The organism is Segatella copri, from assembly GCF_009494395.1.
Lineage (GTDB): Bacteria > Bacteroidota > Bacteroidia > Bacteroidales > Bacteroidaceae > Prevotella.
Genome location: NZ_VZCB01000079.1, coordinates 112235 through 169905, shown reverse-complemented (window position 1 = coordinate 169905; position 57671 = coordinate 112235). Strand labels below are relative to the sequence as shown.

General features: G+C 45.5%; 40 protein-coding genes and 1 pseudogene (1 of these 41 cut by a window edge). 31 read left to right on the top strand and 10 right to left on the bottom strand.

What is annotated here, in order from left to right:
- The first annotated feature begins 34 nt into the window (after positions 1 to 34).
- The 7 genes from lpxA (at position 35) to folK (ending at position 5564) form a co-directional block, all read left to right on the top strand.
- Positions 35 to 817 (top strand): acyl-ACP--UDP-N-acetylglucosamine O-acyltransferase, encoded by a 783-nt coding sequence (lpxA, locus tag F7D73_RS10385; RefSeq protein WP_153124472.1) that lies wholly within the window; start codon positions 35 to 37, stop codon positions 815 to 817.
- Between the two features lie 260 nt (positions 818 to 1077).
- A complete protein-coding gene (locus F7D73_RS10380; protein ID WP_153124470.1) occupies positions 1078 to 1956 on the top strand; it encodes a cell division protein FtsX in 879 nt (292 codons plus the stop codon).
- 26 nt (positions 1957 to 1982) lie between these two features.
- Positions 1983 to 2210: a DUF3098 domain-containing protein gene (locus F7D73_RS10375; RefSeq protein WP_153124468.1), complete on the top strand. Its 228-nt coding sequence runs from the start codon at positions 1983 to 1985 to the stop codon at positions 2208 to 2210.
- A gap of 32 nt (positions 2211 to 2242) precedes the next feature.
- Positions 2243 to 3088, top strand: coding sequence for an undecaprenyl-diphosphate phosphatase (locus F7D73_RS10370; RefSeq protein ID WP_153124466.1), 846 nt, complete (start codon positions 2243 to 2245; stop codon positions 3086 to 3088).
- A gap of 10 nt (positions 3089 to 3098) precedes the next feature.
- Positions 3099 to 3815: a tRNA pseudouridine(55) synthase TruB gene (truB, locus tag F7D73_RS10365; protein WP_153124465.1), complete on the top strand. Its 717-nt coding sequence runs from the start codon at positions 3099 to 3101 to the stop codon at positions 3813 to 3815.
- A gap of 66 nt (positions 3816 to 3881) precedes the next feature.
- On the top strand, positions 3882 to 5066 hold the full coding sequence (queA, locus tag F7D73_RS10360) for a tRNA preQ1(34) S-adenosylmethionine ribosyltransferase-isomerase QueA (RefSeq protein WP_153124463.1): 1185 nt from the start codon (positions 3882 to 3884) through the stop codon (positions 5064 to 5066).
- A 93-nt stretch (positions 5067 to 5159) separates the two neighbouring features.
- Positions 5160 to 5564 (top strand): 2-amino-4-hydroxy-6-hydroxymethyldihydropteridine diphosphokinase, encoded by a 405-nt coding sequence (gene folK, locus F7D73_RS10355; protein WP_153124461.1) that lies wholly within the window; start codon positions 5160 to 5162, stop codon positions 5562 to 5564.
- Between the two features lie 83 nt (positions 5565 to 5647).
- Here the strand turns inward: folK and rpsO are convergent, their stop codons facing one another.
- On the bottom strand, positions 5648 to 5917 hold the full coding sequence (gene rpsO, locus F7D73_RS10350; RefSeq protein ID WP_022122065.1) for a 30S ribosomal protein S15: 270 nt from the start codon (positions 5915 to 5917) through the stop codon (positions 5648 to 5650).
- A 180-nt stretch (positions 5918 to 6097) separates the two neighbouring features.
- On the opposite strand from rpsO, the gene typA reads away from it, so the two are divergent.
- Positions 6098 to 7900, top strand: coding sequence for a translational GTPase TypA (gene typA / locus F7D73_RS10345; RefSeq protein WP_153124459.1), 1803 nt, complete (start codon positions 6098 to 6100; stop codon positions 7898 to 7900).
- A gap of 96 nt (positions 7901 to 7996) precedes the next feature.
- Positions 7997 to 8959 (top strand): bile acid:sodium symporter, encoded by a 963-nt coding sequence (locus F7D73_RS10340; protein WP_153124457.1) that lies wholly within the window; start codon positions 7997 to 7999, stop codon positions 8957 to 8959.
- 763 nt (positions 8960 to 9722) lie between these two features.
- Here F7D73_RS10340 and F7D73_RS10335 read toward each other — a convergent pair.
- The 5 genes from F7D73_RS10335 to F7D73_RS10315 all read right to left on the bottom strand — a co-directional run bounded on the left by F7D73_RS10335 (position 9723) and on the right by F7D73_RS10315 (position 14459).
- The gene (locus F7D73_RS10335) at positions 9723 to 10631 is read right to left on the bottom strand and encodes a hypothetical protein (protein WP_153124455.1); all 909 of its coding nucleotides are present in this window, start codon (positions 10629 to 10631) and stop codon (positions 9723 to 9725) included.
- Positions 10632 to 10653: 22 nt separating this feature from the next.
- A complete protein-coding gene (locus tag F7D73_RS10330) occupies positions 10654 to 12210 on the bottom strand; it encodes an alpha-L-fucosidase (RefSeq protein ID WP_228117709.1) in 1557 nt (518 codons plus the stop codon).
- Positions 12211 to 12435: 225 nt separating this feature from the next.
- A complete protein-coding gene (locus F7D73_RS10325; protein WP_153124453.1) occupies positions 12436 to 12921 on the bottom strand; it encodes an S-ribosylhomocysteine lyase in 486 nt (161 codons plus the stop codon).
- Between the two features lie 26 nt (positions 12922 to 12947).
- Positions 12948 to 13646: a 5'-methylthioadenosine/adenosylhomocysteine nucleosidase gene (locus F7D73_RS10320; protein WP_153124451.1), complete on the bottom strand. Its 699-nt coding sequence runs from the start codon at positions 13644 to 13646 to the stop codon at positions 12948 to 12950.
- A gap of 135 nt (positions 13647 to 13781) precedes the next feature.
- Complete coding sequence (locus tag F7D73_RS10315) at positions 13782 to 14459, bottom strand: porin family protein (RefSeq protein ID WP_153124449.1); 678 nt, start codon at positions 14457 to 14459, stop codon at positions 13782 to 13784.
- Positions 14460 to 14659: 200 nt separating this feature from the next.
- Between F7D73_RS10315 and F7D73_RS10310 the strand changes: the two genes are divergently transcribed.
- The 6 genes from F7D73_RS10310 to F7D73_RS10285 all read left to right on the top strand — a co-directional run bounded on the left by F7D73_RS10310 (position 14660) and on the right by F7D73_RS10285 (position 24746).
- The gene (locus F7D73_RS10310) at positions 14660 to 17167 is read left to right on the top strand and encodes a YfhO family protein (protein WP_153124446.1); all 2508 of its coding nucleotides are present in this window, start codon (positions 14660 to 14662) and stop codon (positions 17165 to 17167) included.
- Between the two features lie 13 nt (positions 17168 to 17180).
- The gene (locus tag F7D73_RS10305) at positions 17181 to 18002 is read left to right on the top strand and encodes a GSCFA domain-containing protein (RefSeq protein WP_153124444.1); all 822 of its coding nucleotides are present in this window, start codon (positions 17181 to 17183) and stop codon (positions 18000 to 18002) included.
- A gap of 28 nt (positions 18003 to 18030) precedes the next feature.
- Positions 18031 to 20508 (top strand): bifunctional UDP-N-acetylmuramoyl-tripeptide:D-alanyl-D-alanine ligase/alanine racemase, encoded by a 2478-nt coding sequence (locus F7D73_RS10300; RefSeq protein WP_153124442.1) that lies wholly within the window; start codon positions 18031 to 18033, stop codon positions 20506 to 20508.
- 231 nt (positions 20509 to 20739) lie between these two features.
- Positions 20740 to 22104: a PTS galactitol transporter subunit IIC gene (locus F7D73_RS10295; RefSeq protein ID WP_153124440.1), complete on the top strand. Its 1365-nt coding sequence runs from the start codon at positions 20740 to 20742 to the stop codon at positions 22102 to 22104.
- A gap of 96 nt (positions 22105 to 22200) precedes the next feature.
- A complete protein-coding gene (gene kduI, locus F7D73_RS10290) occupies positions 22201 to 23166 on the top strand; it encodes a 5-dehydro-4-deoxy-D-glucuronate isomerase (RefSeq protein WP_153124438.1) in 966 nt (321 codons plus the stop codon).
- Positions 23167 to 23276: 110 nt separating this feature from the next.
- Complete coding sequence (locus tag F7D73_RS10285; RefSeq protein ID WP_153124436.1) at positions 23277 to 24746, top strand: MFS transporter; 1470 nt, start codon at positions 23277 to 23279, stop codon at positions 24744 to 24746.
- 143 nt (positions 24747 to 24889) lie between these two features.
- Here the strand turns inward: F7D73_RS10285 and F7D73_RS10280 are convergent, their stop codons facing one another.
- Positions 24890 to 25627, bottom strand: a complete 738-nt coding sequence (locus F7D73_RS10280) for a nitroreductase family protein (protein WP_153124434.1) — start codon at positions 25625 to 25627, stop codon at positions 24890 to 24892.
- 377 nt (positions 25628 to 26004) lie between these two features.
- On the opposite strand from F7D73_RS10280, the pseudogene F7D73_RS10275 reads away from it, so the two are divergent.
- The 5 genes and pseudogenes from F7D73_RS10275 to dnaA all read left to right on the top strand — a co-directional run.
- Positions 26005 to 26454, top strand: a pseudogene (locus tag F7D73_RS10275) (adenosylcobalamin-dependent ribonucleoside-diphosphate reductase); the annotation flags it as partial.
- A 91-nt stretch (positions 26455 to 26545) separates the two neighbouring features.
- Positions 26546 to 26923 (top strand): dihydroneopterin aldolase, encoded by a 378-nt coding sequence (gene folB / locus F7D73_RS10270; protein WP_153124433.1) that lies wholly within the window; start codon positions 26546 to 26548, stop codon positions 26921 to 26923.
- A gap of 54 nt (positions 26924 to 26977) precedes the next feature.
- A complete protein-coding gene (locus F7D73_RS10265; RefSeq protein WP_153124431.1) occupies positions 26978 to 28231 on the top strand; it encodes an N-acetylmuramoyl-L-alanine amidase family protein in 1254 nt (417 codons plus the stop codon).
- A gap of 2 nt (positions 28232 to 28233) precedes the next feature.
- Entirely contained in the window at positions 28234 to 29133 is a 900-nt protein-coding gene (locus F7D73_RS10260) for an MlaD family protein (protein WP_153124429.1), read from the top strand.
- Positions 29134 to 29444: 311 nt separating this feature from the next.
- A complete protein-coding gene (gene dnaA / locus F7D73_RS10255; RefSeq protein WP_153124427.1) occupies positions 29445 to 30863 on the top strand; it encodes a chromosomal replication initiator protein DnaA in 1419 nt (472 codons plus the stop codon).
- A 130-nt stretch (positions 30864 to 30993) separates the two neighbouring features.
- Here the strand turns inward: dnaA and pnuC are convergent, their stop codons facing one another.
- The gene (pnuC, locus tag F7D73_RS10250; RefSeq protein WP_153124425.1) at positions 30994 to 31596 is read right to left on the bottom strand and encodes a nicotinamide riboside transporter PnuC; all 603 of its coding nucleotides are present in this window, start codon (positions 31594 to 31596) and stop codon (positions 30994 to 30996) included.
- Positions 31597 to 31638: 42 nt separating this feature from the next.
- Positions 31639 to 33999, bottom strand: coding sequence for a TonB-dependent receptor (locus F7D73_RS10245; protein ID WP_153124424.1), 2361 nt, complete (start codon positions 33997 to 33999; stop codon positions 31639 to 31641).
- A gap of 255 nt (positions 34000 to 34254) precedes the next feature.
- Here F7D73_RS10245 and F7D73_RS10240 point away from each other — a divergent pair, with 255 nt between their 5' ends.
- Positions 34255 to 35487, top strand: a complete 1233-nt coding sequence (locus F7D73_RS10240) for a RagB/SusD family nutrient uptake outer membrane protein (RefSeq protein WP_228117708.1) — start codon at positions 34255 to 34257, stop codon at positions 35485 to 35487.
- Between the two features lie 136 nt (positions 35488 to 35623).
- On the opposite strand, the gene F7D73_RS10235 is transcribed toward F7D73_RS10240, so the two are convergent.
- Complete coding sequence (locus F7D73_RS10235; protein WP_153124420.1) at positions 35624 to 36910, bottom strand: M18 family aminopeptidase; 1287 nt, start codon at positions 36908 to 36910, stop codon at positions 35624 to 35626.
- 124 nt (positions 36911 to 37034) lie between these two features.
- Here F7D73_RS10235 and F7D73_RS10230 point away from each other — a divergent pair, with 124 nt between their 5' ends.
- The 10 genes from F7D73_RS10230 to F7D73_RS10185 all read left to right on the top strand — a co-directional run.
- Positions 37035 to 41168, top strand: a complete 4134-nt coding sequence (locus F7D73_RS10230; RefSeq protein WP_228117707.1) for a hybrid sensor histidine kinase/response regulator transcription factor — start codon at positions 37035 to 37037, stop codon at positions 41166 to 41168.
- Between the two features lie 179 nt (positions 41169 to 41347).
- Positions 41348 to 42568 (top strand): glycoside hydrolase family 5 protein, encoded by a 1221-nt coding sequence (locus F7D73_RS10225; protein WP_153124418.1) that lies wholly within the window; start codon positions 41348 to 41350, stop codon positions 42566 to 42568.
- A 27-nt stretch (positions 42569 to 42595) separates the two neighbouring features.
- The gene (locus F7D73_RS10220; RefSeq protein ID WP_153124416.1) at positions 42596 to 45772 is read left to right on the top strand and encodes a SusC/RagA family TonB-linked outer membrane protein; all 3177 of its coding nucleotides are present in this window, start codon (positions 42596 to 42598) and stop codon (positions 45770 to 45772) included.
- Positions 45773 to 45830: 58 nt separating this feature from the next.
- Positions 45831 to 47606: a SusD/RagB family nutrient-binding outer membrane lipoprotein gene (locus F7D73_RS10215; protein WP_153124414.1), complete on the top strand. Its 1776-nt coding sequence runs from the start codon at positions 45831 to 45833 to the stop codon at positions 47604 to 47606.
- Between the two features lie 72 nt (positions 47607 to 47678).
- Positions 47679 to 48665 carry a hypothetical protein gene (locus F7D73_RS10210; RefSeq protein WP_228117706.1) on the top strand — a complete coding sequence of 329 codons (987 nt, stop codon included), beginning with the start codon at positions 47679 to 47681 and terminating at the stop codon, positions 48663 to 48665.
- 51 nt (positions 48666 to 48716) lie between these two features.
- Positions 48717 to 51035: a glycoside hydrolase family 3 N-terminal domain-containing protein gene (locus F7D73_RS10205; RefSeq protein WP_153124410.1), complete on the top strand. Its 2319-nt coding sequence runs from the start codon at positions 48717 to 48719 to the stop codon at positions 51033 to 51035.
- A 193-nt stretch (positions 51036 to 51228) separates the two neighbouring features.
- Positions 51229 to 52542, top strand: coding sequence for a DNA recombination protein RmuC (locus F7D73_RS10200; protein WP_153124408.1), 1314 nt, complete (start codon positions 51229 to 51231; stop codon positions 52540 to 52542).
- Between the two features lie 317 nt (positions 52543 to 52859).
- Positions 52860 to 54449, top strand: coding sequence for a mannitol dehydrogenase family protein (locus F7D73_RS10195; protein WP_153124406.1), 1590 nt, complete (start codon positions 52860 to 52862; stop codon positions 54447 to 54449).
- Positions 54450 to 54491: 42 nt separating this feature from the next.
- The gene (uxuA, locus tag F7D73_RS10190; RefSeq protein ID WP_006847799.1) at positions 54492 to 55763 is read left to right on the top strand and encodes a mannonate dehydratase; all 1272 of its coding nucleotides are present in this window, start codon (positions 54492 to 54494) and stop codon (positions 55761 to 55763) included.
- 220 nt (positions 55764 to 55983) lie between these two features.
- Positions 55984 to 57671 carry the 5' portion of a glycosyl hydrolase 115 family protein gene (locus F7D73_RS10185; RefSeq protein WP_153124404.1) on the top strand. It continues 733 nt past the right edge of the window, so only the first 1688 of its 2421 coding nucleotides appear in the window; the start codon lies at positions 55984 to 55986; its stop codon lies off the right edge, out of view.

The window sequence follows — 57671 nt, the reverse complement described above, 5'->3', positions numbered from 1 at the left end:
ATAATTAATAATTAATAATTGATAATTAATAATTATGGCTAGTATAATAAGTCCAAAGGCAGAGGTTTCTCCAAAAGCTAAGATTGGAGACAACTGCAAGATCTATCCATTCGCCTATATCGAGGACGATGTGGTCATCGGCGACAACTGTACCATCTATCCCTTCGTGAGCATCATGAACGGTACTCGCATGGGTAATAATAATAAGGTGTTCCAGGCAGCCGTTATCGCTGCCCTCCCACAGGATTTCAACTTTACTGGTGAGGAGAGTGAGGTAGTGATTGGCGACAACAATACCATCCGTGAGAATGTGGTTATCAACCGTGGTACTCACAAGGGTGGCAAGACCGTTCTGGGCAACAACAACTTCCTGATGGAAGGTGCCCATATCTCTCACGATACCGTAATCGGCAACGGTTGCGTATTCGGTTATGGTACCAAGATTGCGGGCGACTGCGTGATCGGTAACGGTGTCATCTACTCAACATCCGTAGTAGAGAACGCCAAGACTAGAGTAGGCGACTTGGCGATGATTCAGGCAGGTACTACCTTCTCTAAGGATATTCCTCCTTATATCATTGCCGGTGGAAAGCCTGTGAAGTATGCAGGTCCTAACACCATCATTATGGAAGCAGCCGAGGTTACCGAGAAGATTCGCAAGCATATTGCAAATGCCTACCGATTGGTATTCCATGGCCAGACATCCCTCTTCGATGCCATCAACCAGATCAAGGATCAGGTGCCAGATGGTCCGGAGATTCAGAACATCATCCAGTTCCTGGAGAGTTCAGAGAAGGGTGTCATCACCAAGTTGTAAGATTTGTTAGGGATTAGCAAGTCCCATAAAAGCAAATAGATTAAATTAAGTAAAAGTTCAAGTCATACCTATTTGAATTTTACTCTGTATAGGAAGGGCTGGCCGTGAGGTCGGCCCTTTTTCTCGTTTCTGTTATTCTTATTTTTCCGAATAAATGTAAATAAATGCAATTTTATTTTGTTATCTCTTCGTTTATATGTACCTTTGCAGACAATTTGGGTAATTACGCCCTTTTCAGTCAGAAATAAATAGAATTGATAATGAGAAAGAAACAATATAAACCTCGCAATCATCGTGGATTGCAGGTTGTTACTTTATGCATCAGCACCGCCATGGTGCTCGTTTTGTTGGGTTTGGTCATCTTCTCTGTCCTCATGGGGCGGAATCTCTCGTCGTATGTGAAGGAGAACCTGGTGGTACAGGTGATGCTGGAGCAGGATATGACCAATCCGGAAGGTTTGCAGATGTGTAAACGCTTGAATGCCCGTCCTTACGTAAAGGATTTGACTTATATTACGAAAGAACAGGCGTTGAAGGAAGCTACTAAGGAATTGGGTACCAATCCTAGTGAGTTCGCCGGTGTAAACCCATTCCAGCCTTCTATTGAAATTACGACTCAGGCAGATTATGCCAATAATGATTCCCTGACATGGATTGCCAAGGAATTGAAGGCTTATCCGCGTGTAACTGAGGTCAGTTATCAGCATGATTTGATAGAGCAGGTCAACAATACGCTCGCTAAGATTAGCATTGGTTTGTTGATTGTGGCAGTCTTGCTTACTTTCATATCCTTCTCATTAATCAACAATACGGTACGCTTAGGTATTTATGCCCGTCGATTCTCTATTCATACGATGAAACTGGTCGGCGCTTCATGGGGCTTTATCCGTAAGCCATTCCTGAAAAGAGCGATGGTGATAGGCGTGGTGGCAGCTTTGCTGGCAGATGGATTCCTGGGTGGCTGTCTTTATGCCTGGTCATTGCATGAGCCTGAGTTGCTCAACGTGTTGGGTTGGCAGGAACTGGCTATAACTGGTGGCTCTGTGTTCCTCTTCGGTATCATCATCACGGCTTTGTGCGCAAGCATCTCTGTAAATAAGTTCCTGAAGATGAAGGCAGGAGATTTGTATAAGATTTAAACATTACACATTAAACATTATATATAATGGATAAGAAGAATTTAGCATTTGACAAGATGAACTTCATCTTGTTGGCAATTGGCATGGCAATTGTCATCATCGGTTTCCTCTTGATGAGCGGAGCTGGCTCTAATGAGCATACTTTCGATACTGATATCTTCAGTACTCGTCGTATCGTTGTGGCACCAACCGTTACATTGATTGGTTTCCTCTCAATCATCTATGCAGTAATACGCAAGCCGAAAGACAATTAATAATTTATAATTAATATACATATTATTATTAGATGGATTTTATTCAGACAATCATTATCGCTATTGTAGAGGGATTGACCGAGTTCTTGCCTGTGTCAAGTACAGGTCACATGATTATCACCGAAAATTTGTTGGGCGTAGATATTCAGGATCAGTTTGTTAACGCTTTTACTGTCATCATTCAGTTTGGTGCTATTCTCTCTGTTATCTGTTTGTATTGGAAGAGATTTTTCTATCCGGATTCAGTGAAAACAGGCGAGAAGACCTATTGGAAGGCAATGTTCGATTTCTATGCACGATTGGTAGTGGGTACTGTTCCTGCGGTGGTGTTGGGTCTTGCCTTTAATGATTTTATTGAGTCTAACCTTGGCAATGTACAGTTGGTAGGTTGGATGCTCGTTGTGGGTGGTATTTTCATGCTCTTCTGCGATAAGATATTCAATAAAGGTAGTGAGCAGACTAAGCTTACTTACAAGCGTGCCTTGACCATCGGTTTTATCCAGTGTATTGCGATGATTCCTGGTGTGTCTCGTTCTATGTCAACCATCGTGGGTGGTATGTCTCAGCGTCTTACTCGTAAGGCGGCTGCAGAATTCTCATTCTTCTTGGCGGTTCCAACTATGTTTGGTGCTACTTGTCTGGAGCTTTATAAACTCATCAGCCATGGTGGCGGTTCGTTGCTCACTCAGGGTAATAACCTGGTAACATTGATTTTAGGCTCAGTGGTAGCATTCGTCGTTGCCATCCTCGCCATCAAGTTTTTCATCAATTATGTCACCAAGTACGGTTTCGCAGCTTTCGGCTGGTATCGTATCGTTGTAGGACTCATCATCATCATCTGCGGCCTTTGTGGTGTAGACATGCAGATGGTGGATTAAATATTTCATAATGGATTTCAGAAAAGGAGAAATTATTGCCATCGACAAGCCTTATCGCATGTCGAGTTTCGGAGCCTTGGCGCATGTTCGCTATCTGCTCAGCAAGAAGCTCGGATTTAAGGTGAAGATAGGACATGCCGGTACGCTCGATCCCCTTGCCACTGGCGTGTTGGTGCTCTGTACAGGAAAATGTACCAAGCAGATAGAAGAGTTGCAGACCCATACCAAGGAATATACTGCCACCTTGCAGCTTGGTGCTACTACGGCTAGCTATGATAAGGAGCACAGCGTGAATCATACTTTCCCTACCAAGCACATCACCCGTGAACTGGTAGAGGAAACACTCAAGCAGTTTGTGGGCGAAATCCAGCAGGTACCACCTACCTACAGTGCCGTGAAGGTGAATGGTGATCGCTCTTATGCCCTTCGTCGTGCGGGAGAAGACGTGCAGTTGAAGCCAAAGACCGTACGTGTGGATGAGATTGAACTCACCGACTACAACGATGAGGAGAAGACGGCGAGCATCCGTGTTGTTTGTGGTAAGGGAACCTACATCCGTTCTCTGGCACGTGACATCGGTCGTGCTTTGGATAGTGGTGCATTCCTTACAGCCCTTCGCCGTACCAAGGCAGGAAGTTTTGCCGTTGAGAACTGTATCGACTTCGATCATTTCCAGGAATGGTTGGATGCTCAGACTTTAGAAGACAGCACCCAGGCTGCAAAGTAAGTGTTGTCTTTTGAGAATAATAAAATAGAAATTAGTAATCATTTAGAAAGGAGAAAAATATATAACATGAAACTATCACAATTCAATTTCAAGTTGCCAAAAGAGCAGGTGGCACTTTATCCACATAAAGCAAGACGTGTGGTTAAGACAGCAAGTGGAGAACGTGTATTCGAGGTGACTCGCCGTGACGAGTCTCGTCTCATGGTGCTCCATAAGAAGTCAGAAACCATCGAAATGTATAAGAAGGATGAGGATGGCAAGGATATGGTGGATGCCGACGGCAATCCTGTATACTTGCAGTTCAAGGATATTGTCAACTACTTTACCGAGGGTGATACCTTTGTATTCAATGACACCAAGGTTTTCCCAGCCCGTCTTTATGGTACCAAGGAGAAGACTGATGCCAAGATTGAAGTGTTCCTGCTCCGTGAATTGAATCCGGAGATGCGTCTTTGGGATGTACTCGTAGAGCCTGCCCGCAAGATTCGTATTGGCAACAAGTTGTTCTTTGACGATGTGAACGAGATGGTAGCTGAGGTTATCGATAATACCACCAGCCGTGGTCGTACCCTTCGTTTCCTCTATGATGAAGAAGGAAAGCATGATGTCTTCAAGAAGTCTCTCTTTGCATTGGGTGAGGCTCCATTGCCACGTTATGTGATTGATAACCGTGAGGTGCATCACGCTACAGAGGAAGATATGGACGATTTCCAGTGCGTATTTGCAGAGAAGGAAGGTGCTGTAACTGCTCCAGCTACTGGTCTCCACTTCTCCAGAGAGTTGATGAAGCGTATGGAGATTGATGGCATCAACAAGGCTTTCATTACTTTGCATTGCGGACTTGGCAACTTCCACGAGATTGAGGTGGAGGATCTTACCAAGCACAAGATGGATTCTGAGCAGATGATTATCACCAAGGATGCATGTGAATTGGTGAATAACACCAAGTTGTCTGGTCACCATGTCTGTGCCATTGGAACAAGTGTGCTCAAGGCTACAGAGACAGCTGTGGGTACAGATGGTATGATGAAGGCATTTGATGGCTGGACCAACAAGTTTATCTTCCCTCCATACGATTTCGGATTGGCAGACAGTATGGTAGCCAATTTCTATCAGCCTGAGTCTACACTCCTGATGAATACTGCTGCCTTTGGCGGTTACGACATGGTTATGGAGTGCTATAAGAAGGCAGTGAAGAATGGTTATATGTTCGGTTGTTACGGCGATTCATTGTTGATTCTTCCGGATTAATTGCGAAATAAACGCTTTTTGTGTATAATTAAGTCGTTGATGTACAGGTCTTAGACTGAGTTATCCACAGTTTTTGCAAAAGTGTGAATAAGTATGTATAAAGTATATTTAGGTCTCGGAACGAATTTGGGCAATAGAAAGCACAACATTCGTGAGGCAATAGATAAAATAGGAGAGCAGATTGGTGTGGTCAAGCGCCAGTCTGCTCTTTACGAAACTGAGCCTTGGGGCTATTCATCGCCAAATTATTACATCAATGCCTGTGTGTTGGTGCTGACGGAGATGGCTCCTCGCCAGGTATTGGAAGCCACTCAGAAGATAGAGCGAGAGATGGGGCGTACGATGAAATCGGTGGATGGAGAGTATTTCGACCGTATCATCGACATCGACATCCTGCTCATTGATGATTTGAAAATCGATGAGCCTGATTTCAAGGTTCCTCATCCGTTGATGGAGGAGCGTGACTTCGTGATGAAGCCCTTGAAGGAAATATTATAAAGAATGAGAAACAAAAAAATCCCATCGTTCTTGCGAGCGATGGGATTTTTAATTCTGTTAAGCAATGTGTCTGCTTGCGCTGATTACTTACGAAGACCGAGGGCCTTGATGATAGCACGATAGCGATTGATGTCGCGATCATACAAGTAATCGAGCAATGCACGACGCTTTCCTACAAGCTGTGTCAACGCACGTGTTGTAGTATAATCTTTACGGTTCTTCTTAACGTGCTCCGTCAAATGAGCAATACGGTATGAGAACAATGCTATCTGGCTCTCAGCTGAACCAGTATCAGAGTTAGACTTTCCGTACTTGCTAAAGATCTCTTCTTTTTTTGCTTTGTCTAAATACATAGCTGTGATACTTAAAATTTAATTATTATGAATGAATGTTATGCATCTTTTGGACCTTCCTCACGGTGGTTTCCGTTAAAATGCGGTGCAAAGGTACAACTTTTCACTGAATTATGCAAATTTTTCGGGAATTTTTTGTAATTTTGCACCCAAATTCATAAAGTATTTAAGGTAAAGGAAATGCAAGACATTAGAAACATTGCAGTTATTGCACACGTTGACCATGGTAAGACTACCTTGGTTGACAAGATGATGCTCGCTGGTAAGCTGTTCCGTGACGGCCAGGATAACAGCGGCGAGGTGCTCGATTCCAACGATTTGGAGCGCGAGCGTGGTATAACCATTCTCTCAAAGAATGTGTCAATCAATTGGAAAGGTACTAAGATTAATATTCTCGATACTCCAGGACACTCTGACTTCGGTGGTGAGGTTGAGCGCGTGCTCAACATGGCAGACGGTTGCCTCCTCCTCGTCGATGCTTTCGAGGGTCCTATGCCTCAGACCCGTTTCGTGCTGCAGAAGGCATTGCAGCTCGGACTGAAGCCTATCGTTGTCGTTAATAAGGTAGATAAGCCTAACTGTCGCCCTGAAGAGGTGTACGAGATGGTGTTCGACCTGATGTGCGACCTCGATGCTACTGAGGATCAGCTTGACTTTACTGTAGTTTACGGTTCTGCCAAGAATGGCTGGATGAGTGATGACTACAACAAGCCAACAGACAACATCGATTATCTGCTCGACAAGATTGTGGAGATTATCCCTGCTCCTAAGCAGCTGGAGGGTACTCCTCAGCTCTTGATTACATCTCTTGATTATAGCTCTTACACCGGTCGTATCGCAGTAGGTCGTGTACACCGTGGTACTTTGAAGGATGGTATGAACATCACTATCTGCCATCGTGACGGTACCCAGGAGAAGACTAAGATCAAGGAACTCCATACCTTCGAGGGTATGGGTCATAAGAAGACAGACCATGTGGATTCTGGCGACATCTGTGCCGTTGTCGGTTTGGAGAAGTTCGAGATTGGTGATACCATCTGCGACTTCGAGAACCCAGAACCACTTCCTCCTATCGCTGTGGATGAGCCTACCATGAGTATGCTCTTCACCATCAACGATTCTCCTTTCTTCGGTAAGGAGGGTAAGTTCTGTACATCTCGTCATATCCAGGAGCGCTTGAACAAGGAGTTGGAGAAGAACCTGGCTCTTCGTGTTCAGCCTTACGAGGACACCACCGATAAGTGGATTGTTTCGGGCCGTGGTGTGCTCCATCTCTCTGTGCTCATCGAGACCATGCGTCGTGAGGGCTATGAGCTTCAGGTAGGTCAGCCACAGGTTATCTACAAGGAGATTGATGGCGTGAAGTGTGAGCCTATCGAGGAGTTGACCATCAACGTTCCTGAGGAGTTCGCTTCTAAGATGATTGATATGGTTACCCGTCGTAAGGGTGATATGACCTCTATGTTGAACATGGGCGACCGTGTGGATATCGAGTTCGATATTCCTTCACGTGGTATCATCGGTCTTCGTACCAATGTGCTCACTGCTTCTCAGGGTGAGGCTATCATGGCCCACCGTTTCAAGGAGTATCAGCCATACAAGGGCGAGATTACCCGCCGTTCTAACGGTAGCATGATTGCGCTGGAGACAGGTACTGCCTATGCTTACGCCATCGATAAGCTGCAGGATCGCGGTAAGTTCTTCATCGACCCAGGTGAGGAGGTTTACGGCGGCGAGGTTGTCGGTGAGCATGTTCACGAAAACGACCTGGTGGTTAATGTAACCAAGGCAAAGCAGCTGACCAACGTGCGTGCTTCCGGTTCTGATGATAAGGCTCGCGTGATTCCTAAGACCGTGATGAGCCTTGAGGAGTGTCTGGAGTATATCCGCGAGGATGAGTACGTAGAGGTAACTCCTAAGAGTATGCGTATGCGCAAGGTGATTCTCGATCACTTGGAGCGCAAGCGTAGTAATAAGGATTAAGCTATAGCTTATATATAAATGGATCCGTGAGAATTCCCCTCTTGCCGATTGCTTTGGCAGTCTGCTTGCAGGGGATTCTTTTTTTAATGTATGCGTATGTGGTTGTGGAAATTCTTTAGAAAGTTTTCTTTGCCCTGTTCCCTGGTATTGGGAGCAGTGGGCTATCTGATTTTTGCCAATGTTCCTTTCCTGGAACCTTTGGGCGATGCGGTGGGACCGAAGCTGGTGGATATGATGCCGGTGGTGCTCTTTGCCTTGCTCTATGTTACCTTCTGTAAGATTGAAATCAAGGAGATGAAACCGAAGGCTTGGCATTTTATCCTGCAGCTCATCCGAACCAGTCTGGCACTGATGATGGTGGTGCTTATCTTCGAATTCGGAGATAATTATGAAACCAAGCTGGTGCTCGAAGGTGCTTTCATCTGTTTTATCTGTCCTACGGCGGCTGCCGTGGCTGTGGTGACGGAGAAGTTGGGTGGAAGCATCGGCTCGTTGACAACTTATACGGTGATAGCCAATGTCTTTACGATGGTTATCATTCCTAGTCTTTTCCCGATGGTAGAAAAGGGGGCAGATGTTTCCTTTCTTTTCATGAGTGCGATGGTGTTCAGAAACGTAACCACGGTACTGGTGGTACCTTTGCTTCTGGCTTTGCTGAGCCGCAGGTTTCTGCCTAAGTGGGTGGATAAGGTGAAGAGCGTGAAGGATTTGGGCTTCTATATGTGGTGCTTCAACCTTACTATCCTGATGGGTGAGACGGTTCGCAATATCCTCCATGCCGAGGTTTCGGGATGGATTCTTGCCTTGCTGCTCATTGTTCCGCTCTTTGTCTGTCTCATCCAGTTTGCCATCGGTAAGGCGGTGGGCAGACATTATGATGCGAGTATCAGTGCCGGTCAGGCTCTTGGACAGAAGAATACCATTGTGGGTATCTGGCTCACCCTTACTTTCCTCAATCCGCTTGCTGCCGTAGCACCGGGCGCTTATGTGGTTTGGCAGAACCTGGTGAATGGCTGGCAACTGTGGTATAAGGAGAAATACGGAAAACTGAAATGGTAGGATGCTAAGTTATAATGATGCGGTAATACTGTGAATGATAGAAATCGGACTGAGTAATATTATATTCGTACTGGGTAATATTATATTCGTACTGGGTAATATTATATTCTGCCCGTACTTTGGCTGAATATAATACGATGTTTCTGAATGTGCCTCGGCACGGCAATTTATTGCCCCCTTCTAGGGCAATAAATTGCCGTACCGAGATATTTTTTTATATCTCGGGATGAAAAATAGAGAGTAGGGCGTGGTATACTGAAAAGCAGTATATCGGGTGTGTAAGAGCCAGCTTCGATTTTACTCTTCACTCTTCACATTTTATAGGTAACCTTCTGTGCTACTGTGGGTTGAGTGGATGAAGAGTTGATGGGCACTCTTCACCACTCTTCACCACTCTTCACTTTAGTGGGAAAATGGCTTCTATTGAGGCTTGTCTTTGCCATCTATTGAGGCTTGCTTCAGCCATCTATTAAGGCTCGCTTTAAGTCTCATTTGCTTCTGAAATAAGCCTTTTTCCAATTTGATTTAAGCCTTAGATAAAGTTTACGTGGGGCTTTGTTAAAGTTTACTTGAGTCTTATTCCGATTCCAGGAGACTCTGAAAGCCCTTTCTGAGCTGCTCAAAATCACTTGATGTGAAGAGCGGTGAAGAGTTGTGAAGAGATAAAATAACTCTTCACCCTTCCAACTTGCAGTAACACAGAAAGTTATATGCAAAATGTGAAGAGTGAAGAGTGAAAACGAAACTGGGTTGTATTCCTTGTTTATTTGCTTGTCGAGATAAATATGCACTCGATGGTTACGTTGCCATCCATCCATTTGGCTGGAATGGTATAGGTGCCATCCTTGGCGATATCTGTCTTCTTGAGCGATTCTATCTGGTCACCATGGGTAATGGTGAAGTCACCGTAGGTGAATCCTGGAGCAGGAACCATCTTCACCTTGAATGGCTTGCCGTATGCCACCTTGTGGTTGTTGAGGGTGGTTCCGTCTGCTGCGGTCACCATACCGTTGCGGTTAGCCTCGGTTACAGAAACAAACTCGCTGTGAGCCTTCTTCTTTGCAGCACCTTCGGTCTTCAGCAAGGTGATGCGGGGAGCGTTGGTCAGGTGGATATTGATGTCGTCAATATATACTACTTCATCCTGCTTCATCTCGTGAGGTGACTCAGCATGAGGAACCACTACCAGGCTATAGATGTCTACACCTTCTGCACTCTTGATTGGGAAAACGGCATCAGCCCACTGTCCTGCAGGAACAGGAGTGGTTGACTTGATCCAGAACTGCTCCACTTCGTTGGACTGTCCGGCTCTGTCTCTACGCTTTCCGAGTCCTACCAGCATCACTCTGCCTTCCATCGGACGGTTGATAAGTACATGAACTACTTTTCCTGAAGGCCCCAGTGCGATAGGTTTCTTCAGATCTATTCTTGCCCCGAAGATGTTGGATGCCAGGCGTGAACGCTGGAAGGCAAGCACCTTCTTGTTGGGATTGTTGGTGAGGTCAGGATTATCCACGACTTCGCAGTTGCCCGCCAGTTCTCCTGTGCGGAATGGGGAATGCTCCCATCTGTCGTAAACTCCCACGGATTTGTAATCCTGGGTGTCGAACTTAATTTCTTGTCCCATTGCAGCCAATGGTAACAAACACAATGCTATGAGTAATTTCTTCATATTCTTAGTGTAGAGTCAAAGTTTAAAATACTTTAATGGAATGTAACAATGGGCAAGCCTTGCTGTCATCGATGACAACCTTCAGGCCTTTCACCTGATAACCCTTGCCGTAGCTGTCGGATGTGCTGCCGTTCAACGGGATGATGCGCTTGTATCCGATGGTTGTGGTGGTGCACTTCTCTGCGATAGGTTTCCATGTCTTTCCGTCTTCAGAGATTTCGATATGGAACTTTCTTACTCGCTGACCCTTGCGGATGTACTCCATCATATCAACATAGCGAACGGTCTGAGGCTTGTCCCAGTTGAAGGTGATGGTAGCCTGCTTCACGCCATCATCAGTAGCCCAATAGGTATTCTTGTTGTTATCGGTCAGGTTCTTGGCAGCATAGTTGCGGTTGGCACCAGCCTTTCTGGTGTTGCTTACAGTAACCTTTGCCTTCTTTGCCAGGTCCTTGCCCAGGCGGGTACGAATCATGTTGCCCATATCCTTGAGGACGCGAACGTCGATCTCTGGCAACTGACCACTCTTGTCTGGAGGGCAGTTGAGAATCAAGGTAGCATTTCTACCTACAGTCTCCAGATACATCTGGAAGAGTCGCTCTACAGAGAGAGGCTTCTCGCCCTCGTGCCAGAACCATCCCTTGTCAGTAAGTTTGGCATCGCTCTCTCCCGGGTCCCACTGCCATCCGTCTTCGGTACCATACATACCGTTGCTTTCAGGAGCATAACCTCTTTCGTCGGTGAGCCAGTTTGTTTCGCCAGCCCATCCTGCCTCGTTACCAATCCATCTTGACTCAGCGCCCACACCCCAGAGGATGATGTCTGGACAAACCTTGTGGATGGAATCTCTGAGGTTAGGAATGTCATAATAGGTAGAACGGTCTACATTGACGGTGGTATTGCGTCCGCCGTAGTATCCGTCGCCACCGTTGGCACCGTCGAACCACATTTCGAACTGGTCTTTACCATACTGAGCCAATTCTGCGCACTGACGGAGGAAAACGTCGTTGACATATTTCTCTGTGCCGTAGTATTTGCTGTTTCTGTCCCATGGAGAAACATAGAAACCATACTTCATTCCCAAGCTTCGGGCAGCCTTGGCAAAGTCGCGTGGAATGTTGGTGGTCTTACCGTTCTCATTGCCGGCATTGACGATGGAATGGTCAGTAGTAGATGTAGGCCAGAGGCAGAAACCGTCATGATGCTTGACTACAGCGATACCGCCCTTCATGCCAGCAGCCTTTACAGCCTTGAGCCATTGAGTAGGGTTAGGCTTCTTGGTAGGTGCAAAAAGGGTTACGTCTTCACTTCCCAATCCCCATTCTCTGTTGGTATAGGTGTTCATTCCGTAATGAAAGAAGGCATAGAATTCTGTCTCCTGCCATTTCATCTGGCGATCGCTAGGAACAGGGAACACAGCTGTAGGCTCGTTGTCCGGATTAGGCAACGACTGCTGCTTAACTTGGAATACACTCTGAGAGTGGCCAGTCATGGTAGACATGATGAAGGTCACTCCAAACAAAACTTTTTTGATGTTCATGGTTGTTGTATTAAAATCGATACACTTTATTCTTGCCATAAAAAGAAGTTGATAATTGTTAGTTATTGTCGTTATTGGTGATTGTCGTTAATATATAAATCTTATGCAAAGATAATGCAAACGAGCGCAATGAAAGCTTGCTTTCAAATTGCCGAGTGCAGCTTATCTTATGCAAAGATATGAGTTTTCGGAAAAGTTTCAAAACTTTTCAGGTTAATTAAATATAAACGCCCGCAATTTGTGGTTGCGGGCGTTCATATATGATTAATCCTGTGTAGGATAAATCAAGTTAGCTTCTGTGATACAGTTGAGCACCTCTTCGAGATATTTCTTCGATTCGTACTTAGCCATAGGCAGGTCGTGGAGCAGATAGTTGCCGCAATCCTTGGCTGCCTGTCCAGGAATTTCGCCTTCGAAATCGGCAATGAACTGGAAAGTACGCTTCATCAGTTCTACGATGTCCTTGCTCTCCAGATCGCCACGGATGAGGAGGTAGTTGCCGGTAAGGCATCCCATTGGTCCCCAGTAGATGATGCGGTCTTTCCACTCCTCGTCGTTACGCAGGTAAGTGGCAGCAAGGTGCTCGATGGTATGGATGGCACCGTTGTGGAGGCATGGCTCCTGGTTAGGCACCTTCATGCGGATATCGAAAGTGGTGACTACTTCTCCGCCTACTTCGTCCTTGCGGCTTACGTAAATGCCGCGGAGCAACTTGTTATGATTGATTGTGAAACTTGGAATCTTATTCATATAGTTTATAATTTACAATTTATAGTTTACAGACTTTCGAGGAATGCCTTGGTGACATTGAATGAGCCTTCTGCCATTTTAGCCCAGAAGTCGAAGTACTGCTGTGCCTTGGTATCCTTCAGAGGAACATCGCTGATGATGCGGAAGGAGATGAAAGGTGTTTTGTAGATGTGGCAGGTCTGGGCAATGGAGCAGCTCTCCATATCCACAGCCATGGCATGAGGGAAGTGCTCCAGGATAGAGTGCATCTTCTCCTTGCTGTCTACAAACCATTCGCCGCTAACAATCTGTCCTGCATGAATCTTTGGATGCTGGTTGTCGGGCAATTCATTGATGGCAAGTGCTTTCTCCACATACTCCTTGGGAGTCTTGAAGGTGGCTGGCATACCGAGAATCTGTCCATACTCGCATTCATCACCGCAGTAAGCATCGTGATAAACACAGTTGGTTGCCACAACCACTTCGGTTACGTTGAGGTTGATGTCAGCGCCTCCAGCCACACCCGAAGAGATAACGAGGTCAGGGTGATAGTTGTCAATCATTTCCACCGCTCCGATGGCGCTGTTCACTTTTCCGATGCCGCACTGCTGCATCACCACCTCGTTCTCGCCGATTTTTCCGATGACGAAGTCCTTATGATTCTTTCGCTCTGTCTGCGATTCTGTCAATAATGTCTTGAGCTGCGTGAACTCCTTGTCCATCGCAACGATAATTCCTATTCTCATACTGATTTATTTCAAATTTGGGTGCAAAGTTACAAAATAAATCCCATAAAAGAACAATTCCCCACCTATATTTTATAATAGGCAGGGAAATGTATATCAAGTTTTAACTACAAAACGTATGGTTGTTTTCTTCTGTTAGAAATTTACGCCAAAATTGAGCATGACGGCTCTGTTGCGTGCCTTGTCAAATGTATCGTGGCAGATGTTGGCAAGACCGAGGTCGTAGGTGAGGTCGGCATAGAACATGTCGTAGCCGATGCCGCAACCGATGCGGAGACCGCCATCCAGGCGACGGAAGTTGTCGCTTCGGAATGAACTCTGAGCCTCGCGCTCAGCAAAGTTCTTGATCTTGCCACCCACGCCTGCTGCAAAATATCCACCGGCAAACGGCTCTATGGTTAAGTCGTCATCTATCTCATACTTGTATTTTACTACTACCGGAATCTCCAGATAGTTGAGGTCGTAGGTCATCTTCTTGCCGCCACCTAAGGATTTCTTTCCACCTTTTTCTATATAATAGAGACCGGTCTCCAGATAGAGTGGGTCAGAATAGGTAAGCGGGAAGCCGGCTACTACACCTACGTTGAGACCTGTCTGCCAGTCGCCACCATCGAGACGGCTGTCGTCAGAAGTGACGTATGAGAATCCGGGTCCGATGCGGATGCCGTAATAGGTATCGACGCCCTTATTGTTGAATCCATAGTCGAGATGTCCCGTCTTCTGGTTATAATATTTACTGTGCTTGTAATTCTGTGCAGTAGATGGGATGACTGCCATCAGCATCGCCATCATGATAAATACGATTTTTTTCATAATCTTACTCATTTTATGTTTATGGGTGCAAAGGTATGACTTATCGGCAGATAAACCAAGATAGTTTCCCTAAAAGTTAGGGGGAAACCCCTATTGTGACTTTTCTTCGATAAAAAAAGTAAAAAGTTTCTTCTTTTATTTTGTAGTGTCTTCGATTTGTGCTAACTTTGTCCCCAAAATTATAAACGTTTATAGAAAATATGAAATTTTTGAAGAAGTATCTACTGGATATTCTGGTAGTAATTGTTTTTGCGGTAATCTCCTTCGCCTACTTCATGCCAGCTGACATGGACGGACGAATCCTGTTCCGTCATGACTCTGCGGCAAGCAAGGGACTGGGACATGAGAAGGAACTTTACCAGCAGCAGACTGGCGAGACTACTCGCTGGACCAACTCTGTATTCGGCGGAATGCCAACTTATCAGATGTCGCCTTCGTATGGCAGTACCAAGGTGCTCGACCAGGTAACTAAGGCTTATCACCTGTGGCTGCCAGATTATGTATGGTATGTATTCGTATATCTTCTTGGCTTCTACATCATGTTGCGTGCTTTCGATTTCCGACAATCGCTGGCGGCATTGGGTAGTATCATCTGGGCATTCTCGTCCTACTTCTTTATCATTATCGCAGCCGGTCATATCTGGAAGGTATGGGCACTGGCTTATCTGCCTCCTATGATTGCAGGTGTGGTGCTGGCTTATCGCGGCAAGTATCTGAAAGGCTTGCTCCTGACAGCTATCTTTTCGGCTTTCGAGGTGAATGCCAACCATGTGCAGATGACTTATTATTACCTCTTCATCATCCTCTTCATGGTGATTGCCTTCCTGGTAGAAGCCATCCAGAAGAAGCAGCTGGCTCGTTTTGGAAAGGCTACAGCGGTATGCGCAGTGGGTGCCCTCATCGGTATCTCGCTCAACCTGTCCAACCTTTATCATACCTGGCAGTATGGCCAGGAAACCATGCGCGGAAAGAGTGAACTGGTAAAGAAAAACTCTGCTAATCAGACCAGTAGCGGTCTGGATAGAGACTATATCACTCAGTGGAGTTATGGTATTGACGAGACTTGGACGCTCCTGGTTCCAGATGCCAAGGGCGGTGCTTCCGTGCCTCTTGCCCAAAACGAGAAGGCAATGGAGAAGGCAGACCCTAACTTTGTTCAGATTTATCAGCAGCTGGGTCAGTACTGGGGTAATCAGCCTGGTACCAGCGGTCCGGTATATGTTGGAGCATTCGTATGTATGCTCTTTATCCTTGGGCTGTTTATCGTAAAGGGTCCGATGAAGTGGGCTTTGCTCGCTGCCACCATTCTGAGCATCCTGCTCTCATGGGGTAGAAACTTCATGCCGTTCACCAATTTCTTCCTGGATTATATTCCGATGTATGCCAAGTTCCGAACGGTGGCTTCCATCCTCGTTATCGCCGAGTTTACCATTCCGCTGCTGGCGATGATGGCGTTGAAGAAGATTGTGGATGAACCGGAAGTGCTGACTTCTAAAATTAAATATGTATACGCCAGCTTTGGCCTGACTGCAGGTTTCTGCTTGCTCTTTGCCATCATGCCGAGCGTATTCTTCCCTGATTTCGTCTCAGCCCAGGAGACTCAGGCGCTGCAGCAGTTGCCTGCTGAATATCAGGGTCCTATTATCAGCAATCTGGTAGAGATTCGCAAGAGTATCTTTACTTCTGATTGCTGGCGTTCGTTCTGGATTATCGTTATCGGTTCAGCCTTCCTGCTGCTTTATAAGATGAAGAAGCTCGGTGCAGAATTCATGATTGCCGGTATCGCTGTGCTTTGTCTCGTAGATATGTGGATGGTAAACAAGCGTTATCTCTATGACGATATGTTCGTGGACAAGGTAGAGCGTGATGCTCCTCAGCAGATGACAGAGACCGATAAGATTATCTGTCGCGATAAGGCACTCGACTATCGTGTGCTCAATCTCGCATCGAATACCTTCAATGAGAACGAGACTTCTTATTATCATAAGAGTATCGGTGGATATCATCCAGCTAAGTTGCGCCGTTATCAGGAGATGATTGATGCTCACATCGCTCCTGAGATGCAGAAGACAATGAAGGCTGTGGCTGAGGCTGGCGGTGATATGACCAAGGTGAATGGCGATAGCATCTTCCCCGTATTGAATATGCTGAATGCCAAGTACTTCATCATGCCTTTGCAGGGCGGTCAGACTGTTCCTGTTCAGAATCCATACGCCTACGGCAATGCCTGGTTTGTTGACGAGGTGAAGTATGTGAACAATGCCAACGAGGAAATCGAGGGCGTGGGCAAGGTGAACCTCCGTCATGTAGCCGTGGCTGATGCCAAGTTCAAGGAGCAGCTGAATCAGAGTGTAAAGCAGGATGATACTTCGGTTGTGAAGATGACTGCCTATAAGCCAAACAACTTGACTTACGAGGTGAAATCGAGCAAGGGTGGTGTCATCGTTTTCTCTGAAATCTACTATCCGGGTTGGTCTGCTACCGTAGATGGGGAGCCTGTTGAACTCGGTAGAGTTGACTATATTCTCCGTGCGCTCAATGTGAAACCGGGTAATCATAAGGTGGTACTCGACTTCCATCCACAGTCGCTCAAAAATACAGAGACTGTAGCATACGTAGGTTATGGCGTTCTTGTACTCCTTATTATAATAGGTATAGGAGTGGAAGTCAAGAAACGCAAGAAGAATACTGAAGTAGTTAAGGAATAAAGGAGTAGAAGAGATGCTGTTTCGGACAGAAATCGATATTCCTAAGGCTGACTTTGAGATACAGCCGGCAGAGCAAATGCTCTTTGTGGGCAGTTGCTTTGCCGATAATCTGGGTCGCCGATTCCTGGAGAATCGCTTCCGGGCTACGGTGAATCCTTTCGGAGTGATGTATAATCCGGCTAGTATTCTTCATACGGTGGAGAAGAGCCTGGATGTTCATCCACGGGTTGCGGTCTTTACGCTGGGGACAAACCATGTGTATATATTGAAGGAGACGGGCGAAATAGTGGACAACTGCCAGAAACGTCCACAGCGTCTCTTCGAAGAAAGGAAACTGAGCGTGGATGAATGTGCGGACTATCTGCAAAAGGCGATAGATTTGCTGAAAGCAGAAAGAAAGGAAGCTTCATCTGCCGACGGTGGCTTGAAGGTTATCATTACGGTGAGTCCTATCCGGTATGCCAAGTATGGCTATCACGGAAGTCAACTTTCGAAGGCAACACTCCTTTTGGCTGCTGATAAGCTGTTGAAGGCGAATCCGGGAGTGGTGAGCTATTTCCCGGCTTACGAAATCATGAACGATGAACTTCGTGATTATCGCTTCTATAAGGAAGACATGCTGCATCCGAGCGACCAGGCTGTGGAGTATATCTGGGAGAAATTCCGGACAGCATACTTCGGAAAAGCAGCCGAACAGTTTCTGGAAGACTGGAGACCCATCAGGGAAGCGCTCGGACACAGACCCTTCAATCCTGATAGCGAAGAACACAAAAAGTTTATCGCCAGGACGGAAGAGAGGAAAAGAGAATTTGAGGAGAAGTATCTTCTCTTGTAAAATATAGAATCATTAAAGTATTAAGACAATGACATATACTATTGAAAAGGTAACCACACTGATAGGTGCGCGTCGCTATGGAGACAATGATACCAACATCGGTTTTATCCTGACCGATAGTCGTTCACTTTGTTTCCCAGAGGAAACTCTATTCTTTGCGCTCAAGTCGGAGCGTAATGATGGTCACAACTACATACCTGAGCTGTATCGCAGAGGTGTGAAAAACTTTGTGGTGACCGATGTTCCTAAGGGATATGCTTCTGATTATCCGGAGGCAAACTTCCTGAAGGTTGTCAATACGCTGGAGGCTTTGCAGCGTCTGGCTGAGCGTCATCGTGATGAATTCAATATCCCTATCGTGGGGATTACGGGTTCCAACGGCAAGACCATGGTCAAGGAGTGGCTCTATCAGTTGCTCTCACCAAGTATGTTCGTTACCCGAAGTCCTAGAAGTTACAATTCCCAGATAGGTGTGCCATTGTCTGTCTGGTTAATGAACGAACAGACTCAGGTGGGCGTGTTCGAGGCTGGTATCAGTCAGCCAGGTGAGATGCTTGCCCTTCGCGACATCATCCAGCCTACCATTGCTGTTCTTACCAATCTAGGTTCTGCCCATCAGGAGAACTTCTCTTCCCTGGAGGAGAAGTGCCGTGAGAAGCTCATCCTCTTCCATGATGCTGATACCGTGGTTTATGATGGAGATAATGAGGTGATTACCAAGGTGGTGGCTGAATATCCTGATTATAAAGGTGAAAAACTCTTCTGGTCGCTCAAGAATCCTGAGGCTCCTTTCTTTGTCAAGAGCATCGAGAAGCAGCAGAGCGTGAGCGTCATCACCTATATATATAAAGGTGAGGTGGATAGTTTCTCCATCCCATTCATCGATGATGCTTCTATCCAGAACTCTATCATCAGCGCTGTGGTGGCTTCTAAGCTCGGAGTCTCTGCTGAGGATATTGATAAGCGTATGGCGAAACTCGAGCCTGTGGCTATGAGACTGGAAGTGAAGGTGGGACAGCACGGATGTACTCTTATCAACGACAGTTACAACAGCGACATCAATTCGCTTGACATTGCTCTCGACTTCATGAATCGTCGTCCGGATCATCGTGGTCGCCGTCATACCTTGATATTAAGCGATATCTATCAGAGCGGCCAGACTCCGGAGGCGCTATATAAAGAAGTGAGCGATCTCGCCCGCAAGCGTGGAGTTGTGAAATTCATCGGTATTGGTCCTGAACTCTGCAAGCAGCATGATATTATTCAGATTTCTGAAAAGTTCTTCTTCCAGGATGTAGAGGAATTCATAGCCAGCGAGGTCTTTGCTTCCTTGCGTGATGAGGTTATCCTGCTGAAGGGAGCTCGCCAGTTTGGTTTTGACCAATTGACCGAGTTGCTGGTTCAGAAGGTTCATGAAACCACTCTTGAGGTGAATTTGAATGCAGTGGTAGCCAACTTGAATTACTATCGTGCCTTTATGAAGCCAGAGACAAAGCTTGTCTGCATGATTAAGGCTGACGGTTATGGAGCTGGAGCTGTTGAAATCGCAAAGACTTTGCAGGATCACCGTGTAGATTATCTGGCTGTGGCTGTTGCCGATGAAGGTGTAACCCTGCGCAAGAACGGAATCACCAGCAATATCATGATCATGAATCCGGAGATGACCGCCTTCAAGACCATGTTCGATTATGACTTGGAACCAGAGGTTTACTCATTCCGTTTGCTCGATGCACTGATTAAGGCTGCTGAGAAGGAGGGAGTAACAGGATTCCCTGTTCATATCAAGCTGGATACTGGTATGCATCGCATGGGATTTGATCCGGAAAACGATATGGAGGAATTGATCGGCAAGCTGAAGCATCAGAATGCCATTATCCCTCGTTCTGTGTTCTCTCACTTCGTGGGTAGTGATGATGACAGCTTCGATGACTTCTCTGCCCATCAGTTTGAACTCTTCGATAAGGGAAGCAAACAGTTGCAGGCTGCCTTCGACCATAAGATCTTGCGTCATATCTGTAATTCTGCAGGTATCGAGCACTTCCCTGAGCGTCAGTTGGACATGTGTCGCCTAGGTCTTGGACTTTATGGAATCAACTCCCGCAACAATAAGACAATCAACTGCGTGAGCACCCTGAAGACTACCATCCTGCAGATGCACCATGTGAAGGCGGGAGATAGTGTAGGTTACAGTCGCAAGACCATTCTTGATAAGGATAGTGTGATTGCAGCCATTCCTATCGGTTATGCCGATGGCTTGAACCGCCGACTCGGCAATCGACATGCTTATTGCCTTGTCAACGGACAGAAGGCAGATTATGTAGGCAACATCTGTATGGATGTGGCGATGATAGATGTGACAGGCATCGATTGCAAGGAAGGTGATTCTGTGGAAATCTTCGGAGAGCATCTTCCTGTTCAGACGCTGAGCGATATTCTGGAAACTATTCCTTACGAAGTTCTGACTACCATCAGCAACCGAGTGAAGAGAGTTTATTATCAGGACTAGGAAGTGAAGAACGACGTTCAATTCGTCAATAAATCGTGCAAAAACGGATAAAAATCGATAAATCCCATCCGAAAAGCTCGGATGGGATTTTTTTTAAGTAATATTTTCCATCAAAACGTATTGAATATGAAGAAAAAAGTGTATCTTTGCAACCAACAAATCATCTAAAAACAGGTGGAGGTGCACTTTTGGTGTGTTTTCTTAACTATTTAACAAATTCAAAAAGTAATAATGGAACAGGTATTTAGCTATATCATCAGTCTAGGTGCGAGCGTGATGATGCCTATCATCTTCACGGTCATTGGACTATGTATTGGCATGAAATTCGGAAAAGCGTTGAAATCGGGACTCTTCGTAGGTGTGGGTTTCGTGGGTTTGGGGGTGGTCACTGCTTTGTTGACTACTAACTTCAATGACCCGTTGAAGGCTATCTCCGACATCTATCACCTACAGTTGAACGTGTTTGATATGGGATGGCCTGCCGCTGCTGCCGTAGCTTATAATACAGCAGTGGGTGCTCTGATTATCCCAATCTGCTTGGGTGTCAACTTTCTGATGTTGATAACCAAGACCACCCGTACGGTGAACATCGATCTTTGGAACTACTGGCACTTTGCATTTATCGGTGCCGTGGCTTACTTCGTAATGGGTGAAAGTTTGCTTTGGGGATACTTTGCTGCCATCGTCTGCTATATGATAACATTGGTATGTGCAGACCTCACTGCAGAAAAGTTCCAGAAGTATTACGATTTGGATGGTATCTCTATTCCGCAGCCATTCTGCCAGAGTTTCATGCCATTCGCTATCATCTTCAACAAACTCCTGGATATGATTCCTGGTTTCTCTAAGCTCGATGTTGATGCAGAGGGATTGAAGAAGAAGTTTGGCGTGCTCGGCGAACCATTGGTTCTCGGTGTCATCGTAGGTGCTTTGATTGGTTGGGCTGCACAGCTCGATATCAAGAAAATTCTCTTTCTCGGTGTAACCATGGGAGCAGTGATGGAGCTGATTCCTCGTATCACCTCTTTGTTTATTGATGGTTTGAAGCCAATCTCAGAGAAGACACAGGAGTTGGTAAAGACCAAGTTCAACGGTAAGAAGGTTCATATCGGTATGAGTCCTGCCTTGGTGATTGGTCATCCTACTACTCTGGTAGTATCAGTCATCCTGATTCCTGTCATTTTGGCTATAGCAGTCTTCTTGCCTGGTAACCAGTTCTTGCCATTGGCATCATTGGCTGGTATGTTCTACCTCTTTCCAATGATATTGCCATTCACCAAGGGAAATGTAGTGAAAACCCTTATCATAGGTTTGGTAGCTCTCATCATCGGTCTCTACTTTGTAACCGATATGGCTCCAGACTTTACAATGGCTGCCAATCAGGTTTATGCAGCTACTGGTGATAATGCCGCTCATATTCCTGACGGATTTTCGGGCGGTGCACTCGATTTCGCATCTTCTCTCTTTGGATGGGTCATCTATCGTGGCGTGAAGCTTTCATACATCGGTATGGGTGTGCTCACCATCATCACTATCGCCTTGTTGGTTCTCAACCGTCAGCGCATCGTGAAGGAAGAGAGAAAGGTAAAAGGGTAAAAAGAGCCTTTCCCCTCCTGCCCCCGTTCCCAGCGATTCCATCGCTGGTCCCCAATTTTTAAATCTTAAAGGTAAAAAAGTAAAAACAAAATAGTAATGAAGAAATTAACATTAATATTAGCAGCAATGGTATTAACAGCAAGTCAGGCTTTTGGCCAGTGTGGTAAGTGTGGATACGAGGTAAAGGCAGAAAATGCCTACACCAATTATAACGTTCGTTATGCTAGCAACCCAATGGATGCCAAGCATTACACAACAGACCGCCTTCGCAGCGAGTTCGCTATCGAGAAGGTGTTCGCTCCAGGTGAGGTAAACTGGACATACACTATGTTCGACCGTTTCCTCATTGGTGGTGCAGAGCCAACAACAGCTCCTCTGAAGCTGACTTCTATCGCTCCTCTTTATACAGATAAGCCAAACGATCAGAAGAATCTGCTCGACAACCGTGAACTAGGTATCATCAACATCGGTGGTGAGGGTACTGTTACCGTAGATGGCAAGAAATATACTCTTGGTTTCCAGGAGGCTCTCTATGTAGGTCGTGGTGCCAAGAACATCGAGGTAAGTAGCAAGGATGCAGCTAAGCCAGCTAAGTTCTATATGAACAGTGCTTGCGCTCATCAGACATTCCCAAACAAGAAGGTGACTCTGAAGGATGCCAACAACATCAAGGCTGGTAGCTTGAAGGAGAGCAATGACCGTGTTATCCATCAGTTGATTATCGATGGTGTGGCTGGCGTTCGTACTTGTCAGTTGCAGATGGGTGTAACAGAGTTGAAGGAGGGTTCTGTATGGAATACCATGCCTGCTCATACTCATCTCCGTCGTATGGAGACATACCTTTATTATAATGTACCTGAGGGTCAGAAGATTCTCCACGTAATGGGTGAACCACAGGAGACACGTCCAATCTGGTTGAACAACGAGCAGGCAGTTATTGCTCCTGAGTGGTCTATCCACTGTGCAGCAGGTACCAGCAACTATACCTTTATCTGGGGTATGGCTGGTGAAAACCTTATCTATAACGATATGCAGGTAGTGAAGATTCCTACATTGGAATAATAGAGTGAGAAATATTGGCATAACCTGGCTTGAAGATACAAGCCAGGCTTTGCCGTCTAATAACTGGAATAAATAATAAATATAAAAATAACGCTTAAAAACTTAGACAAATGAGTCCTATTTCAACGAGTAAAATGTCCAACTTCCGTTGGGTTATCTGTGCGTTGCTTTTCATTGCTACCACAGTCAATTACATGGACCGTCAGGTTCTGTCATTAACATGGAAAGACTTCATCGCTCCAGAATTCCACTGGACTGATGACGACTACGGTACGATTACTGGTCTTTTCTCTATCTTCTATGCCATCGCTAACCTCTTTGCAGGTAAGTTCGTGGATTGGATGGGTACCAAGAAAGGTTATCTTATCGCTATTTTTGTATGGTCAACCGGTGCCGTGATGCATGCAGGTTGCGGTTGGGTAGCTATGCAGGTAGAGGGTTACGATTCTATCGAGGCACTCCGCATGGTACAGGCTGGTAGCGATGCAGCTGTTGCTATCGCCACCATCAGCGTATGGTTGTTCCTCTCTTGCCGTTTAATCCTTGCTGTGGGTGAGGCTGGAAACTTCCCTGCTGCTATCAAGGTAACGGCAGAGTACTTCCCAAAGAAGGACCGTGCGTTCTCTACTGCCATCTTCAATAGTGGTGCATCTGTTGGTGCCTTGGCAGCTCCAGCTACTATTCCATTGTTGGCTCGCAGCATGGGCTGGGAGTGGGCCTTCATCATCATCGGTGTGCTCGGTTATGTATGGATGGGCCTCTGGATGTGGCTTTATGAGAAGCCATCAAAGAGTAAGCATGTGAACAAGGCAGAGCTTACTTACATTGAACAGGATGAAGATCTCGATAAGGTTGAGACTGAGAATGCTGAGGCTGCTGAGACTACTGAAGAGGAGAAGACCATCGGCTTCCTCAAGTGTTTCAGCTATCGTCAGACATGGTCATTCATCGTTGGTAAGTTGATGACTGATGGTGTATGGTGGTTCTTCCTCTTCTGGGCTCCAGCTTACTTCTCAGATCAGTATGGTTACTCTTCTGACTCTGGTATGGGTATTGCCCTCATCTTCACTCTCTATGCGATTGTAACCGTATTGAGTATCGGTGGTGGTTACTTGCCAACCTACTTTGTAGACAAGAAGGGTATGAATCCATATATCGGTAGAATGCGTGCGATGTTGATCTTCGCTTGCTTCCCATTGCTTGGTCTGATTGCTCAGCCTATGGGTGAGTACAGTGCATGGTGGCCAGCTATTATCATTGGTTTGCTCGGTGCAGGTCATCAGGCTTGGTCAGCTAACCTCTATTCTACCATCGGTGATATGTTCCCTAAGTCAACTGTTGCTACAATCACTGGTATTGGTGCAATGGCTGGTGGTATCGGTTCTTTCCTTATCAACAAGGGTTCTGGTATGCTCTTCACCTACGCAGAGGGTCAGGGTTCTGCCTTCAGCTTCATGGGCTTCGATGGCAAGCCTGGTGCTTACATGATTGTATTCTGCATCTGTAGTGTTGCTTACCTCGTTGGTTGGTGCATCATGAAGGTACTGGTTCCTAAGTACAAGCCAATTGTGGTAGAGTAAATGATTAATTAATAATGAATAATTGATAATGAATAATTAATATTTCTGTTATTCAATTATTTGATGATAAAGAAAAAGCGCATCAGCATTTTGTTTTGCTGTTGCGCTTTTTGCGATATAATCCTTTGCGGTTCTTTTTACCTTTAAATAAATCCTTGCTGTTTGAGGGCATCCAGGAAGCCTTCACTCATCGCTTCACAGTCTTTCTTGGTATAGCGGATGTCTGTGAAAACTTGGGCGAGAGTCTCCACATTGTTGATGCGGACAAATTCCTTGTTCTCTTCCAGAGATTCCTTTTCTGAATAGAAATTATCTATTTTTTCTGGAGTGTAATCTTCAAAGGTCTCATTGTGAACGATGCTGCGTAATGGCAGACGGTCGGTTTGGACAGGGTGTTCATCTGGCCAACCGATGGTTAATGTAGCTACAGGCATTACGAGCTTAGGAAGCTTCAAGGTATCAATAATCATCTTTGGCATATAGACCGTTGTACCTAGAAAGCAAGTACCCAATCCAGCCTCTTCTGCCAGATTGGTAAATGTCTGGGTGAAGAGGAGAGCATCTGTGGCTGCATTCATGAAGGAGAGAATGTTATCGTAGCCAGGAGTTCCCTTGCGGTTCTCTGCCCATAGGGTGGTGCGACGATAATCGGCACAGATGGTGAGTACAACGGGAGCACCTGTCACCATCGGCTGGTTGAAATGAGCTGGAGCCAATGCCTTCTTGCCTTCCTCGCTACGGGTAATGACAACGCTGTAAAGCTGAAGATTACCCATGGTTGGGGTACGCATTGCATCTTCCAGCAATTGATTCAGAAGTTCGTCAGAAACTTCCTTCGTTGAATATTTTCTAATGCTTGTTCTGTTCTTGATTGATGTCATAACTTTCCTATTTATGTTATTATACCTTATTATATATAGTAGCTCCGTGTTGTTTTAGAGCCCTATTTTGATGCAAAGTTAGTGAAAGTTTTCCTAAATGGTACATATCTTTTATATTTTTAGTGAAATATATGGTAAAACGTTTCATATTTTAGAAATAAAATCTTAATTTTGCACCATAATATTAAACGTTTGATAGAATGAATAAAGAAAATACAAATTTTGAAGAGGCTACAAAGGTCTTGCTAGATGAGTTGAAAAACAATTTAGCTGCTCTTCATAAACAATATGAAGTGCGTCCGGCTGAATGGAGTAAGATGCATGATCAGCTGTTGAAAGTAGTTTCTGAGGAAACTCAAATTCCTTATGTACCTGAAGAGGTTGTAGAAGTGCGTCCAAGAGAATTGGAATGTGATGTCGTAAGATATCAGAATAATAAGGAAAAGTGGGTGGCTCTTGTTGGATTGCTCAATGGACATCCTTATGAAATCTTCACCGGCTTGCAGGATGAGGATGAAGGAATCATGCTCCCTAAGTCTGTTACTAAGGGTAAAATCGTGAAAACCGTTCTTGAGGATGGTGTGAAGCGTTATGACTTCCAGTTTGTCAACAAGCGTGGTTATAAGATGATTATTGAAGGTCTTAGTGAGAAGTTCAACCCTGAATACTGGAATTATGCAAAGTTGATTTCTGGTGTATTGCGTTATCGAATGCCTATTGAGCATGTAATCAAGCTTGTGAATCAGCTTCAGCTTACCTCGGATAGTATCAATACCTGGAAGAAAGGTGTAGAGAAAGCCCTCAAGAGATATCTCAATGATGGGAGCGCCTTTGATAGGGGTGACGACGACATGGAGGAAGAGGCTTAATACTGAGGTCTATTGAATCAGAAGACTAAACTATTTATGAAATTAAACTATGTCTGTTAGTAGTAGGATTTATTTGAAGAATGCTCGTTTTCATGCTTATCATGGCGTGTTGCCGCAGGAGAGAACTGTCGGCAACAACTATGTGGTGAATCTAGTCGTAGATTATGATTTCACTGATGCCATGGAAACGGATGAACTGTCTGCTACCATTAATTATGCAGAATTGTATGAAATCATCAAAGAGGAGATGGCTATACCAAGTAAGCTGCTGGAACATGTAGCGGGAAGAATCGGTAAAAGACTCTTTTCTGAATTTTCCGCTATTCGTCAAATGCAACTGGCTATTACTAAAGAGAATCCTCCTTTTGGAGCTGATTGTGACGGTGCAGGAGTTGAAGTTGTATTAACAAATGATAAAACTTACTAGTTAGTTTAGGTTTTCTGATAATAAAGTAGTAATTTTGCAAAGTCATCAGAAAGTATGTATAAAAAAATAACACTGATATGGGTGGTATTGTGGATGTTGACAATGACTTCGTTTGCTGCCAATAGAAACTTTACACTTGTGATAGATGCAGGACATGGTGGTCATGATGCGGGTGCGCGTGGAGCTATTTCCATGGAAAAGAATATCAATCTGTCTGTGGCGTTACAATTCGGCAGATATGTAGAGAAGTATATGCCAGAGGTAAGAGTGATTTATACACGTAAAACAGATAAGTTTGTCTCTTTGATAGAACGTGCCAATATAGCTAATCGTGCCAATGCAGACCTTTTCATCTCTGTGCATACCAATGCTTTGCCTGCAGGTAAGATAGCACGTGGATTTGAAACCTATACGCTCGGTATGCACCGTGCCAAGGATAATCTTGATGTGGCTATGCGGGAGAACTCTGTAATTTCGATGGAGAAGGACTATAAGCAGACTTATCAGGGATTCGACCCGAAATCTTCGGAGAGTTATATCATCTTCGAATTCATTCAGGGCAAGAATATGGAGCGCAGTGTAGAGTTGGCAAGAATGATTCAGCGTAAGGTTTGCGATAATGCCAATCGTCCTGACAAGGGGGTGCATCAGGCAGGTTTCCTGGTGTTGCGTGAAACATCTATGCCAAGTTGCTTGATTGAGTTGGGATTCATCACAACGCCTGATGAGGAAAGAATTCTCAATAATTCTGATCGTGTTAATGAGATAGCGAAATCTATTTATGATGGTTTTGCTCAATATCGAAATAAATATGATAAGAGGGTCACTGTACCTTATCGCCCATTACAATCTGGTGATGTAGAGGAATTGAAGGAGCAAGAATCTCAACATCAAGTTGAACCTCAGAGAAAAAATGAAGCTCAGAAGAAGGTAGAAGTTCTGAAAAAAACAGAAGCTCTAAAGAGAACTGAACCTCAGAAAAAGGCTGAAGTTCAGAAAAGAGTAGTAGCTCGGAAAAAGCCAGAGCCAAAGGATGCTCCTGTTTTCAAGCTTCAAATCTTCGTGAGTGACCGAATCCTGCGCAAGGGAGATGCCCATTTCAAGGGCGAGACTGATTATGAATCATTCAGGGAAGGTAATCTGGTGAAGTATACCATGGGGGCCTCTTCAAATTATAATGAGATATATCGTTTGCGTAAGAGTTTGCAGGAAAAATTCCCTGAGGCTTTCATCATCGCTTTCAAAAATGGACAAAAGTATGATGTAAATCAGGCGATACGTGAATTTAAGCAGAATAAAAATAGATAAAAATGAAACTGACAAAGGAAATAAAGATAGCGCTGGTTGCTGTTGTAGGTATTTTGATTATGTATTTCGGAATTAACTTTCTGAAAGGCATCAATCTGTTTTCTACCAACAATGCCTATTATATGACGTTTGATAACATCCTGGGATTGGGCGCTTCTACGCCTATCTATGCGGATGGTTACAAGGTGGGTACTGTGGATGCCATCAGTTACGACTACAAGGAAAACGGACCTATCAGAGTAACGGCTGATATTGTCAAGGATCTGAGGATTCCGGCTGGTAGTCAGGCTGAGATTTCTAAAGATATGATGGGCAACCTTCAGGTGAACCTGCTCCTGGCTAATAATCCACGTGAGCGTATTGAACCAGGTGGAACTATTCCAGGCTCTATCAATGCAGGTATCATGGGAAAGGCTGAGCAGCTTATTCCTGTTATGGAAAAGATGTTGCCTAAGCTCGATTCTATCTTGACCAGTGTGAATGCTCTTCTGGCAGATCCTGCTTTGGCAGCTACACTTCATAACGCTGAGACCATTACCAGCAACTTGACAGTTTCTACTCGAGAGTTGAATACCTTGATGGCTGGTTTGAACAAGCAGATACCAGGTATGATTGGTAAGGCGAATGGCGTGCTCGATAATACCCATAAATTGACAGCCAATTTGGCTGCTTTGGATGTACAGGGGACATTGAACAAGGTGAATGCTACCTTGGAAAATGCACAGCAGTTTACTGAGAAGTTGAATAACAATAAGGGAACTCTCGGTTTGTTGATGAATGATACCCAACTCTATGAGAATTTGAACTCAACTATGGGGCATGCTGATTCATTGATGATAGATCTGAAGGCGCATCCAAAGCGCTATGTGCATTTCTCAATATTTGGAAAAAAAGATAAGTAAACTTGATTTTACTTATATAAATATTATCTAAATAACAAAATAGATGTTTCACGCCCCGATATAACTGCCAAACTGTTTGTTTGTTAGCTATTTCGGGGGTGTTACATAAATGTTTCACTGCAAGAATATTAACGATTGTGGATAACTCTGTAAAATGCAGAGCATCAGCTGGTTACATTTAATGTATTAAAATTAATTAAATGGGGAGATTTGCTGTTCTCCTTTTTTTTTCTTAATTTTGCAACTGATTTCGCATCTTTAGTGGTGTGAACACAATCAATATCTAAAAAATAATTAATATAAAATAGTCAATGTTAGCAAGTCCGAAAGCGCTTTGGGATAATAGTCTTTTGCTTATAAAGGATAATGTGTCAGAGCAGCAATATAATACATGGTTTAAGCCAATAGTCTTTGAGTCGTACAAGCCATCGACAAAGACTTTGTTGGTGCAAGTTCCAAGTCCGTTTGTTTACGAATACTTGGAACAGAACTATGTTGGCTTGTTGAGTAAGGTGTTACATCGCAATTTTGGTGATGGAATCCGACTCACTTATCGTGTTGTTACCGATAAGGAACATAAGATTGCACAAGATTTAGAGGCTGATCCTGCTGACGAAGAGGTTGCTGAGCGCAACAGAAAAGCGAAGCAGGATCAAGCACAAGGTGTCGTTCCAGAGGCTCTTCAGCAGGATGACATTGATACCCAGCTCGATCCTAAGCTTACATTCAATAATTATGTAGAGGGTGAGAGCAATAAGTTGCCTCGTTCTGTGGGATTGTCTATTGCTGAGCATCCTAATACCACTCAGTTCAACCCTATGTTCATTTATGGTCCATCGGGAAGTGGTAAGACGCATTTGGTGAATGCTATCGGTTTGAAGGCAAAGCAGATATATCCTCAGAAGCGTGTGCTTTATGTCAGTGCCCGTCTTTTCCAGACTCAGTATACGGATGCTATCTTGCATAATTCCAGCAATGATTTCATCAATTTCTATCAGTCTATTGATATTCTGATAGTGGATGATATTCAGGATTGGGCAGGAAAGGCTAAGACATTGAACACTTTCTTCCATATATTCAATCATCTCTTCCGTAATGGAAAACGCATTATCTTGGCGAGCGACCGTCCACCGGTGGAGTTGAAGGATATGCCAGACCGCTTGATTACCCGTTTCTCCTGTGGCTTGGTATGTGAGCTTGAAAAGCCAAATGTGGAGCTGTGTGAAGATATTGTCAGCAACAAGGTTCGTCGCGATGGTTTGAAGATTCCTAATGATGTTGTGGCCTTTATTGCTCAGACCTGCAATGGCAGTGTGCGTGATTTGCAGGGTGCTATCAATGGTCTGTTGGCTTATAGCATCGTGTACAACAGTCATATTGATATCCGATTAGCTGAGCGTGTTATCAAGCGTGCTGTGAAGGTAGATGATAAACCACTCACAATTGATGACATCGTCGAGACCGTATGTAACCATTATAATGTAACTGTTACGGCTGTGAACAGTAAGAGCCGTAAGCGTGATTATGTGGTGGCACGACAGGTAACTATGTATTTGGCGCAGAAATTTACCAAGATGCCTGCTTCACGCATCGGCAAACTCGTTGGTAATCGCGATCATAGCACAGTTATCCACAGTTGTTCCAAGGTTGAAGAACGATTGAAGGTTGATGCTGCATTCAATGATGAAATCAATAGTATTGAGAACGGATTGAAGATAAAAAATGGTTAGAAATGCACGGAACCTTGGTATAGTGGTTCTGTTTATATAAATGAAATAAAAGGAAGTCGAGCTTTTTGTATATGCTCAGGCTTCCTTTTCCTGTTTATTTACTTTGAACTTTAAACTTTGAGCTTTATGATTAGTTTTCTTTTTGCTCTTTTTTCATCATCTTTTTCCATTTGAAATATCCGGCTACGGCGATGATGACGTAGAGACCATAGAGCCCAGCCTTGAATGGGATACCTTTTACTATATAGAGATAGCAGCAAACGGCATCTACAAGAATCCAGAAGAACCATTGTTCTATGTATTTCCGTGCCAAGGCCCACAGACCCACAAAGCTCAGGGCATTGGTGAAGCTATCCTGCAATGGTACCGTGGAGTTGGTAAAGGTAATCAGAATATAATAGGTGATTCCCCATGCTGCCAGAAAGAAAATAGCGGTAGGGAGATAGAGTGATTTTTTCATATAAGTGATCGGAAGCTCTTCTTTTTCCGTCTGGTTGTGTTTCTTGCCGAATTTCCAAACAGCATAGCCATAGACGGCTGCCACCGTATAATATACTGCCATACCCGCATCGCCATAAAGACCATGGCTCCAGTATAGCCAGACATCCAGAGCCGGCATGATGATGCCCACTGCCCAAAGCCAGATGCTGGCACGGTACTCCAGCAAGATGTAAATCAAGCCGAGTACCGTGGTAAAGATGTCTAAACCATGTGATGCAATATAATCCATCATAATGTTTTAGTTTTTGAATCTACTTTCTAGAAACCGTGATAATTAGAACTTCAATGTTACATGTCCCATTACAGTGGTGCCTGCCATAGGAATATAGCTGATGGCACTGAGGCGGTGATCCTGAGTGTAACCGGCACTCTGACTTACTGCATTGTACCATACGGAACCGCTCGCTGCGTAATGACGGTTGAAGATATTGTTGATATCAAAACCGAAAACCATCTGCTTGATTCCCAGTTTCTTAGCTACATTTGTCTGATAGTTGAGGCTCAGGTCGCTCTGTGAATAGCAAGGCAATGAACGGTCTTTGCTCTCAGAATTGTCGAGATACTGACTGCTTACGAAGTTGGTGTGCCAGGTTGCTGAGAATCCGGCATAGTGCAGGTCGATGAAACCATTCAGAATAGCTGATGGAGAATATGACAAGGTTGAATTGTCGTAGTGTATCTTCAAAGCATCACCATCCCAATTATCTACATACTCATCGAAATCCTTGATTTTGTTCTTGCTCAAAGCAGCATTTCCCTCCAAGGACAACCATGACAATGGTGCCCAACCAGCTGTCAACTCAACGCCCATGCGATAAGAATCCTTGATATTGGTAGTCAATGGCTCACCGATTTCGCTCAACTGTCCGGTTTGAGCAAGCTGGTTGTCGTAATCCATGTAGTAGAAGTTGGCACCTGCATGCCAGTTGCTTCCCTCATACTGATAACCGAATTCCACATCGAGTAACTTCTCCTGTTTAGGGAAAGGATAGTTGAGGTTGTCGGTATAGTTGTTGCGCTCCGGCTCACGGTTGCTGTAAGCTACGGAAGCGTAAGCCTTATGACCGTCCTTGTTGATGCTGATACCTGCCTTAGGATTGAAGAAATTGAATTTCTCGTCGATGTTCAGTTCCTGATTCTTGTAGCTGCCATCAGACTGTTTGATAAACTTATCGTTGATACCGTCGGTCTTGTATTCCACACGGCGGTATTGCAGGTCTGCGAATGCATTCCAGTAGTCTGCAAAGCGATAGCTTGCCTTGATGAAGGCGCTGTAGTCGTATTTGTGGGCATCAGAATCATAGTACTTATACTTGCCGTTGCTGCCGAGGAACTGCTTCTCTGCGTCCTGATTGGCGATATAGGTTAGGTAACCCCAGTGGTTGCCACGGAACTGCTGGAGGTTCAAGCCGCCGATTACGTCCCAGTGTTCATCCTTGTAGTTGGTGTTATATACCATGCCGTAGGTGTTCTGGGTCAATCCCTTTTTGCGGATGAAGTCAGATTTCTTAACCTTGTTGCCCTCTGCATCCTTATAGATGAGTCCAAATTTCTCAAACTTGGCGTTGTTCTTGAACTCCTTGTAGTAGCCGTAACCATAGGTATAGTGCAGGGCGATGTTGTGGCTCCAGTGGCTGTTAGGAGTCCAGGCTGCAGAGAGAATATTGTGGTTCTGATAGAAATTATCCGTAGTTTTCTCCCATTTGTTGCCGTTTCTGAGGGTATATGGCTTGATGGTATAATCGCCCTTTCCATTGCGCACCAAATCGCCAGTCAGGACATTGAATTTCCCCAGTCCAGCCTCGTACATATCCTTGTATGTGCGTATTCCATCATCCATCAATGTGAAGTTGGTATTGTAGTCGCCTCCCAACACGCCATTCCATGCCTGTCCGGTCTTCTCGAAGTTGCCGATGTTCTTATAGCTGATCTTGAAGTTATCTCCTAACCAGGTCAGTCCACCATAGTAAGAGCCGGATCTGCCGTCTGTTCCGTCGATATAGCCATCTGTGGCAGTCTCATGATAAGCTCCGTCAAAAACCAGGTGGTTGCCCATCAGTCCGGTAGAGAAGCTGACGCCCGTATTGTAAGTGTTGTAAGTGCCGTAAGAACCAGTTACTTCTGCCATAGGAGTGAGCGAAGGAGCAGCTGTAGCCATAGAGATGCTGCCGCCGAAAGCACCATCGCCGTTGGTAGAAGAACCTACGCCACGCTGCACCTGAACACTGCCCAGGAGCGAAGCATAACTGTTCATGTTAGCCCAGAAAACGGTCTGGTCTTCTGGAGAATTGAGAGCTACGCCGTCGAGTGTCACGTTGATGCGGCTACCGGCAGCACCACGGATACGCATATAGGTAGTACCCGTACCGATACCATTTTCGCCCCAAGCCAGAATACCTGGTGTGCGAGAAAGGAGAAAAGGCAATTCCTTACCTGTAGAGGAAAATTGTTGGAGTTCTGATTTCTTGATGTTGGCAATGGCGTATGGAGCTTCTTTTGCGGCACGTACGCCTTTTACGATTACTTCATTTAAATGTTGCACCTTCAAGGTGTCGATTTTTGTCTGTGCCAGTGCAGCTTGGCTTGCCAAAGAGCAAAACGCTACACTGAGTGCGATCCCGTTGAATCTTTTCATTTATTTAAATTAAAACCTTTGTATAAGGGGCATTCGTGTAAAGCTACCCCTTCGTCAGCGCTCTGCTAACTGGATGCAAAGTTAGTAATAATAACCGAAAGCGCAAAATTTTCGTAAGTTTTTTCAAGGTTTCAGTCTTTATATCATTCTTTTTTATTATATTTGCAGCTGTAATTGTATTTTGAACCTAAATAAAACGAAGATATGGTTAAGAATATTTATCGTCTATATATTTGGGTCTTCTTTTTGGGGACTATGCTAGCATTCTCTTCGTGTCAGAATGAGCAGCAGAAGAATCTGCTCAGTGAGGATGCTATCAATGGTTCTGTGTCCGAAATTTATTCCAATGCCGTAGCGCCCCTATATGATTATATGGATAAGGACAGCCTGGGAACTTCTGATGCCGACCCGCTTTACCATGTCTGGGAATATATCTATCAGGGTATTTCTCTTGCCAATCATTCCCTTGATTTTATTGATGACAACGCCTCGCTGATTACTGCCGACCAGAAAGACCGGTTGAAGGCTGAGGTGCGAGCCGTCAGAGCTTTACTGTATTATGAGGCGATGGATAAGTTTGGGCGTATTCCGGTGGTTTTGTCTTCGGAAGAATCTGCTATTTATGCCTCTGCAAAGTCAGATTCCATAGCTTCATTTACAGATGTTTATCTTTCTGTTCAAAGTGAGAGGAGTGAGGTCTTTCAGTTTATTTTCAGTGAGTTACAGCAGGTTTTGCCTTATCTCTCCGCTCAGCATAGCGGTAAGGAGGGCAGATTTTCCGGTCGCATCACGAAGCCGGTGGTCAACTATCTGCTGGCAAAGATGGCATTGAATGCTGAAATCTATACGTTTGATGACTGGACTAAGGGGTATAAGAAGCGTCCAAGGGGCCGTAATATTGATTTTATGGTGCAGACAGCCGACGGTGCCTCCCTGCTGAATGACCTCAAGGCGAGCGAGAATCGCAGCAAGAAGCTGAATGCGTGGGAAACCTGTATTTACTATTGTGATGCTCTGGCTGCTGAGGGATATTCCTTGGACGAGGATGTGATATTCTGCAGTACCGACAGCCGTACAGCGCTTCCTAGCCGTATCGGCACCCCAGTTGCGCGTTTCCTGTTCCGTTATACGGATGTTTTGCTGATGAAGTCAGAGGCGAATATCCGTAATGGTGAGGATGGCAGAACCGAACTGAATATGGTTCGCGCCCGCCAAGGCAAGCCTGCCCATAGGGCTACGCTCAATCGTATCCTCGAAGAGCGTCTTGACGTATTGTCAAGAGAAGATATTCATCGTCAGGACCTTATCCGCTTTGGTATGTTTACTGATGCCTTCAATCTCTATCCATATCTTAAAGGCAAATCGTCCGGTTATATCACCGTTTTCCCGATTCCTCAGAAATGTATCGATTTAAATCCTAAGTTGGTACAGAATAAGGGATATGAAGTAGAAGGCTCATCTGCTTATAAAACAATGCGTTATGACTAATGGTGAGTGAAACGCCGTGTGGTTGGAATAGCATTTTTTATAAATCTAGCAACGCAGCGTTTCACAGCGTCGCTAGATTTATTTTTTTATTTCCTTTGGATAGCAAATTGGTTTACAACTGAATTTCCTGTAGGAATTACAACTGATAGAATTTGGTGAAAGCCTTCACGCAATATTCGTGGTCGATAACGCTACCGGTTTCGCGGCAACTGTGCATAGCGAGGATGGCATTGCCCATATCCACACCCTTCAATGGGATGGAAGAGGCGAGGATATTGCCCAATGTGCTGCCACCTGCTACATCGCTGTGGTTCACGAAACGCTGGCATGGTACACCGGCAGCCTCGCAGATGTTGGCGAAGATGGCTGCTGATACAGCATCGCTCGCATACTTCTGGGCTGCATTGAACTTGATGACCGGACCACCGCCCAATTTAGGATGATTCGTAGGGTCGAATTTCTCGCTATAGTTAGGATGCCAGGCATGCGCATTGTCTGCAGAAATCATAAATGCACGCTCCACAGCCTGATAATAAGCCTCTTCCGTACCGCTCTGAGCCAGGGCGATGCGCTGCAGCATATAAGAAAGGAATGGACTTCCGGCACCCTGTTTAGTCTGAGACCCCGTTTCTTCATTATCGAAGATGGCGAGAACCTGGGTGGTATCATTGGCATCAGATGCAATCATCGCCTCTACACCAGCCCAGCACATAGACAGGTCATCGAGTCTGCCTGAAGAGATAAACTCATCGTGTACACCGAAGGTGCAGGCTGGAGTGGCATCAGCCAGATAGAGATCGAAATCAAGAACATCCTCTTTCTGGATATTCAGTTCGTCGGTTATCACATTCATCAGGAGGTTACCCTTCTCCAGTTCATCATTGATAATGCCGAGGATAGGGAGTACATCCTTCTGCTTGCTCAACTTCACACCATCATTCACCTGACGGTTGAAGTGGATAGCGAGATTGCTGATCTGCAACAATGGGCGCTTTACATGAAGAAGAAGCGTCTGGGGATTCATCGCATCCTCGCCCTTCACGATGACTCTACCTGCCAGGGTCAGCGGACGGTCGAACCAGGTGGACATGATAGGACCACCATAAACTTCGGTATTCAGTTTTACGATACCGCCCTCGCAAAGCATCTCAGCATTTGGCTTGATGCGGAAGGTTGGGGAGTCGCAGTGAGCACAGATCATGTGGAAACCGGCATCTGCCAAAGGCTTCTTTCCGATTTGGAAGGCGTAGATGGAAGAGTCGTTCTTGGTAACGAAGAACTTTTCACCCGCTTCAATCTTGCCCAAAGGCTCCTGTGGGTTCATACGGCGGAACCCGTTCTTCTCCAATTCCTTGGAGATATTCTTTACTGCCAGGAAATTCACTGGCGATGCGTCTAGAAAGGATAATAATCTTTTGATCATAGTCTATATCTTTAAATTAATATGTTGCAAAGATAATAGATTTTTTTCATTTTATCTCATTATTCTATTTGTTTTTCATTTTTTTGTATTATCTTTGTCCCCAAATAATATCAATGAAAGAATTATGAAACGACATAAATCCTGCACTCTAATTATATTGTTGCTGTTGGCATCGGCTCTTCAGGTATATGCGCATATTTCCAGAAATATGTTCATGCTTTCCAATCTCAATGCTGACAATGGTCTTTCCAGCCCTCGTGTTTATTCTATTGTAGAGGCAGAGGATGGTGCCATGTGGATAAGTACTAAGCGTGGAGTTGACCGATATAATGGGCAACAAGTAACCAATTATACTTTATACACAGAGATGCCGTATAGTGATGCTAGTGGTAGATGTATTAAACTGACTAAGGATGCGCAACATCTGATTTACGCCTACGACAACAAGGGAAAGGTGTATATATATGATAAGAGGAAAGATGCATTTGTTTTGAAATGTAATCTTCAGAATATTTTAGGTGGAAGTATCGTGTTGAACGAACTGTTGGTAGACGAAAAGGGCAATTTCTGGTTAGCTATGGATAGAGGCATTTATTGCTTATCAGCAGCTACTGATGGTAAGGAGATAGTTCGGGAGACAGCTAAGGGTAGGTTTGTATTGAAAAATACCTATATTAATCATATCCAATTTATAGGTGAGAAACTCTTGATAGGAACATTTAAAGATGTTTATTGCTATTCGATGACTGCCCGGAAGTTAGAAAAGAAGATTAGTGGCAGTTCTGTAGTATCCTCTTATCATGATATTGTGGGACATCGTATCTGGCTGGGTACTTTTCACGAAGGAGTTAAAGTGATGGATGATAGTACTTGGAAGCTGATAAAATCTGCTGATTTCCAATCTTTGCAAAACATTCCTAAAATTCCCGTACGTTCAATCATTTTATACGATAAGCAGACTCTTCTGATGGCTGTAGATGGAGCAGGAATATATGCTTATGACAGTTCGAATAAACAAACCAAACTCTTGCTTGATACAGATGGACGTCCTGGTAACGTACTGAATGGTAATGGATTATATACCTTGTGCTGCGATCGTTTTGGCGATTTATGGACTGGCTCTTACTCGGGAGGAGTAGATTTGGCAATACCGATGAAACATACTTTGGAATATATCACACATGAATATCTCAACAATCAATCACTGATAGATAATTGTGTGAACGATGTTTTCCAAAGCCGTGATGGGAAAATATGGTATGCCACAGATAAAGGAGTAAGTGTTTATGATGCGCAGACTCGTCTTTGGCATCATGGATTATATAATAAAGTGGCGCTTACGATTTGTCAGACTGTAGACGGCAGAATTCTGGTTGGTACCTATGGTAATGGCGTATATCAGGTTAATGCTGATGGCACTAGTATGCCTGCTTATTCTGTGGATACAGGAATGTTGAAGAGTGATTACGTATTCAGTCTTTTAACTGATAGCGATGGTAATATTTGGGTGGGATGTTTGGATGGAGATATGGCTTGTTTCCCTTCAGATAAATATAATTTGAATGGAACGGGAAAGTCGGTATTCTATCTGCCTGTCAACGAAGTGCAATGCATCACGGAATCACTGGATAAGCGTTTTATTGCTGTAGGAACTTCGCATGGAGGCTATTTGATTGATAAGCGCGAACCTTTGCATCCTCGTCGTTTCTTTTATCCTGAACAGTATCCCGATAAAGACATTAATTTGTTTGTCAACAGTATGGCTTTTCAGGATTCCCGTCATATCTGGATTGGAACGGATGGAGGAGGACTCTATGATTATGATTTCCTGACAAAGAAGTTTAAGCGTTATACTAATCAGGACGCTTTGCCTTCTAATTCTGTTTATGGACTTATAAAAGGTATTAATGGCAATTTGTGGATAAGTACGGATAAAGGATTGGCGTTCATGAAACAGGGGAAGATAGTAAACCTCAACATCTTTAAGGGAATGGAACGTGAGTATAACCGAATGTCTGTTGCGTGTACTTCAGATGGCAGGGTGCTTTTTGGCAGCAACGATGGAGTTGTCACTTTGGCTCCTATGTTTGCCAAAGGTTTGAATTATGCCGCTCCACTTCGTATTCATAGTGTTGAGGTTGAAGGTGTCGAACGTTCCGATCACTGGAATGAATGTCTCTTTGAAATGTTGAAGGAAGGCAAATTGAAACTTAGCCATAATGAGAATACGCTGGTTGTTTCTTTCGAGAGTATCAATTATCAATACCAGTATGATATTCAATATCAATATTATTTGGAAGGATACGACCGTAATTGGAGTAAATCATCTTCTAATCAGTTGGCACGATTTGTAAATTTGCCTTCGGGCAGCTATGTGCTTCATGTAAAGGCTATCTGCAGAAGTAATGGTAGAGAATTGGGAGAAACAACTTTGAAAATTCATATAGCCCAACCTTGGTGGAATACCTGGTGGGCATGGATTATCTATCTCTGTATTTTTGTTGCCATCTTATATTTTGTCTGGCAGTATTACAAAGAGCGCTTACAGCGAAAGTATTATGATGAGAAAATCAATTTCTTCGTTAATACTGCCCATAACATACGTACTCCTTTGAGTCTCGTGTTGGCTCCTCTTGATAATCTGGCTAATGATTCCAACTTGAGTGAGAAAAGTCGTGGATTCTTGGATATGGCGCATCGCAACGGCAACAAACTATTGAAGATGGTTACAGAATTGCTTGACTTCCAAAAGGCAGAGCAGTCTGCCGAACAGGTTCGCCTGCAAGATATAGAATTGCCGATGCTTTTACGTGTGCAGTTGGAAAAGTTTGTATTGGCAGCTCAGGAGAAGCATATTCAACTGTGTATTGAAACGTGTCCGCAGCAACAGATTCATTCTGATGTCAAAATGATGGATTTGATATTGGAAAATCTTCTCTCGAATGCTATCAAATATACACCTCAAGGTGGAAAGGTTACGTTGTCGGCTTCTATTGAAGGTAAGATGGCTATGATTCATGTATGTGATACAGGTATAGGTATTCCAAAGGCCGAAATTAAGAGTATCTTCAAGACCTTCTTCAGGGCTTCTAATGCGATAAATTCTCAGGAAATGGGAAGTGGATTAGGACTGATGCTTACACGAAAGCTTGTAGAGAAATTAGGAGGAAAGCTTAGTTTCGTAAGTGAGGAAGGAAAGGGTACTACTTTCTGTGTGAAGATGCCATTAGGTAATGTAACAGATTCTTCTGTTCGGCTTGTAGGAGAAAAGAAAAATGTTGCAACTGAATCTTCTTTAGCTGAAGATAAGCATGATGAAACTTGCCAGACAGTGTCTTCTGCGGTTCTGCAGGATGCTGATGTTTCAACGGATACACTTCTTTTTGTCGATGACAATGAAGATCTTCGCAAATATATCAGAATGACTTTTGGTGATTCTTATCAAGTAGTTGATGTGGAGAGTGCAGAGGCTGCCTTGAAATATTTGAAAGAGGGCGGGGTATGTGATATCGTTGTTTCTGATGTCATGATGCCGGGAATGCACGGAGATGAGTTCTGTCGTAGCATCAAGGAAAATAAGGAAACATCATGGCTGCCTGTTATCCTGCTGACTGCTAAGGCTGGTCGTGACTTTATGATAGAGGGACTCGGACTTGGTGCTGATGATTATATAGCCAAGCCATTCGATACTGCTATTCTTGCGAGTAAGGTTGCTAGTATTTTGAAGAATCGTCGCCGGTTGAGTCAGTATTATATGGACAGAAGCCTTGCTCTTGTTAGAGGAGAGGTTGCTTCTGAGTCTGCTTCTTCCGAGCAGATTGTGGGTTCTGATTCTTCCAATGAACTCTTGGAACCTACTGGAGCTTCTGAAGAGAAAAAGGATGATACTGTCTTGAATAAGCAAGGCCAGACATTCGATAATGTGGCAGAAGCTGTTCTGAATCCACAAGACCAGGCTTTTGTAGACAAAGCTACCCGTTTGGTGTTGGCTCATCTGAGCGACACAAACTTTAATATCGACCGACTCTGTAGAGAGATGGCGATGAGCAGAACGCTTTTCTATGGTAGGCTGAAGACTCTTACGGGTCAAAGTCCGCAGGATTTTATGCGTTTGATACGTCTGGAGCAGGCTGCAATCTTCCTGAAACAGGGGGATAGTGTGTTGGAGGTCTCAGTGAAAGCAGGTTTCGTGAATGTGAAGTACTTTAGTACTGTGTTTAAGAAACATTTTGGAGTATCTCCAAGTAAGTATCTGTAAATTAGAGTTTTAAATTCAAAGAAAAGGTTTCTGTTTAGACGATATGTCTGAATTGAAACCTTTTTTTGTTTGTTATCTAACCCTCTGAAAGTTCCTTTTCTTTATCTTTGCAGCCAGATTCTGTTACGTAAGTAAAACAGTTATTTAAAAAACGAAACAATAACAATATAAACATAAAAATGAAAAGGAACTTTTTGAAATTTAGCCTCTTTTTAATAGGCGTCTTCACATGTTTCTCAAGCGAAGCAAGTACAACGTACTCATCCTGCAGTTCTGATGGCGTAGGCGAATCCATACCTACTGCCCAGCAATGGAATAAAGACGTTGTGGGTTGGAATCTCGGCAATGAATTCGAGTGCTCAGCTCCTGGACAGGATGGTGAGTCGATGCAGATTGGCAACCCTGATGGTTCTATCCATGCAGAGACAGCCTGGGGCAATCCCGTTGTTACCAAGAAGATGATACAAGCCGTGAAGAAGGCTGGTTTCAATGCCATCCGTATTCCAATCCGTTGGCAGTGCCACATTACCAACGCTCAGGCGATGAGCATTGACAAGGCTTGGATTGCTCGCATCAAGGAGGTGGTAGGCTGGTGCCTTGACAACGGTTTGAAGGTTATCATCAATGTGCATCATGAAAAATGGCTCGAAGGTCGTCCTACCTATCAATATAAGGAAGAAAACTGCCAGAAGCTTGCGCTCCTCTGGATGAATATCGCCTCTGAGTTTGCCAATTATGACAGTCGCTTGGCTTTCGCCGGTACCAATGAGGTTCACATCAGGGACAACTGGGGCAAGCCTACTGCCGAGAACCTCGAAGTGCAGAATGCTTACAATCAGATATTCGTGGATGTGGTTCGTGCTACAGGCGGCAACAATGCCAAGCGCCACCTCATCTTACAGACTTACGTTTGTAACCCTTGGTTTGGCATCGAGAATGGAGATTTCATCATTCCAAAGGATGCCGAAGGCAATGGCAACAACTATATGAGTGTGGAATTCCACTACTATCAGCCATGGAGCTACGCCGGCGATTGCACCTACGATTACTGGGGTGATGCTTGCAAGGATGCTGGCAAGATACCTGCAGAAAACGAGAAGACGATGACGGATTTCTTCGACAAGGCGGTGAATACCTGGAGCAACAAAGGACTGGGTATCGTTATAGGAGAATGGGGAGTAACCGATCACTATAAGTCAAACTCAGAGAAAGTGCATGAAAACATGACCTACTACTGTAAGTTCTTGACTACGGAGGCTCGCAAACGAGGCTTCTCTACTTTCGTTTGGGACAACAACCACTTCGGCAACGGCTCTGAGAAGTATGGCATCTTCGACCGTTTCAAGAGTATGAAGGTGAATGCTCCTTGGATTCTCGAAGGAATCTTTGGGAAAGAATAAAGTTAAACTAAAAACAAAATATCAATTATGAGAAAGAAAACTATGTTTCTCGGCCTGCTCGGTGCAGGTTTGATGTGGATGCCTGCTTCTGCCATTCTCGCTGCCCAGATGAACAATGCTGCGATGAGCGTTCAGCAGAACCAGGGCATCAAGGGTACAGTGGTGGATGCCACTGGCGAAACCTTGATTGGCGCTAGCGTGAAGGTGGCTGGTACAACCAACGGTGCCGTTACCGATATAGATGGTAACTTTACGTTGAACTGCAAGCCTGGAGTAACGCTCGAAGTGAGCTACATCGGTTACAAGACGATGACCGTGAAAGCTGCTAATGGCATGAAAATCACGATGCAAGAGGATGGTAAAGCCTTGAATGAGGTAGTTGTCACCGCCCTCGGTATCAAACGAGACCGCAAGGCCCTCGGCTATGGCTTGGAGGAAGTGAAGGGTGAGGAACTCACCAAGGCGAAGGAAACCAACGTCATCAACTCCCTTTCAGGTAAGGTGGCTGGTCTCGTTGTGCAGAACACCGCTGGCGGTGCTTCTGGTTCTACCCGCGTGCTTCTTCGTGGTAATACGGAAATGGCAGGCAATAACCAGCCTCTCTATGTGGTGGATGGTGTGCCTTTGGATAATACCAACTTTGGCAGTGCTGGTGAAGCTGGTGGTTATGACCTCGGTGATGGTATCTCTGCCATCAATCCTGACGACATCGAGACGATGACCGTATTGAAAGGTCCTGCTGCCTCTGCCCTCTATGGTAGCCGTGCTTCCCATGGTGTTATCTTGATTACGACCAAGAAGGCGGAGAAGGATAAGATTTCCGTGGAGTACAATGGTTCTTATACTATCGATACCCAGTTGGCTAAATGGGACGACATCCAGGAGATATATGGCGCTGGCTACAATGGCGAGCTTCCTAATTCGAGCACTTCTGGTACGAACGCAAGTTGGGGTCCTAAGGCCGATGACTTCATGTTCAAGTATTTCGATGGCGAGGAGCGTCCTTTCCTGATGCACCCTAACAACGCCTCCGATTTCTTCCGCACAGGTTTCACCACCCAGAACTCTGCCATCTTCTCAGTTAATTCCGGTAAGACGGGTATGCGTTTCTCTGTTACCGATATGCGCAACAAGGATATCTTGCCAAATACTAATATGAGTCGTGACAACTTCAACCTCCGTGTGAATACCTCTGCAGGTCCTGTTGACTTCGACTTCACCGCCAACTATACCCGTGAGAAGGTGAAGAACCGTCCTGCCCTTGGTGACTCTCAGAGCAACGTGGGTAAGAACCTCATGACCCTGGCGGGTACCTACGACCAGGCTTGGTTGAAGCACTATGAGGATGCCGACGGCAACTACTCCAACTGGAATGGTAACGACCAGTATAACAAGAACCCATACTGGGATCTCTATAAGAACAGCAATACATCCGACAAGGACGTGTTCCGTTTTACGGGTAAGGCCATCTGGAACATCGACAAGCACCTCAAGTTGCAGGGTACCATCGGTACCGATATCAACAGCATGAACTTCGAGGACTTCATCGCCAAGACAACTCCTGGAACTCCTGCCGGAAAGCTTACCGACCAAATCTTCAACAACCGCACATTCAACGCCGAGATACTCGCCCTCTACAACAACTCATGGGGCGACTTCGATGTCAACGCTACCGCTGGTGGTAACATCTTCAAGGTGAACAACAAGACCACTACCAACGTCGGTCTCAACCAGCAGATGAATGGCATCAAGAACATCATGAACTATCAGGAGCAGAATACTCGCGAGAGCATGTATAAGAAGCAGATCAGCTCTCTCTATGCCAGCGCGAGCCTCGGCTACAAGCATACTTACTATCTGGAGGGAACACTCCGTGGAGATAAGTCTTCTACGCTCCCTTCGGGCAATAATACATATATATATCCTTCTGTATCTGGTAGCTTGGTTTTCTCTGAGTTTATCAAGAACAAGAAGTTCATCAATTACGGTAAGATTCGCGCATCTTGGGCAAAGGTAGGTAGCGATACCGATCCATACCTGTTGGCACTCAACTATACCACGGGCAAGTACAGCTACTCGGGTTATACCATCGGTATGATAGCCAACTCAACACAGCCAAACAAGGATTTGAAGCCTACTATGACAGGTTCTTACGAGGTAGGTTTGGAGATGAAGTTCCTTAACGGACGCTTGGGCTTGGATGCCACCTATTACAACCAGAACTCCAAGGACCAGATTTTGAGTTTGGCTTCAACCACCACCTCTGGCTATGCTTACCGCCTCATCAATGCCGGTGAGATTCAGAACCAGGGTATCGAGATTGCCCTCAATGCCCGTGCCTTGCAGATCAAGGACTTCGCTTGGGACTTGGGTGTCAACTTCTCGAAGAATACCAACAAGGTGAAGTCGCTCACCGATGGCATGGACTACTTCGAGTTGGCGAAGGCATACTGGTGCGGTGTTTCTGTAGGTGCCAAGGTAGGTGAGAACTATGGAGCTATCCGTGGACATGACTTCCTCTATAACGACAAGGGTCAGGTGGTTGTCGATGCAGCTACTGGTCTTCCAAAGGTTGACCAGAAAATCAAGACTATCGGCAATTCTACTTGGGACTGGACAGGTGGTTTCTACTCAACCTTCAGCTACAAGAACTTCCGCCTCTCAGCTGCATTCGATGTGAAGGTAGGTGCCGACATCTACTCTATGTCCATGCGTTCCGCATATCAGACAGGTAAGGCAAAGGGAACATTGGCAGGCCGTGAGGAGTGGTACACTTCTGAGGAGGCTCGCAAGGCTTCGGGTATGGACCTTGCTGCATGGCGTGAAACAGGTAACTGCAAGGGATTTGTCGTAGAGGGTGTCATCGACAATGGCGACGGTACTTATCGCAAGAACGACATCGCCGTGAACCCTGAAGATTACTGGAAGCATGTGGCAAATGGCGTGCAGAGTGCCTTCATTTACGACAACTCTTACGTGAAGTGTCGTGAGATTACTTTCGGCTATACCTTCCCAGAGAGCATCCTGGGCAAGTATGTCAAGGGCTTAACCGTATCCTTCGTGGCTCGTAACCCATTCATTGTTTGGAAGAACATTCCTAACATCGACCCAGACTCCAGCTACAACACCTCAGGTCTCGGTCTGGAATATGGTTCCCTGCCATCTCGCAAGAGTTATGGTTTGAACGTGAACGTGAAGTTCTAGTCTCGAAAAAATGAATCAATTTCTTTAGAAGAGTTCTAATATATAATAATGTAAGAAAATGAACAATATAATCAAGAAATATATAGGTAAGAGCAGCTTGATGATGGCTTTCGCCCTGATGGCAACCGGCACTGCGATGATTTCTTGCTCTGATGATACCTTGAGCAACATCAATACCGACAAGACCAAGGTGAGCGAGCTCGACCCTAACGCACAGTTGACAACAGCTTTGTTGCAGACTTACGGTGACTTCAGTCTGATGGATACCTACCGTAACTATATAACTGGTTTTCCACAGTATTTCGCTGGTGGTTGGAATGTAACCAATTACGCTGGTTCTAATTTCAGAGAAGATGATATGACCCGTCGCGTCTGGGACCGCTATTATGAAATCAGTATCAAGAACCTTGTGGATGCCATCCACAATTCTGCTGACAAGGCAAACTTGAATGCGGCACTTCGTATCCATCGTGTCTATATCACGGCAGTTTTGGCAGATACCTACGGTGACGTGCCTTGTTCGGAGGCAGGTCTGGGTTATATCTCAGGTATCTCCACCCCTAAGTATGATACCGTAGAGGAACTCTACAGCTGGTTCTTCGAGGAACTTGACGCTTGCGAGAAGCAGCTTGGCACAGGTACCGACCACATTTCTGGTGATGTCACCAGCATGGGTGGTGATGTAGCTCAGTGGAAGAAGTATGCCAATGCACTCCGTATGCGCTATGCCATGCGCATTTCCGATGTTAATCCACAGAAGGCAAAGGAGGAGTTTGAGAAGGCTGTAGCTGCCGGTGCCATCGCCAGTGCAGCAGATGATGCTTATATCAAGTATGCTGATTCTCCATTTACCTATTATGATGGAGCCAACGACTACGATTTCCGTGCCAATGCATTGAGCGAGACTCTCTATGGTCAGGATGCCACATCGCCTACCATGGTATGCTCTACCTTGTTCTATCAGTTGCAGAATACCAATGACCCTCGTCTCTATCGCATCTGCCGTCACTACTACAATATCAAGCGTAGTCAGGTGAAGCCAGATAAGGAACAGAACATCGACTTGACCGATGATTTCCTGGCTTACTTCCAGAACAAAGGTCTCGGTGAGGAGCCTTGCAACCCTGGTGCAGCCTGGTACACAGACTGGATGAATCCAGCTACGTTGGATGACCTTCCTACTTTGAAGAAGTATGCAGAGATTGACGAGAACACTTATGCCAACTCTGATTATATAGCCCGAGCTAGTCGTCCTTGCCTGAACATCGACTTCGAGATGCCTTCTTGTCCTGGCGACTTGATGAGCTATGCTGAGGTAGAGTTCCTCAAGGCTGAGGCTGCAACCAAGGGTTGGAATGTAGGTGGTGGTGATGCTGAGAGTCACTACGAGGCTGGTGTTCGTGCCAGCATGGAGTTGCTCAACAACTACTATCTTACATCCAACAAGATTTCTGAGGATGAGATCAATGAGTTCATTGCCAACAACAAGTTGGGTGACAATCCTAAGGAGACCATCAACACCCAGGCTTGGATTCTCCACATGATGAACCCTTCTGAGGGTTGGGCTAACATGCGCCGCTCTGACTATCCTGCCATCTTGAATCGTGATCTCTTGACCAAGAATGGTTTCACTTATACGGATTCCGATTGGTCAATGCCTGTCCGCTTGCAGTATCCTGAGTTGGAAGCTCAGTACAACAATGCCAACTACAAGGCTGCCATCGACCGCATGGGTGGTACAGACGATTGGCACAAGCACCTCTGGTGGGACAAGGCTGATGTAAACCTTCAGCCAGACTTCAATCCTCCATTCGGAAAGGGATATAGCAAGTAGTGTTTAATGTTAAGTGTTAAATGTTAAGTCTTATAGGACAATAGAATAGAATAATTAATTATGAATAAGACAATGAAACAATATAAGGGAAAAGTCTTGAAGGCTATGATGATGCTCTTAGCCGTGGGTTTCGCACTGGCTGGTACATCTACCTTGTCTTCTTGCTCTTCTGACGATGAACCATACTTCACTGTCAGCGAAGATGACAATCCACGTATCTTGAACACCGACTTGGCTGATTCCAAGATAGACCGCAAGACTAATTATAAGTTGGAAATCAAGGTGACTCCTGTTCACTACACCACTGTGACATGGTTGCTCGATGGCACTCAGATTGCTGAAGGTACTACCATCGACCAAACTTTGCCTGTAGGTAATCATGAACTGAAGATTGTGGCAACCACCACCAAGGGCAAGACCACATCCCGCACCTTGAACGTTACCGTGACTCCTGCTGCCGATGACCCAGCCTTGGGTACCAATGCCATCGAGCTTTGGGTAGCTCCGGGAGAAACTACAACCATCCACAAGTGTAAGAACCTGGGTCTCGTTCAGAAAGTACTCATCGCTGGTAAGGAGGCTGCCTTCGAAGTGCTCGATGAGGGTACGGCATTGAAAGTTACTGCTCCTTCCGACCTCGCCAATGGCGATTACGACATTACATTGGTAGATGGCAGTGGTGTACAGTTCCCTTGCGGTACCATCAAGGTAACCACCGAGGCTCGCCCATCTATGGAGAACACCATCTGGGAAGGTGAGTTTGCCGTGACATGGGGTACACCATTCGATGCCTTGAAGGATACCTTCCTCTCAAAGGTGAAGGCTGGCACCATCCTCCGTGTCTATGTAGATGGAAATGGTCAGGGTACCGCTGCCACAGCTTGGTGGAACAACATCCTTACAGGTAAGGGCGATCCAGAGCGTGGCGACATCATGGTGAATGGACCTGCTAAATGGGAGTTTGAACTGACCGACCTCTCTATCCAGCTCTTGACAGAGCAGAATGGTCTCCTCCTCGTGGGTGACGGTTACACCGTAAAAAAAGTAACTATTGAATAATATATTGGAAAGATTTCCGTTTTATCATAAAACGTCAAACCTTTACTGTTTATGAAGAAAATATTATTATCTATTTCAATGTTGGCATTGGCTTATACAGCCAGTGCCAATGTTCCAGTTATCAAGAGCGACCCTAAGATAGAGGCTCAGGTAGAACAAACTCTGAAGAAACTCACCTTGGAGGAAAAGATAGGTCAGATGATGGAATTGGTGACCGACCTCTTTGGTGCCAACGACAAGAACGGTGTGTTCTATATCGACGAGCACAAGACCGATTCTATCCTTTCCCGCTATAAGATCGGCTCTATCCTCAACGCTCCTAATACTTGCGCACCAACCGCCAAGCAGTGGGAGAAGTACATCGCGCAAATCCAGAAGATCTCGATGAAGCGCATCGGCATCCCTTGTGTCTTCGGTCTCGACCAGAACCATGGTTCTACTTATACACAGGGCGGAACCCTCTTCCCGCAGAACATCAATGTGGCTGCCTCCTTCAATCGTGAGATAGCTCGCCGTTCGGCTGAGGCTACCGCTTATGAGACTCGTGCAGTGAGCATACCTTGGACTTACAGTCCTACCGTTGACCTCGGTCGTGATGCCCGTTGGCCTCGCATCTGGGAGAACTTTGGCGAGGATTGCTACCTCAGTTCAGAGATGGGCAAGGCGATGGTCTATGGTTTCCAGGGCGAGGACCCAAACAACATCGACCAGTATCACATTGCCACTTCAATGAAGCACTTCATGGGCTATGGTGTGCCTTGGACCGGTAAAGACCGTACGCCAGCCTATATCTCTCCTGCCGACTTGCGAGAGAAGCACTTCGCTCCTTTCCTGGCGGGTCTGCAGGCTGGAGCCTTGACCGTGATGGTGAATTCCGCTTCCGTCAACGGTATGCCGATGCATGCCAACAAGGACATCCTGACAGGATGGCTGAAGGAAGAGACTGGATGGGATGGTGTGCTCATCACCGACTGGGCAGACATCAACAATCTCTATACTCGTGAGATGGTGGCAAAGGACAAGAAGGATGCGCTCCGCATTGCCATCAATGCTGGTATCGACATGATTATGGAACCTTATTCTTGCGATGCTTGTGGCTACCTTGTAGAACTGGTGAAGGAAGGTAAGATTCCGATGAGTCGCATCGATGATGCCTGCCGTCGTGTGCTTCGCATGAAGTACCGTCTCGACCTCTTCAAGAACCCAACCCAGAAACTGAAGAATTATCCTAAGTTTGGTGGCAAGGAGTTTGCCAAGCTCGCCTTGGAGGGAGCTACCGAGAGTATGGTGCTCCTGAAGAACGAGGGTAATATCCTTCCTTTGCAGCATGGCAAGAAGATTCTCCTCACGGGTCCTAATGCCAATCAGATGCGCTGTCTGGACGGTGGGTGGAGCTATACCTGGCAGGGTCATCGTGCTGATGAGTTTGCCGGCAAATACAATACCATCTATGAGGCATTCTGTAATGAGTATGGCAAGGAGAATGTCATCTTGAACCAGGGTGTTACCTATAATGAGAAGGGAAAATACTGGGAGGAGAACGAACCTCAGATTCAGGGCGCAGTTGATGCCGCAAAGAATGTTGATGTCATCGTTGCCTGCATCGGTGAGAACTCTTACACAGAGACTCCGGGCAATCTGACCGACCTTTGGCTTTCAGAGAACCAACGCAATCTCGTGAAGGAACTCGCCAAGACCGGTAAGCCTGTCGTTCTGGTATTGAATGAAGGTCGTCCTCGTCTCATTGCTGACATCGAACCATTGGCACAGGGCATCATCGACATCCTTATCCCTGGCAACATGGGCGGCGATGCCTTGGTAAACTTGGTATCGGGCAAGTCAAACTTCAGTGGCAAGATGCCTTACACCTATCCTAAGGAAATCAATTCGCTCGCCAACTATGACTTCAAGAAGAGTGAGGAGGTGGGTACGATGGAAGGTGCTTACGACTACAATGCGAAGATTACCCAGCAGTGGGGCTTCGGATATGGTTTGAGTTATACCACTTACAAATATAGCAACCTGAAGGTTTCTCAGTCTGATTTCCGCCACGGCGACATCATCAAGGTGAGCGTGGATGTGAAGAATACGGGAAAGGTGGCAGGCAAGGAGAGTGTTCTCCTGTTCAGTAGCGATCTCATCGCTAGTATGGTGCCTGATGGCCGTCGTCTCCGTGCCTTCGACAAGGTGGAACTTCAGCCTGGTGAGACCAAGACCATGACATTTGAATTAAAGGCAGACGATTTGGCCTTCGTAGGTTGGAATGATAAATGGAGATTGGAGGAAGGCGACTTCAAGTTGATGATTGCCGACCAGAGTGCCGATATCCATTGCACTGATACTTATCAGTGGCCTACTGCCAACCGATAATGTATATTTAAAAGATGAGTTAAAGAAAAGAGCGTGCCAATAGTGGTGCGCTCTTTTTGTTTGCATAGTAAAATGCAGAAGAGTTAAATATCTACAAGAATCCCCCATGATGTTTGGTGTTATGTCTTGAAATGATTACTTTTGCAAATCATAATTTTTTGCAGATTTTCAGAATCATTTAAAACAAGGATAAATGGAAATAGTAATTGGAATCATCATAGGGCTTGCCATCGGATTCTTCGTGGGAAAACTGATGGAAGCAAAAAGTGCGGGCGAGGAGAAAACCCAGCTCGTAGCGAAGGCTCAGGTGCTGGCGGCTAACATTGAACAGATAAAACTGCATCATGCTTCTGAGGTTCAATCAATGAAATCTCAAATGGAGAACGAGCGGCTGTATGCGGCGAAACTCAGGGCAGAAAGCGACCAGCAGTGGGCACAGAAACTCGAGAGCCTGAAGCAGGAAATGCAGCGAATGACGATAGAACAGCAGAAGGTGGCGGCTGAGCAGTTGGCTGCCAAGCAGTCGGCTCTGCAGGAAAACAACCGTCTGCAGATGGATGAACTCCTGAAACCTATCAAGGAACAGTTTGCTGATTTCAAGAAATCGGTAGAGGAGAGCAAAACCCAGAACGAGGTGAACAAGAAGGAACTGCAGAACACCTTCGAGGCAACGATGAAACTCTTCCAGCAGGAACAGCAGCAGGCTGTACTGAACCTGAAGGAGCAGACCGAGAAGATTGGCTCCGATGCTGCCAATCTGACCAAGGCATTGAAGGGCGACAGCAAGATGCAGGGCGACTGGGGCGAGATGGTGCTGGAAACCATCCTGGAGAACAGCGGACTTCGTAAAGATGAGGAATTCTTCATTCAGGAGAATACGAAAGATGAAGAGGGAAAGAACTATCGTCCGGATGTCATCGTCAGATTCCCAGAAGGCAGAAGTGTGGTCATCGATTCCAAGGTTTCGCTTACCGCCTATTCCGATGCTCTGGCAGCTGAAGATGAGGCTGAACAGGAACGCCTGATGAAGGCACATGCGCTGAGCGTACGAAAGCACATCGATGAACTGGCAGCCAAAGACTATTCCAAACTGGTGGATGATGCCATCGGCTTCGTACTGATGTTCATTCCTAACGAGACCAGCTATATCGCAGCGATGAAGCAGCAGCCGGATCTCAGCCGTTATGCTTATCAGAAGAAGATTATCATCATCTCACCAAGTAATCTGCTCATGGCACTCCAGCTTGCCTATAATCTCTGGCAGTATGACCGGCAGAACAAGAATGTGGAGAAAATCGTGAAGACGGCTGCTGACCTGTATGATAAGGTAGCTGGCTTCGAAGATACCTTTACAGGAATCGGCGATTTGATAACCCGTCTGTCCGGAACCTTCGACAAGGCAAAGAAGCAACTTTACGACGGAACAGGAAATGTGATGAGAAGAGTGGAAAGCTTGAAAGGTCTTGGCGTTACGCCGAAGAAGCAGATTAAATCGCTGGAAGAATAGAAAAGCAGATCAAATCGCTGGAAGAATAGGAAAATGAAATCTAAAGATAAAAAGAAGAGGATGTGGGGGCAAGAACTTACGTCCTCTTTTCTGTTTTTCTGATGTAACCCTTTTTTATTTGATGTAACATAATCGTTAAAAACGGGTTCATCTGATCCGTGACGTTTACCTTTTCGTTCAAATGTATTTGCAAATCGTTCATTTTATGAAATTATAGCCTTTAAAATGAGCGGGTTTCGATTTTTCTTTGTATTTTTGCCACGCCTTTTCGGAAAGATAGGCGAGTACATGAAACAATCAAAAAATACCGTATAATCATGAAACTGAACGAAATTCTATCAGACAGCTTTAATGCTGCAGAATGGGAAGCTAAGGGTTATGAGCTTCCTAAGTATGACATCGCAGCCGTAGCTAAGAAGACTCACGACGAGCCTACTTGGGTTCACTTTGGTGCAGGTAACATCTTCCGTGCGTTCCCGGCAGCCATCCTCAACGATGCGCTTAACACAGGCAAGTATGACCGTGGTGTAATCGTAGCAGAAAGCTTCGACTACGAAATTATCGATAAGGCTTATCGTCCTTACAATAATCTCTCTCTTCTCGTAAGCCTCCAGTCTAATGGTACTATCGAAAAGAAGGTTATCGCATCTATTACCGAAAGTGTTAAGGCTGACAAGCAGTTTGCTGACGACTGGGCGCGTCTGGTTCAGATTTTCCAGGCTCCAACTTTGCAGATGGTTACTTTTACCATCACCGAGAAGGGATATTCTTATAATGATGCAGATTTGGCACGTGGTCTTGATGCAGTATTTGCTATGGGTAAGCTTACCGCTCTTCTCTATGAGCGTTATAAGGCAGGCAAGTTGCCGCTTACTCTTCAGTCTACCGACAACTGTTCTCACAACGGCGACCATGTTAAGGCTGGCGTAAAGGCTTATGCTGAGCGTTGGGCACAGGATGGTATTGTAGAGGCTGGTTTCGTAGATTATATCAATGACAGCAGCAAGATTACCTATCCTTGGTCTATGATAGATAAGATTACTCCTCGTCCACACGAGAAGGTACAGGCGATGCTCGCTGAGGATGGTTTCGAGGATAACAATACGATTATCACCGAGAAGCATACTTTCACCGCTCCTTTCGTCAATGCCGAGGAAGTGCAGTATCTCGTTTGCGAGGATACTTATACCAACGGTCGTCCGCCATTGGAGTTGGGCGGTGCACTCTATACATCCCGCAAGACTGTAGATGAGGTTGAGACCATGAAGGTAACCACCTGTCTGAACCCTCTCCATACAGCGATGTCAATCTATGGTTGCATGCTCGACTATACCTTGATTTCTGCCGAGATGGCTGATGAGGATTTGCGTTCATTCATCCAGAAGATTGGTTATATCGAGGCAATGCCAGTAGTAACAGATCCAGGTGTATTGAATCCATACGAGTTTATCGGCACTGTTATCAACAAGCGTCTGCCTAACCCATTCATGCCAGATGCTCCTCAGCGTATCGCTACCGATACCAGCCAGAAACTCTCTATCCGTTTCGGTGAGACTATCAAGAAGTATATCGACCGTGGTCTCGACAAGAGCAATCTCGTGCTGATTCCATTGGTATTGGCAGGTTACGCCCGTTATCTCAAGGCATTGGATGATAATCTGAAGCCATTCGAGCCATCTTCCGACCCATTGCTGGCAGAACTCCAGGCTATCGTAGCTCCTCTTGAAGTAGGCAAGGCTGATCAGGACTACTCTTGCCTCAAGAACCTCTATTCTCGCAAGGATGTATTCGGACTCGATCTCTACGAGGCTGGCTTCGGCGAGCAGATAGAAGGCATGGTGAAGGAACTCTTCGCCGGCAAGGGTGCCGTAAGACAGACATTGCACAAGTACGTTGCTGCAAGATAATTCATTTTTTTGATTTAACCAATACATTATATATAAAGATATATGGAAAGAACATGGCGCTGGTTTGGCAAGAAGGATAAGATTACGCTTGCCCAGCTGAAACAGATAGGTGTGGAGGGTATCGTGACTGCATTGCACGATGTTCCTCTGGGCGAGGTTTGGACTCGTGAGAAGATTCATGAACTCAAGGAGTACATCGAGTCTTATGGTATGAAATGGAGCGTGGTAGAGTCTTTGCCTGTTGTTGAAACCCTGAAATATGGTGGTCCTGACCGTGATCATCAGATTGAGGTTTACAAGGAAAGTCTCCGCAACCTGGGTGAGGAAGGCATCAAATGCATCTGCTACAACTTCATGCCAGTCTTGGACTGGGCACGTACCGATTTGTCTCACGACAATCCTAACGGAGCCAACAACCTCTATATGAACTGGGGCGAGTTTGCCTACTTTGACATCTATATCCTCCAGCGTGAAGGCGCTCGTGAGGATTGGGCTGAGTTCTCTAAGGAGCACAAGTGGGGCAGAGACCTCGTGGCTGAGGCTGATGAAATCAAGAAGACTTCTACACCAGAGCAGGATCATGCCCTGGTAGAGAATATCATCATCAAGACCCAGGGTTTCGTATCGGGTAACTTCAGCGAGGGCGATTCTGCTCCTGTCCAGAAGTTCCGCGACCTGTTGAAGCTTTACGATGGCATCGACAAGAAGAAGTTGCAGGAGAACATGAAGTACTGGCTGGAGGCTATCATGCCTATCTGCGATGAATACGATATCAACATGTGTGTTCACCCAGACGATCCTCCTTATCCTGTATTCGGCTTGCCAAGAATCATCGGTCGTGCCGAGGATATCCAGTGGATGCTCGATGCTGTGCCAAACAAGCACAATGGTCTGACTTTCTGTGCAGGTTCATTCTCTGCCGGCGAGCACAACGACTGTGTGGCAATGGCTAAGCAGTTTGCTGACCGCACTCATTTTGTTCATCTGCGCTCTTGCTACATCTTCCCTAACGGCAACTTTACAGAGGCTTCTCACTTGGGTGGTCGCGGCCATCTCATTGAACTTTGCCGCATCTTCGAGAAGGCTGAGCAGGAAGGCAAGTGCAATTCCGGCCGTCGATTGCCAATGCGAGTAGACCACGGTATGACCTTCACTGATGAGCCAGGTGGCGTATTCGATGAGAGCAACCACGGTCACAATGCCGGTTACACTCTCCTCGGCCGTATGTTTGCCATGGGTCAGATTCAGGGTGTCATCGCAACAGTAGATGATGAACTCGGCATTGAGTATAAGCAGCCGGGATTCTATGATTAGTGATTAATGATTAGTTATTAGTGATTAATTCTGATGAAATATAAAAAAAGGCTAGCATCTGCTATGATGACTAGCCTTTTTTTGTTTTTGACGAATTTTGCAGTTTTTTTGACGAATTTTAGGTGTTCTCTTCCAATTATTCGTATTAATTTTGCAGCAGAAAACAAAAGATATAGTCGGTTATAGTAACAGAAAATATAAATTATTAAGAATATCATATATGACATATAAGTATATTATAACTCAGAGTTTGGCGATGCTGATGAGTCTTGCTTCGAATGCTTTCGAAGTGAAGAGCGGCCAGATGGTGGTGGTTTCTGCTGATACAGCCCGGATGGAACCCGTGGCTAAGACAGCTTTGAAGATGTTGAAGGGCGATATCCGAAAAGTGCTGGGTTCGGAAATGAAACTTGTTAATACTTCTGTTAATAGTTCCATCATCCTGCAGAGGGATGCCGCTGCCTTCGCCTACAAGAAGGAAGCTTTCCTGCTAAAGTCTGCCAATGGTTACCTATATATAAAAGGTAGCGATGATCATGGATTGGCTTATGGCATCCTCGAGGTGTCTCGCCTCTTGGGCGTTTCACCGTGGGAATGGTGGGCAGATGCCGAGCCTAAGCAGCTCAAGGCATTCTCCCTGAAGGAAGGATATCACAATGAGCAGGCACCATCGGTGGAGTATCGAGGCATCTTCATCAATGATGAGGATTGGGGACTGATGCCATGGTCGGGAAAGACCTATGAACCATCGGATATTCCTGGTCATATAGGTCCGAAGACCAATGCCCGCATCTTCGAACTCCTGCTCCGTCTTCGTGCCAATACCTACTGGCCGGCGATGCACGAATGCACCCGTCCTTTCTTCCTGACAGAAGGCAACAGAGAGGTGGCTCAGCAGTATGGCATCTACATCGGCGGTTCCCATTGCGAGCCGATGGCTTCGAGCACGGCTGGCGAATGGAAGATGAGAGGAGTAGGAGAATATGATTTTCTGAACAACAGGGAGAATGTGCTCCAGTTTTGGGAAGACCGTGTGAAGGAGGTGGCTGGTCAGCCTATCCTCTATACCATCGGAATGCGTGGCGTTCATGATGGAGCCATGCAGGGAGCCAAGACAACTGAGGAACAGAAAACAGTATTAGATAGCGTCTTGAAGGCGCAGAGAGAGTTATTGGGAAAATATGTGAATAAGGATGTGGCGCAGGTACCTCAGCTGTTCGTGCCTTACAAGGAGGTGCTCGATGTGTATCATGCAGGTCTGCAGGTGCCTGATGATGTATGCCTCGTATGGTGCGACGACAATTATGGCATGGTGCGCCACTTTCCTACAGCCGTAGAGCGTGCCCGCAAGGGTGGTAACGGCATCTACTATCACGTGAGTTATTGGGGCCGTCCTCATGATTATCTCTGGCTCGGCACCTTCTCGCCAGCTTTACTCTACCAGCAGATGTCTGAAGCCTGGCACAAAGGCATTCAGAAGTTCTGGATTCTCAATGTGGGCGATATCAAGCCTGCTGAGTATCAGATAGAGCTCTTCCTGGATATGGCGTGGAATATGAACCGCATCTATCCAGGCGATACCCCAGAGAAGGAGCTGCAACCAAACAATGAATGGCTGGCAGAGCACGAGAGAAATTTCTGGACGCGCGAGTTCGGCAAGAAGCTGGCTGCAGAGATGCTGCCGGTGATGCAGGAGAGCTATCGGCTGGCGTATATCCGCAAGCCGGAGTTCATGGCGAATACGCGATGCGAGGAAAGAAATCCGAAATATAAGGTAATCACTGACCTGCCATGGAGCGAAGCCTATATCCGGGCAAGATTGGCTGATTACAAGTCGATTTCTGACAAGGCAGAGAAGATAGGGGGAATGCTCGATAAGGCGATAGCCAAGGGCGAATTGCCTAAGGA

Excerpts from the sequence above, each read along its gene's own strand:
- F7D73_RS10310 (WP_153124446.1), top strand. The coding sequence starts at position 14,660 with ATGAAATTTTTGAAGAAGTATCTACTGGATATTCTGGTAGTAATTGTT.
- F7D73_RS10200 (WP_153124408.1), top strand. The coding sequence starts at position 51,229 with ATGGAAATAGTAATTGGAATCATCATAGGGCTTGCCATCGGATTCTTC.
- F7D73_RS10300 (WP_153124442.1), top strand. The coding sequence starts at position 18,031 with ATGACATATACTATTGAAAAGGTAACCACACTGATAGGTGCGCGTCGC.
- F7D73_RS10265 (WP_153124431.1), top strand. The coding sequence starts at position 26,978 with ATGTATAAAAAAATAACACTGATATGGGTGGTATTGTGGATGTTGACA.
- F7D73_RS10375 (WP_153124468.1), top strand. The coding sequence starts at position 1,983 with ATGGATAAGAAGAATTTAGCATTTGACAAGATGAACTTCATCTTGTTG.
- lpxA (WP_153124472.1), top strand. The coding sequence starts at position 35 with ATGGCTAGTATAATAAGTCCAAAGGCAGAGGTTTCTCCAAAAGCTAAG.
- queA (WP_153124463.1), top strand. The coding sequence starts at position 3,882 with ATGAAACTATCACAATTCAATTTCAAGTTGCCAAAAGAGCAGGTGGCA.
- F7D73_RS10245 (WP_153124424.1), bottom strand. The coding sequence starts at position 33,999 with ATGAAAAGATTCAACGGGATCGCACTCAGTGTAGCGTTTTGCTCTTTG.
- F7D73_RS10315 (WP_153124449.1), bottom strand. The coding sequence starts at position 14,459 with ATGAAAAAAATCGTATTTATCATGATGGCGATGCTGATGGCAGTCATC.
- F7D73_RS10280 (WP_153124434.1), bottom strand. The coding sequence starts at position 25,627 with ATGACATCAATCAAGAACAGAACAAGCATTAGAAAATATTCAACGAAG.
- F7D73_RS10205 (WP_153124410.1), top strand. The coding sequence starts at position 48,717 with ATGAAGAAAATATTATTATCTATTTCAATGTTGGCATTGGCTTATACA.
- F7D73_RS10215 (WP_153124414.1), top strand. The coding sequence starts at position 45,831 with ATGAACAATATAATCAAGAAATATATAGGTAAGAGCAGCTTGATGATG.
- uxuA (WP_006847799.1), top strand. The coding sequence starts at position 54,492 with ATGGAAAGAACATGGCGCTGGTTTGGCAAGAAGGATAAGATTACGCTT.
- F7D73_RS10330 (WP_228117709.1), bottom strand. The coding sequence starts at position 12,210 with ATGGCAAGAATAAAGTGTATCGATTTTAATACAACAACCATGAACATC.
- F7D73_RS10305 (WP_153124444.1), top strand. The coding sequence starts at position 17,181 with ATGCTGTTTCGGACAGAAATCGATATTCCTAAGGCTGACTTTGAGATA.
- F7D73_RS10320 (WP_153124451.1), bottom strand. The coding sequence starts at position 13,646 with ATGAGAATAGGAATTATCGTTGCGATGGACAAGGAGTTCACGCAGCTC.
- folK (WP_153124461.1), top strand. The coding sequence starts at position 5,160 with ATGTATAAAGTATATTTAGGTCTCGGAACGAATTTGGGCAATAGAAAG.
- truB (WP_153124465.1), top strand. The coding sequence starts at position 3,099 with ATGGATTTCAGAAAAGGAGAAATTATTGCCATCGACAAGCCTTATCGC.
- F7D73_RS10325 (WP_153124453.1), bottom strand. The coding sequence starts at position 12,921 with ATGAATAAGATTCCAAGTTTCACAATCAATCATAACAAGTTGCTCCGC.
- F7D73_RS10295 (WP_153124440.1), top strand. The coding sequence starts at position 20,740 with ATGGAACAGGTATTTAGCTATATCATCAGTCTAGGTGCGAGCGTGATG.
- F7D73_RS10225 (WP_153124418.1), top strand. The coding sequence starts at position 41,348 with ATGAAAAGGAACTTTTTGAAATTTAGCCTCTTTTTAATAGGCGTCTTC.
- F7D73_RS10260 (WP_153124429.1), top strand. The coding sequence starts at position 28,234 with ATGAAACTGACAAAGGAAATAAAGATAGCGCTGGTTGCTGTTGTAGGT.
- folB (WP_153124433.1), top strand. The coding sequence starts at position 26,546 with ATGTCTGTTAGTAGTAGGATTTATTTGAAGAATGCTCGTTTTCATGCT.
- pnuC (WP_153124425.1), bottom strand. The coding sequence starts at position 31,596 with ATGATGGATTATATTGCATCACATGGTTTAGACATCTTTACCACGGTA.
- F7D73_RS10220 (WP_153124416.1), top strand. The coding sequence starts at position 42,596 with ATGAGAAAGAAAACTATGTTTCTCGGCCTGCTCGGTGCAGGTTTGATG.
- F7D73_RS10285 (WP_153124436.1), top strand. The coding sequence starts at position 23,277 with ATGAGTCCTATTTCAACGAGTAAAATGTCCAACTTCCGTTGGGTTATC.
- typA (WP_153124459.1), top strand. The coding sequence starts at position 6,098 with ATGCAAGACATTAGAAACATTGCAGTTATTGCACACGTTGACCATGGT.
- F7D73_RS10370 (WP_153124466.1), top strand. The coding sequence starts at position 2,243 with ATGGATTTTATTCAGACAATCATTATCGCTATTGTAGAGGGATTGACC.
- F7D73_RS10210 (WP_228117706.1), top strand. The coding sequence starts at position 47,679 with ATGAAACAATATAAGGGAAAAGTCTTGAAGGCTATGATGATGCTCTTA.
- F7D73_RS10240 (WP_228117708.1), top strand. The coding sequence starts at position 34,255 with ATGCTAGCATTCTCTTCGTGTCAGAATGAGCAGCAGAAGAATCTGCTC.
- rpsO (WP_022122065.1), bottom strand. The coding sequence starts at position 5,917 with ATGTATTTAGACAAAGCAAAAAAAGAAGAGATCTTTAGCAAGTACGGA.
- F7D73_RS10235 (WP_153124420.1), bottom strand. The coding sequence starts at position 36,910 with ATGATCAAAAGATTATTATCCTTTCTAGACGCATCGCCAGTGAATTTC.
- F7D73_RS10340 (WP_153124457.1), top strand. The coding sequence starts at position 7,997 with ATGTGGTTGTGGAAATTCTTTAGAAAGTTTTCTTTGCCCTGTTCCCTG.
- F7D73_RS10230 (WP_228117707.1), top strand. The coding sequence starts at position 37,035 with ATGAAACGACATAAATCCTGCACTCTAATTATATTGTTGCTGTTGGCA.
- F7D73_RS10335 (WP_153124455.1), bottom strand. The coding sequence starts at position 10,631 with ATGAAGAAATTACTCATAGCATTGTGTTTGTTACCATTGGCTGCAATG.
- kduI (WP_153124438.1), top strand. The coding sequence starts at position 22,201 with ATGAAGAAATTAACATTAATATTAGCAGCAATGGTATTAACAGCAAGT.
- dnaA (WP_153124427.1), top strand. The coding sequence starts at position 29,445 with ATGTTAGCAAGTCCGAAAGCGCTTTGGGATAATAGTCTTTTGCTTATA.
- F7D73_RS10380 (WP_153124470.1), top strand. The coding sequence starts at position 1,078 with ATGAGAAAGAAACAATATAAACCTCGCAATCATCGTGGATTGCAGGTT.
- F7D73_RS10195 (WP_153124406.1), top strand. The coding sequence starts at position 52,860 with ATGAAACTGAACGAAATTCTATCAGACAGCTTTAATGCTGCAGAATGG.